The organism is Micromonospora sp. DT41 (assembly GCF_049841715.1).
Taxonomy (GTDB): domain Bacteria; phylum Actinomycetota; class Actinomycetes; order Mycobacteriales; family Micromonosporaceae; genus Micromonospora; species Micromonospora profundi.
Genome location: NZ_JBNCKU010000006.1, coordinates 338185 through 388318 on the forward strand (window position 1 = coordinate 338185; position 50134 = coordinate 388318).

The 50134-nt window shown below is 71.9% G+C and carries 39 protein-coding genes and 1 tRNA gene; 13 read left to right on the top strand and 27 right to left on the bottom strand.

Annotation, left to right across the window (positions count from 1 at the left end):
• Nucleotides 1-134: 134 nt before the first annotated feature.
• A tRNA-Gln gene (locus ACLQ23_RS14455) sits at nucleotides 135-206 on the bottom strand.
• 108 nt (nucleotides 207-314) lie between these two features.
• Nucleotides 315-1118 (bottom strand): fumarylacetoacetate hydrolase family protein, encoded by an 804-nt coding sequence (locus ACLQ23_RS14460; RefSeq protein ID WP_355630944.1) that lies wholly within the window; start codon nucleotides 1116-1118, stop codon nucleotides 315-317.
• 175 nt (nucleotides 1119-1293) lie between these two features.
• On the opposite strand from ACLQ23_RS14460, the gene ACLQ23_RS14465 reads away from it, so the two are divergent.
• Together ACLQ23_RS14465 and ACLQ23_RS14470 are read left to right on the top strand one after the other, a co-directional pair.
• The gene (locus tag ACLQ23_RS14465; RefSeq protein ID WP_355630941.1) at nucleotides 1294-2760 is read left to right on the top strand and encodes a hypothetical protein; all 1467 of its coding nucleotides are present in this window, start codon (nucleotides 1294-1296) and stop codon (nucleotides 2758-2760) included.
• Between the two features lie 34 nt (nucleotides 2761-2794).
• Nucleotides 2795-3661: a 3-methyladenine DNA glycosylase gene (locus ACLQ23_RS14470; RefSeq protein ID WP_355593605.1), complete on the top strand. Its 867-nt coding sequence runs from the start codon at nucleotides 2795-2797 to the stop codon at nucleotides 3659-3661.
• A 73-nt stretch (nucleotides 3662-3734) separates the two neighbouring features.
• Here ACLQ23_RS14470 and ACLQ23_RS14475 read toward each other — a convergent pair whose 3' ends face one another.
• From ACLQ23_RS14475 to ACLQ23_RS14515, 9 genes are all read right to left on the bottom strand, one after another.
• Entirely contained in the window at nucleotides 3735-4331 is a 597-nt protein-coding gene (locus tag ACLQ23_RS14475) for a TetR family transcriptional regulator (protein WP_355593603.1), read from the bottom strand.
• 73 nt (nucleotides 4332-4404) lie between these two features.
• Nucleotides 4405-5427, bottom strand: a complete 1023-nt coding sequence (locus tag ACLQ23_RS14480; RefSeq protein ID WP_355630938.1) for an aldo/keto reductase — start codon at nucleotides 5425-5427, stop codon at nucleotides 4405-4407.
• 96 nt (nucleotides 5428-5523) lie between these two features.
• On the bottom strand, nucleotides 5524-5949 hold the full coding sequence (gene arfB / locus ACLQ23_RS14485; RefSeq protein ID WP_053652401.1) for an alternative ribosome rescue aminoacyl-tRNA hydrolase ArfB: 426 nt from the start codon (nucleotides 5947-5949) through the stop codon (nucleotides 5524-5526).
• Between the two features lie 34 nt (nucleotides 5950-5983).
• Complete coding sequence (locus ACLQ23_RS14490; protein WP_355593599.1) at nucleotides 5984-6280, bottom strand: hypothetical protein; 297 nt, start codon at nucleotides 6278-6280, stop codon at nucleotides 5984-5986.
• Between the two features lie 109 nt (nucleotides 6281-6389).
• Nucleotides 6390-7250: a S1C family serine protease gene (locus tag ACLQ23_RS14495; RefSeq protein ID WP_355593597.1), complete on the bottom strand. Its 861-nt coding sequence runs from the start codon at nucleotides 7248-7250 to the stop codon at nucleotides 6390-6392.
• Between the two features lie 35 nt (nucleotides 7251-7285).
• Complete coding sequence (locus ACLQ23_RS14500; RefSeq protein WP_355593595.1) at nucleotides 7286-8245, bottom strand: VWA domain-containing protein; 960 nt, start codon at nucleotides 8243-8245, stop codon at nucleotides 7286-7288.
• The gene (locus ACLQ23_RS14505; protein ID WP_355593593.1) at nucleotides 8242-9282 is read right to left on the bottom strand and encodes a DUF58 domain-containing protein; all 1041 of its coding nucleotides are present in this window, start codon (nucleotides 9280-9282) and stop codon (nucleotides 8242-8244) included. The genes ACLQ23_RS14500 and ACLQ23_RS14505 overlap by 4 nt, the downstream gene beginning before the upstream one ends.
• A complete protein-coding gene (locus ACLQ23_RS14510; protein WP_425880722.1) occupies nucleotides 9279-10328 on the bottom strand; it encodes an AAA family ATPase in 1050 nt (349 codons plus the stop codon). The genes ACLQ23_RS14505 and ACLQ23_RS14510 overlap by 4 nt, the downstream gene beginning before the upstream one ends.
• A gap of 230 nt (nucleotides 10329-10558) precedes the next feature.
• Nucleotides 10559-11065: a hypothetical protein gene (locus ACLQ23_RS14515; protein ID WP_355630933.1), complete on the bottom strand. Its 507-nt coding sequence runs from the start codon at nucleotides 11063-11065 to the stop codon at nucleotides 10559-10561.
• A 291-nt stretch (nucleotides 11066-11356) separates the two neighbouring features.
• Between ACLQ23_RS14515 and ACLQ23_RS14520 the strand changes: the two genes are divergently transcribed.
• Entirely contained in the window at nucleotides 11357-12382 is a 1026-nt protein-coding gene (locus ACLQ23_RS14520) for an endonuclease/exonuclease/phosphatase family protein (protein WP_425880723.1), read from the top strand.
• A gap of 155 nt (nucleotides 12383-12537) precedes the next feature.
• Here the strand turns inward: ACLQ23_RS14520 and cimA are convergent, their stop codons facing one another.
• Nucleotides 12538-14121, bottom strand: coding sequence for a citramalate synthase (gene cimA / locus ACLQ23_RS14525; protein ID WP_355593587.1), 1584 nt, complete (start codon nucleotides 14119-14121; stop codon nucleotides 12538-12540).
• A gap of 289 nt (nucleotides 14122-14410) precedes the next feature.
• Between cimA and ACLQ23_RS14530 the strand changes: the two genes are divergently transcribed.
• Together ACLQ23_RS14530 and ACLQ23_RS14535 are read left to right on the top strand one after the other, a co-directional pair.
• Nucleotides 14411-14869: a PRC-barrel domain containing protein gene (locus ACLQ23_RS14530; RefSeq protein ID WP_355593585.1), complete on the top strand. Its 459-nt coding sequence runs from the start codon at nucleotides 14411-14413 to the stop codon at nucleotides 14867-14869.
• Nucleotides 14870-14919: 50 nt separating this feature from the next.
• On the top strand, nucleotides 14920-15666 hold the full coding sequence (locus tag ACLQ23_RS14535; protein ID WP_377667853.1) for a tyrosine-protein phosphatase: 747 nt from the start codon (nucleotides 14920-14922) through the stop codon (nucleotides 15664-15666).
• A gap of 84 nt (nucleotides 15667-15750) precedes the next feature.
• Here the strand turns inward: ACLQ23_RS14535 and ACLQ23_RS14540 are convergent, their stop codons facing one another.
• A complete protein-coding gene (locus ACLQ23_RS14540; protein WP_355593581.1) occupies nucleotides 15751-16848 on the bottom strand; it encodes a branched-chain amino acid aminotransferase in 1098 nt (365 codons plus the stop codon).
• Nucleotides 16849-17009: 161 nt separating this feature from the next.
• Complete coding sequence (locus tag ACLQ23_RS14545; RefSeq protein WP_355593579.1) at nucleotides 17010-18044, bottom strand: 3-isopropylmalate dehydrogenase; 1035 nt, start codon at nucleotides 18042-18044, stop codon at nucleotides 17010-17012.
• A 224-nt stretch (nucleotides 18045-18268) separates the two neighbouring features.
• Here ACLQ23_RS14545 and ACLQ23_RS14550 point away from each other — a divergent pair, with 224 nt between their 5' ends.
• The gene (locus ACLQ23_RS14550; RefSeq protein WP_355593577.1) at nucleotides 18269-19111 is read left to right on the top strand and encodes an FAD:protein FMN transferase; all 843 of its coding nucleotides are present in this window, start codon (nucleotides 18269-18271) and stop codon (nucleotides 19109-19111) included.
• Between the two features lie 400 nt (nucleotides 19112-19511).
• Nucleotides 19512-19868: a hypothetical protein gene (locus ACLQ23_RS14555; RefSeq protein ID WP_355593575.1), complete on the top strand. Its 357-nt coding sequence runs from the start codon at nucleotides 19512-19514 to the stop codon at nucleotides 19866-19868.
• A gap of 84 nt (nucleotides 19869-19952) precedes the next feature.
• Here ACLQ23_RS14555 and serA read toward each other — a convergent pair whose 3' ends face one another.
• The 5 genes from serA to ACLQ23_RS14580 form a co-directional block, all read right to left on the bottom strand.
• Nucleotides 19953-21551, bottom strand: coding sequence for a phosphoglycerate dehydrogenase (gene serA, locus ACLQ23_RS14560; protein ID WP_053652389.1), 1599 nt, complete (start codon nucleotides 21549-21551; stop codon nucleotides 19953-19955).
• Between the two features lie 383 nt (nucleotides 21552-21934).
• Nucleotides 21935-22948 carry a ketol-acid reductoisomerase gene (ilvC, locus tag ACLQ23_RS14565; protein ID WP_053652388.1) on the bottom strand — a complete coding sequence of 338 codons (1014 nt, stop codon included), beginning with the start codon at nucleotides 22946-22948 and terminating at the stop codon, nucleotides 21935-21937.
• A gap of 94 nt (nucleotides 22949-23042) precedes the next feature.
• Entirely contained in the window at nucleotides 23043-23558 is a 516-nt protein-coding gene (gene ilvN, locus ACLQ23_RS14570) for an acetolactate synthase small subunit (RefSeq protein ID WP_053652387.1), read from the bottom strand.
• 58 nt (nucleotides 23559-23616) lie between these two features.
• Complete coding sequence (locus ACLQ23_RS14575) at nucleotides 23617-25497, bottom strand: acetolactate synthase large subunit (RefSeq protein WP_355593572.1); 1881 nt, start codon at nucleotides 25495-25497, stop codon at nucleotides 23617-23619.
• A gap of 187 nt (nucleotides 25498-25684) precedes the next feature.
• Nucleotides 25685-28039, bottom strand: coding sequence for a putative bifunctional diguanylate cyclase/phosphodiesterase (locus ACLQ23_RS14580; RefSeq protein WP_425880741.1), 2355 nt, complete (start codon nucleotides 28037-28039; stop codon nucleotides 25685-25687).
• A gap of 127 nt (nucleotides 28040-28166) precedes the next feature.
• Here ACLQ23_RS14580 and ilvD point away from each other — a divergent pair, with 127 nt between their 5' ends.
• On the top strand, nucleotides 28167-30014 hold the full coding sequence (gene ilvD, locus ACLQ23_RS14585; RefSeq protein ID WP_355632172.1) for a dihydroxy-acid dehydratase: 1848 nt from the start codon (nucleotides 28167-28169) through the stop codon (nucleotides 30012-30014).
• A gap of 127 nt (nucleotides 30015-30141) precedes the next feature.
• On the opposite strand, the gene ACLQ23_RS14590 is transcribed toward ilvD, so the two are convergent.
• The 3 genes from ACLQ23_RS14590 to ACLQ23_RS14600 form a co-directional block, all read right to left on the bottom strand.
• On the bottom strand, nucleotides 30142-31782 hold the full coding sequence (locus ACLQ23_RS14590; protein WP_355593776.1) for a SulP family inorganic anion transporter: 1641 nt from the start codon (nucleotides 31780-31782) through the stop codon (nucleotides 30142-30144).
• 65 nt (nucleotides 31783-31847) lie between these two features.
• Nucleotides 31848-32186 carry an ArsR/SmtB family transcription factor gene (locus ACLQ23_RS14595; RefSeq protein WP_013284484.1) on the bottom strand — a complete coding sequence of 113 codons (339 nt, stop codon included), beginning with the start codon at nucleotides 32184-32186 and terminating at the stop codon, nucleotides 31848-31850.
• A gap of 74 nt (nucleotides 32187-32260) precedes the next feature.
• On the bottom strand, nucleotides 32261-34699 hold the full coding sequence (locus ACLQ23_RS14600) for a glycoside hydrolase family 2 protein (protein ID WP_425880724.1): 2439 nt from the start codon (nucleotides 34697-34699) through the stop codon (nucleotides 32261-32263).
• 331 nt (nucleotides 34700-35030) lie between these two features.
• Here ACLQ23_RS14600 and ACLQ23_RS14605 point away from each other — a divergent pair, with 331 nt between their 5' ends.
• The gene (locus ACLQ23_RS14605) at nucleotides 35031-36050 is read left to right on the top strand and encodes a LacI family DNA-binding transcriptional regulator (protein ID WP_355593564.1); all 1020 of its coding nucleotides are present in this window, start codon (nucleotides 35031-35033) and stop codon (nucleotides 36048-36050) included.
• A gap of 19 nt (nucleotides 36051-36069) precedes the next feature.
• Here the strand turns inward: ACLQ23_RS14605 and ACLQ23_RS14610 are convergent, their stop codons facing one another.
• The gene (locus tag ACLQ23_RS14610) at nucleotides 36070-38631 is read right to left on the bottom strand and encodes an EAL domain-containing protein (RefSeq protein WP_425880725.1); all 2562 of its coding nucleotides are present in this window, start codon (nucleotides 38629-38631) and stop codon (nucleotides 36070-36072) included.
• A gap of 215 nt (nucleotides 38632-38846) precedes the next feature.
• Here ACLQ23_RS14610 and ACLQ23_RS14615 point away from each other — a divergent pair, with 215 nt between their 5' ends.
• Nucleotides 38847-39239, top strand: coding sequence for a PH domain-containing protein (locus ACLQ23_RS14615; protein WP_306272564.1), 393 nt, complete (start codon nucleotides 38847-38849; stop codon nucleotides 39237-39239).
• 9 nt (nucleotides 39240-39248) lie between these two features.
• Here ACLQ23_RS14615 and ACLQ23_RS14620 read toward each other — a convergent pair whose 3' ends face one another.
• Entirely contained in the window at nucleotides 39249-40175 is a 927-nt protein-coding gene (locus ACLQ23_RS14620; RefSeq protein ID WP_355593560.1) for a 2-hydroxyacid dehydrogenase, read from the bottom strand.
• Between the two features lie 185 nt (nucleotides 40176-40360).
• On the opposite strand from ACLQ23_RS14620, the gene ACLQ23_RS14625 reads away from it, so the two are divergent.
• The 3 genes from ACLQ23_RS14625 (at nucleotide 40361) to ACLQ23_RS14635 (ending at nucleotide 45046) form a co-directional block, all read left to right on the top strand.
• The gene (locus ACLQ23_RS14625) at nucleotides 40361-42178 is read left to right on the top strand and encodes a GAF domain-containing SpoIIE family protein phosphatase (protein ID WP_355593558.1); all 1818 of its coding nucleotides are present in this window, start codon (nucleotides 40361-40363) and stop codon (nucleotides 42176-42178) included.
• A 32-nt stretch (nucleotides 42179-42210) separates the two neighbouring features.
• Nucleotides 42211-43431: a PQQ-dependent sugar dehydrogenase gene (locus tag ACLQ23_RS14630; protein WP_425880742.1), complete on the top strand. Its 1221-nt coding sequence runs from the start codon at nucleotides 42211-42213 to the stop codon at nucleotides 43429-43431.
• 61 nt (nucleotides 43432-43492) lie between these two features.
• A complete protein-coding gene (locus ACLQ23_RS14635) occupies nucleotides 43493-45046 on the top strand; it encodes a metallophosphoesterase (protein WP_425880726.1) in 1554 nt (517 codons plus the stop codon).
• A 33-nt stretch (nucleotides 45047-45079) separates the two neighbouring features.
• Here the strand turns inward: ACLQ23_RS14635 and ACLQ23_RS14640 are convergent, their stop codons facing one another.
• The 3 genes from ACLQ23_RS14640 to ACLQ23_RS14650 all read right to left on the bottom strand — a co-directional run.
• Nucleotides 45080-47437, bottom strand: coding sequence for a transketolase-like TK C-terminal-containing protein (locus tag ACLQ23_RS14640; RefSeq protein WP_355593552.1), 2358 nt, complete (start codon nucleotides 47435-47437; stop codon nucleotides 45080-45082).
• A gap of 129 nt (nucleotides 47438-47566) precedes the next feature.
• Nucleotides 47567-49066: an Asp-tRNA(Asn)/Glu-tRNA(Gln) amidotransferase subunit GatB gene (gatB, locus tag ACLQ23_RS14645; RefSeq protein ID WP_355593550.1), complete on the bottom strand. Its 1500-nt coding sequence runs from the start codon at nucleotides 49064-49066 to the stop codon at nucleotides 47567-47569.
• Between the two features lie 132 nt (nucleotides 49067-49198).
• Nucleotides 49199-50134 (bottom strand): putative Ig domain-containing protein (locus ACLQ23_RS14650; RefSeq protein ID WP_425880727.1); only part of this gene is annotated, 936 nt, incomplete at its 5' end.

A 50134-nucleotide genomic window follows, 5' to 3' on the forward strand; every position in this document is an offset into this window, starting at 1 on the left:
GAACAAACTTTCGCTCCCCCACCCTTGCGGGCAGAGGAGCTGCACTCTACCAGAGATCATCCTCCGCCCCTCGCGGGGCGGAGGAGAACTCCGTCAGAATCCAGCGTCCGGGATTCTCGCGAATCCCAGCTGCGCTGGGGTACCAGGACTCGAACCTAGACTAACTGAACCAGAATCAGTCGGGCTGCCAATTACCCCATACCCCATTGGCCCCTTGCGGCGCCGGGATTGAACATTACCCTCCCAGCGCCAGCAGGCCAAATCCGATCCCCCCGAAACGCCCTTGAGCTGCGGAAACAGGGGCATCGGACCGGTCAGGCGACGGGGACCACCGGGTTGCTGAGCTCACCGATGCCCTCGATCCGCACGGTGACCGTATCCCCCTCGACGAGGGGACTAACCCCCGCCGGTGTGCCGGTGAGCACCACGTCGCCGGGCAGCAGGGTCATCACGTGCGAGATGTACGACACCAGGCCGGCCACGTCGAAGACCATGTCCTTCGTCCGGCCGAGCTGGCGTACCTCCATCTCGTCGGGATTGCGGCCCACCTCACACCGGATCTCCAGGTCGGAGACGTCCAGACCGGTGGTGATCCACGGACCGATGGGGCAGAAGGAGTCGAAACCCTTGGCCCGCGTCCACTGCCCGTCGGAGCGTTGGAGGTCCCGGGCCGTGACGTCGTTGGCGCAGGTGTAGCCGAAGATGGCGCGTTCGGCGGCGGCACGGTCGGCCCGGCGGGCGCCAGGTGCGCCGATCACGACCGCCAACTCCGCCTCGTGCTCGACCTGCTTGGAGAAGATCGGCAGCCGGATGGCGTCCCGGGGACCGATCACCGAGGTGGACGGCTTGAGGAAGAGCAACGGCTCCTTGGGTACGTCGTTGCCCAGCTCGGCGGCGTGGTCGGCGTAGTTGCGGCCCACGCAGACCACCTTGCTGGGCAGGATCGGCGAGAGCAGCCGAACGTCGGAGAGGGCCCACCGGGCCCCGCTGAAGGAGAGTTGGCCGAACGGGTGACCTTCGATCTCGGCGATGGTCAGGCCCTGCGGCCCGGCCTCCGCTTCGCCCTCGACGGCCCCGAACGACATTCCCTTGGCATGAGCGAAACGAGCGATACGCACCTCGCCAATCTAGCCCTGCCGACGGGTTCACCGGCCACGACCGGCTGCCGGGTGTGCGCAACCCGTCAGCGCGGCGGCACCATACCGGCCGCCGGGGTGACCGGGGCGGGATTCCTGACTTCGTACCCGCACGGAGAGACCGCGCCCTTAGCGTCGGCTCCGGAGGTTCGTTCGTATGCCTGCATCGACACGACACCACAAGGCCCTCGCAGTGTTCGTCCACTGCCTCGGCATCCTCGCCGCCGTGCCGGCCCTGCCCGCGGTGGAGCCGGAGGCGTCGGCCGCGCCACGACCACCGACGGTCGCGCCACGACCACCGACGCCCACGCCACAACCAGCGGTGCCGTCTGCTGTGGCGATGGCCGCACCGCTAACGGGGGCGGCGAGCACCGCGCCGGCCCCACCCGCGATGGCAGCACCGCTGCCGGGCGTGGCGAGCGCGGAGCCCACCCCACCGTCGGCGCCACCGGCGATGGCGCCACCGACGCGGACACCGGCGTCGGCACCACCGCCTCCGGTCACGGTGGCGATCGCGCCGGAGAGCAGCCCGGCACCGCGGTACCGGATCCACGTGCGCAACGTGGGTGACTCGCCTGTCGACACCACTGTGCGCCAGGAGTTGCCCTCCGGGGCGTCGGTCACCGCGATCAGTGACGGCGGCCGGTCCACCCGTTCCGGCGGGTCGACCGGCGAGGTGACGTGGCGGCTACGGCTGCCCGCGCACAGCACCACCACGCTGGGCACCGCGCTGACCACCACCGCGCCGGGCCAGGCACTGACCGCGCCGGCCTGCGCCTTCACAAGCGACGGCAACCGGCCGTACGACTGCGCGTCGGCCACCTGGCAGGCGGCGGGAACACCTGCGGCGCAGGTCACCGAGGCGCAGCCGCTCTGGCGGCAGGTCCCGTTGCTGCTTGCCGGCGTGGCGGTCCTGTTGTTGCTCGGCGCCGCCCTGTTCTGGCTGTGGCGTCGTCGGCGCGGCCGGCGGGTGACCGCCGCCGCCCTGTCCAGCGGCAGCGGACCCGGCAACGAGCGCGGAACTGTCTATCCGCGTCCAGCCACCCCGAAACCGGTACGTCGTCGGCGTACCCCGCCTGTCGCTCTGCTTGTCGCCGGGGCGGTGGTGGTGTTGGCCGCCGTGGTCGGCACCGCCGGCTGGACGGCGACCCGGCAGGTCTCCCAGATCGACACGCAGAAGCAGCCGACCAGCGGCGCGTGGATGGGCACCGGGGTGTCCGGGCCGGTGGGTGTGCCGCTGCGCGAGTCCGCGTTCGAGTTCACCGTCTACCGGATGACCTGCGCGGAGCCCGGCAGCGCGAAAGCGGCAAGCGGAGGGAGTGCGGCCCCGGCTTCCGCGCGGCGCTGCCAGGCCACAGTGGGAGTGCGCAACATCACCGGCACCCAGCAGCCCTGGCACGGCCAGTTGCAACGGGCGTACCTGCCCGGTGGTCGCTGGGTGAGCGCCGACGAGCCGGCCACCCAGGCCGCCAACCTGGGCCGGGACGTCTTCGCCAACCCGGTGGCCGCGGGCAGCCGGGTGGTGCTTCCGCTGGTCTTCACCGTCGACGGGCGGGACCCGCCCCGGCAGTTGGAGCTGCGCAGTGGCGTCTTCTCCGCCGGCGTGCGGGTGCAGATGCCCTGACCGGCGGTCGGGCGGCGGTCGTACCCTGGGGTCCGTGACCGCCGCCCTCGCCCCCGCCGTGCTCGACGCGGCGACCTGGCAGGCACGGCGCCGGGCCCACGAGGAGCGGGTGGACGTCTGGCTGACCCCGCACCTGGCCCGGCGGCGCCGGGGCGAACGGCATCCGGTGGCCGACTTCCTGTTCACGTACTACTCGCACCGGCCGGCGCAGCTGCGCCGCTGGCATCCGGGCGCGGGGGTCGAGTTGCGCGGCGCGGACCTTGCCGAGTTCGGCAGGGACTACCGCGCCACCGCCGTCGGGGTCATCCTCGACACCGATGGGGTACGCCAGCGGCGTGGCGAGTCGATCGGGTGGATCCGCTCCCTGCTCGCGGCGACGGCGGGGCGGGCGGCGCACTTCGGCTGCTTCGGGATGCACGAGTGGGCGATGGTCTACCGGCAGACGCAGGAGGAGCTGCGGCACAACGCGTGGCCGTTGCGACTGGATCCGGATCAGACCGCCGCGATCGTCGAGGAGCGCGGGGTGCGGTGCAGCCACTTCGACGCGTTCCGGTTCTTCACACCGCCGGCCCGTCCGTTGAACCTGCTCACCCCGACCCGGGAAACCCAGCACGAACACGAGCAGCCGGGCTGCCTGCACGCCAACATGGACGTCTACAAATGGGCGTACAAGCTGTCGCCGCTGGTGCCCTCGGAGCTGGTGGCGGACTGTTTCGAGCTGGCCCGCGAGATCCGTACCCTCGACATGCGGGCCAGCCCCTACGACCTGGCGGCGCTCGGCTACCCGCCGGTGCGGGTCGAGACGCCGGAGGGTCGGGCGGAGTACGCCGCCGCGCAGCGCGGTTTCGCCGACCGGGCCGGCGTGCTGCGCCACCGGCTCCTCGCGGCCGTCCCCGCGTGAGGCGACGGCTCGCCGCCTGACCGGCGGCTCCAGCCTGACCGGCTGAGCGCGGCGCGGCCCGGGGACGGCGGGGTCAGGTCGCCGGACGGGTTCGCAGGCCGTCGAGAAGCAGCGCGACCACCGCTGCCATGTCCGCGTCGAGGCCGGGCTCGGTCCACTCGGTCCGGTGGGACGGGTGGTGGAATCGGGCTGTGGCCTGCAACAGCGCCCGGCCGGCCACCGCCGGGTCCGGCACGTCGAAGTCGCCGGCCGCGATCCCGTCGGCGACGATCAGGCTGAGCTGACCGGCAAGGATCTCCAGGTGGTTGGCGACGGCGCCCTCGGAGAGCGTGGCGAGCTGGTGGAAGTTGTCGAACAGCTCCGGATCCTCCCGGGCCATCCGACGCTTGGTGCCGCTCAGCTCGGCAAGCCACCGACGCAGCCGCTGCGGGGCGGGGTCGGTGCCGGTGGCGACCTCGACGAGCGGGGTCGAGACCCGGGCCAGCCAGCGTTCGGCGACCGCCTCGCGGAGCGCGGCCTTGCTGGCGAAGTGTCGGTAGACGCTGCCGTGGCTGACGCCCAGCGCACGGGCGACGTCAAGCACTGTGGCCTTGGCGGGCCCGTACCGGCGTAGCGCTTCCTCGGCGGTGTCGAGGATGCGGTCGGCCGTCAGGGCGGTGGCGTCGCTCATCGCTCCAGCCTCCCTGACCGCGTGCGCGGCCGTGGCGCGACCCCCGGGTGGCGGGCACGCCACGGCCGGATCGTCATGCCCGCTCGCTGTCCAGCAACGCCATCTGCGCCTCGTCGTAGCGGCTGCCGGCTACGGCGTCAGCCGGGACGGCGGCCTCGATGGCGGCCAGGTCCGCGTCGGTCAGGGTGACCGCCGTCGCGCCCAGTGCCTCGGTGAGCCGGTCCCGGCGGCGGGCGCCGACCAGGGGCACGATGGTCTCGCCCCGGGCGAGCACCCAGGCGATGGCGATCTGCGCCACGGTGACGCCCCGAGCCTCGGCGATGGTCCGCAGGGCGTCGACCAGAGCCAGGTTGCGGTCCAGGTTCGCGCCGGAGAACCGGGGCAGGTAGCTGCGGAAGTCGGTGCCGCCGGTGTCCCTGCGAGCCGTCCAGTGGCCGCTGATGAGGCCACGGGACAGCACCCCGTACGCGGTGATCCCCACGCCCAGCTCACGGGCCGTCGGCAGGATGTCGGACTCCGGGTTACGGGAGATCAGCGAGTATTCGATCTGGAGGTCGGCGATCGGGTGGACGGCGTGCGCCCGTCGCAGCGTCTCCGCGCTCACCTCGGACAGGCCGATGTGCCGGATGTGACCGGCCTGGACGAGCTCGGCGAGGGTGCCGACCACGTCCTCCACCGGCACGTCCCCCGGCAGCCTGGCCGGACGGTAGATGTCGATGTGGTCGGTGCCGAGGCGCCGCAGCGAGTACGCCAGGAAGTTCTTGATCGCGGCGGGTCGAACGTCGACGCCGTTCCAACCGCCGTCGACGTCGCGCAGGGCGCCGAACTTGACGCTGATCACCGCGTCGTCGCGGTTGCGACCGCGCAATGCGTCGCGCAGCAGCAGTTCGTTGTGGCCCATCCCGTAGAAGTCGCCGGTGTCCAGCAGGGTGACGCCGGCGTCCAGGGCGGCGTGGATGGTGGCGATGCTCTCGACCTCGTCGGCGTCGCCGTAGAGGTCGGACATGCCCATCAGGCCGAGGCCGAGGGCGGAGACGGTCGGGCCGGTGGTGCCGAGCGTGCGGGTGTCCATGGGGGTGTTCCTCTCCTCGTTCACCCCGTCAGCATACATACTTTGACTGACAGATTCCTGATTCTGTCACTGGATAGCCGGAGAGGGTCGGTGCCGAGCTGACGTTCGCGAAGGGTCGGACTACTCGCCGTCGACGCGGCGGTCGCGCTTGCGCTGCGACTGGCGCTTCTTCTCGGCCAGCCGGCGCTCCTTCGCACCCCGCGACGGCCGGGTCGCACGTCGAGGTGGCGGCGGAGGTGCAGCCGCCTCACGCAGCAGCGCCACCATCCGCGCGCGTGCCGCCTCCCGGTTGGCGAGCTGCGCCCGGTGTTCGCTTGCCGCGATCGTCAGCACGCCGTCCACCAGGCGGTTGGCCAGACGTGCAAGCGCCCGCGACCGGATCCAGTCGGGCACCGACGGAGAATTGGCCAGGTCGTAGCTCAGCTCGACCCGGGAGTCGGCGGTGTTCACACCCTGCCCACCCGGCCCGGACGAACGGGAGAAGCGCTCCCGCAGCTCCCCGGCGGGGACGACCCACCGGTCGGTCACCCGCAGTCCGTCGTCCACGCTCCGAGGCTAACCCGCACCGGCGCACCGGGAGTCACCGGTGCGGAGGCTCACTCTGCGTCGAGGACGGGCTGGGCGTCGGGCCTGCGGTCTCGTCGTCCGAGCCGACAGCGGCGTACGCCACCGCGCCGAACAGCAGCAACCCGATCACCGCGGCCTTCACGGCGACCCCACGGATCAGCAGCCAGGCGCCACTGCGTGCCGTCGGCACTGACTTCTTCACGGTCTGGTAGTCGGTCCACCCGCGCCGCGCCCGGGCGTACGCCGACCCCACCGCACATCCGATGACCAGGCCCACCAGCAGGAGGGCCGTGAGAAGAGGACGCTCCACCTCCGCCAGTATCCATATCGAGCGTCATATTTCCACCGTTTGATGTCGTCCGGCCGGATATCCGACACCACCGCCGGCCGGATCGACAGCCGAGGAGTGTCCGGGCAGCTCAGCCGCCCTTCCCGATGATCGTGTCGGCGCTCTGCTGCACCTGCTCGATCGGGATGGCGAAGCCGATGCCGATCGACCCGTTTCCGTCGATGGTGGCGATAGCGGTGTTCACCCCGACCACCTCGCCACGGGCGTTGACAAGCGGCCCGCCCGAGTTGCCGGGATTGATCGACGCGTCGGTCTGCACCGCGCTGTGCCGGTTGTTGCCCAGCCGTACCTGGCGGTCCAGCGCACTGACGATGCCTGCGGTGACCGTCCCGGACAATCCCAACGGTGAGCCCACCGCCAGCACGGGCTCACCGACCCGGGTCGCACCCGGCTTGGCAAGCGGCAGCGGGGAGAGCCCTGCCGACGGCGGCACCTTCAGCACCGCCAGGTCGCTGCGCGGTTCCCGGCCGACCACCTCGGCTTCGTAGCGGCGGCCGTCGGGCAACTCGACCGTCACCGGGCCGCCGCCGCCCTTGGCGAGGATGTGGTCGTTGGTGACGAGGTGCTGCTGGTCGTCGATGGCGAACCCCGACCCGGTCGCGGACGCGCCGTTTGCACCACCGGCAAGCACCGACACCACCCCGGGCACAGTCCGCTCGGCGGCGGTGACCAGTTCCGCGGGCACCGGGGCGGCGGACGCGGCAGCCGGGCCGGGCGTACCGCTCTGGCTGGCCACCACACCGCCGGCCAGAGCGCCCGAGACGGCGGAGACCGCCACGACAGCCAGCGCGGCGACCAGCCGGCCGGGACGCCACCCGCCCGGGTCCCGGCCCGAGCCGGGCGCGTCCCACCACCCGCGACCGTCCGGGTCGAGTTCGGGCGAGATGAACAAGGGACCGCGCGGTTCGCCCAGTCCGGTCTGCACAGCCATGCGTACTCCTCACGGTCGGGCGTTGGCCCGGCGGATCAGGGCAGTCGGGAGAACCAGCGCATCGAGCCGGCGGCCGCGCCCATCGCGAAGACGAGTCCGAGGCCGATGAACCGGGCCGAGACGTCCTGGCGTTCGGTGCGGTAGCCGACCGAGCTGCCAATGTCGTCGTAGACGGCGCGCAACTCGTCGCTGGTGCTGGCCTCGTGAAACATCCCGCCGGTCTCGTCGGCGACCGCTCGCAGCGTCTGCCCGTCGACCGGCACCTGGATGGGCCGCCCGCCCCGGTCCACGAACCCGGACGGGGTACCGAAGGAGATCGCGTGCACCGGCACCTTCGCCGCCACCGCCTCCGCCGCCGCCTCCATCGGGTCCATGCCCGAGGTGTTCGCCCCGTCGGAGAGCAGAATGATCCGGGCCGGCGGTGGCTCCTTCGCGGCCTCGCTGTCCAGGCTTTTGACCGCGCCCAGCGAGGTGTTTATGGCCTCGCCGATAGCGGTGCCCTGCACCCCGGTCACTCCCTCGGCGAGCCGACCGATCCCCTCGTCCAGGGCGTCCCGGTCGGTGCCCGGCGGCACCAGCACCGCGGCGCTGCCGGCGAAGGCGACAAGCCCCACGTTGAACTCGTCGGGCAGGCCCTCGACGAACCGCCGGGCCGCCTGCTTGGCCGCCGCCAGCCGGTCCGGCTCCACGTCGGTGGCGAGCATCGACGTGGACACGTCCACCGCCACCATCACTGTGGCGCGTTCCCGGGGCACCCGAACCTCGGCGCTGGGCCGGGCGAACCCCACAACGAGCAACGCAAGCATGGCCAGGAACAGCCCGGCCGGAACGTGCCGACGCCAGGCCGGACGCTCCGGCGCGACCCGGTCGAGCAGCCGCAGGTTGGTGAAGCGGACCGCGTACCGGCTGCGACCACGCTGCATCACCAGGTACGCGACGACAAGGGCGAGCACGCCGAGCAGCAGCCAGAGGCGCAGCGGCGACTCCCAGTTCACGCGGTACCTCCCCGGGCCAGCCCGGCCGGCGCGGCGGCCATCCGCCGCTGGGCGTGCACGTGCCGGACGATGTCCGCACCCCAGTCCCGGTCGGTACGCAACGCCAGATGCGTCGCCGCGCCCCGGCGCAGGGCCTGACGGACCTGCTCACGCTGGGCGGCGGCAGCTTCGGCGTACCGCTCCCGCAGCCGACGGTCCGATGTGCACACCTCACGGTGGCGGCCGGTCTCCGGATCGACGAGCGTGATGAGGCCGACGTCGGGCAACTCCAACTCACGCGGGTCGGTCACCTCGATCGCCAGCACCTGATGGCGTACGGACAGCCGGCGCAGGGTCGCTTCCCAGGGCGGCGGGTGGCCGGGGTCGTCGGGCAGGCCGTCGAGGAAGTCCGAGACCACCACCACCAGACCGCGCTGGTGGGCGACCCGGTGCAGCGCGTCGAGCCCGTCCGCCAGCTCCGGCGATCCGACAGACGTGCCCGCTGATCCGACCGGCGGCCGGGACGGGTCGCCGTGGCCCGGCGTACGCGGGGCGGCCAGCAGCGCGCGGAGCAGACCGAGCAGGTGGGTACGGCCGCTGCGGGCGGGGAATCGGCGTACCCCGTCGGCGCGCAGCACCTGGGCACCGAGTCGGTTGCCGACGCCTGCGGTCAGGAAACCGACGGCAGCCACCGCGGCGACGGCCAGCTCCCGCTTGTCCAGCTCGGCAGTGCCGAACTCCATGCTCGCGGTGCCGTCGACAAGCATCCAGGTGGTCAGCTCCCGGTCGGCGTCGACCTGCCGGACGTGCGGTACGGCGGTGCGGGCGGTCACCGCCCAGTCCATCCGGCGGACCTCGTCCTCCCCCGGCCGGTACTCACGACTGCCGGCGGGTTCGCTGCCCGGCCCGGGCAGCAGGCCACGGTACTGGCCGTGCAGCAGGCCGTTGAGCCGCCGGGTGACTGTCAACTCCAGACGCCGCAGTCGTTGATCAGGGCTCAGCTCGGCCAGGCCGGGGTCCGGCGGCGCCGCGACAGTCGTACGGCTGGCGCGTCTCATGCCGCCGCCAGGTCCGGCGTCTGGTGTGGATGGGAGTTCGCCACCCGGGGTGGCGGCACCGCCTCCACCAGCCGCCGCACCAGGCTCTCGGCCGACACCCCGTCGGCCACCGCGTCGAAGGAGAGCACGAGCCGGTGGGCGAGGACGTCCACCGCCAACTCCCGGACGTCCTCGGGCAGCACGTACTCCCGACCGCGCAGGAGCGCCTGCGCCCGGGCTGCCGCGACCAGGCCGAGGGTGGCGCGCGGGCTGGCGCCGTACGCCAGCAGGGGTGCGATCTCCGGCAGCCCGAACCGGCCCGGATCGCGGGTGGCGAGGATGAGCCGGACCACGTACTCCGCGATGGCGTGGTGCACGAAGACCCGCTCGGCACGGACCTGGAGATCCTGCAACCGTTGCGCGTCGAGCACCTGCCGTGGGCTGGGCCGATCGGTGCTCATCCGGTAGAGGATGGCCAGTTCGTCGGCGTCGCTGGGATAGTCGACGACCACCTTCATCAGGAACCTGTCGCGCTGCGCCTCCGGGAGTTGGTAGACCCCCTCCGACTCGATGGGGTTCTGGGTGGCAAGCACCAGAAACGGCGACGGCACCGGCCAACTGCGGCCGCCGATGGAGACCTGCCGTTCCGCCATGGCCTCCAGCAGCGCCGACTGGACCTTGGCCGGCGCGCGGTTGATCTCGTCGGCAAGCACCAGGTTGGCCATGATCGGGCCCAGTTCGATGTCGAACGTTTCCTTCGATGCCCGATAGATCCGGGTGCCCACGATGTCGGAGGGGACCAGGTCCGGGGTGAACTGAATCCGGGAGAAGGTGCCGCCGACCACTGTGGCGAGGGTCTGCGCGGCAAGTGTCTTTGCCACACCGGGAACCCCCTCCAAGAGGCAGTGCCCGTTGGCGATCAAAGCGGTGAGCAGTCGTTCGACGAGCCGATCCTGCCCGACGATCACGCGTTTGACCTCGAAGAGGGTCTGTTCCAGCTCGACGCCGGTCGGCTCGGGTTCGACCGCGCTGGGCATGCTGGCCAGGGTGTCCGAGATGTCCGTCACGGTGCTTGCTTCCCGGGCGGAGGGGCCGGCAAACGTCGGATTGTGCGCACCGGACCGGTCCGTTGTGCACCGGATGAGGACGAGCCGCCCGGACGGGTGACAACCGGAAGAAGACGACCGGACGAGTACGTCGACCCCGGGCCGGCAGGAGCCGGGCCGCCGTGACGAGACGTCCTTGCGAGCACGGCGCGGCCCCCGCACGCCAGGTGCGGGGGCCGGGTGTCGGTTGGTCAGGACAGGTGGACGACCAGGTGGAAGCCCAGGTCGGCCGGGGTGCCCGCCGAGTTGCGGGTCTGCACGAAGACAGCGTTCGGCGTGCTGAGCCGAGGCGCGACCGAGACTTCGCCGGCCGGCGGGATGCAGCAGGAGTCGGCCCGACCGATGGTGGCCACGAAGGTGCCGGCTGTGACGACCGTGCCGAACTGCACCTCGTACTGCCCGGTGCCGTACTTGATGACGGTGCCGGTGCCGCGGGCCTTGGTGCCGTTGGCGTTGACGACGACGGTGGTGGTGGAGGCGACGAGCGTGGTCGCCTTGGCGCTCAGCGCGGCCTTGGCCTTGCGGGCGGACTCCGCCGTTACCGGCGGCTGGGCGTTCGTGCCGCGCGCGGCCGGCTGGGCGGCCTCGACCGGAGCCTTCGCCGTCGGTTGGGCGACGGCGATCCCACCTCCGGCGAGGGTGAGCCCCAGGACGGCGAATGCGATCGCCGCTGCCTTACGTCGGAAAGATGTGCTCATGACAGGTCCCCTTTGTGTGACCGTGCGAATTCGGCCGACCCGCGGGGCGGGACGGATAACTGCCGGAAAATAGGCGGCGGCGACGCGGCATCCGACTGCAAGCCCTTGCTTGTAGCCACTTTGAGCTGCGATTACTACTCAGAGTTGCGTCGTTTGAACCAGTTGGAACGTAGCACCGGAAAAAGCTGAGCGGCAATAGTTGATCTCGCATTATCGGGTTGCCGACGGGCGGTCGAATAATTGTGAAAGGTGAACGTGCAACCATTCACGAATTGCGCATCCGGTGCCGTTATGCTGTTCGCCGTGATCGTCGACGCCGCGCCAACGCCCACATCCACGTCCACGCGTCGCCGCGCAACGACGATCGGTTCGGCGCTCTGCTGGGCGGCGGTCGTACCGACGGCCACCTGGGCCGCTCTACGGCTCGCCGGCCTGGACCGTGGGCCGCTCGTGCAGGCGTTCGCATTCACCCCGTACGTTGCGGGATGGAGCATCATCGCCCTCGCCCTCGCCGCCGCCCTACGGCGCTGGTGGCCGGCGGCGGTCGCGGCCCTGGCCGCGGTGGCGCTGCTCGTCGCGGTCGCTCCCCGCGCGCTTGCCAGTTCGCAGCCCGCGACGACAGGCCCCACGATCCGGGTGCTCACCGCCAACCTGCTCGCCGGCTCCGCCGACGCGGCCACGCTCGTGGAGCTGGTCCGGCGGCACCAGGTCGACGTGCTCGCCGTGCAGGAGTTCACCCCCGACGCGCAGGCCGCCCTGGACCGGCTCGGCCTCGACCGGCTGCTCCCCCACCGGCAGCTCAACCCGCAGATCGGCACGCCCGGCTCCGGGCTCTACTCGCGCTGGCCGCTCAGCGACGTTGGCATCAGGCACAACCAAGGCCAGGGCGGCTGGGGGTTCAGCCAGGCGTACGGCACGGTGGCCGTCCCCGGGGCGCCACCGGTGCGTGTCGAGTCAGCCCACCCCTCGGCGCCGTCCGCGCTGGACCAGGTCGTCGCGTGGCGCGCCGACCTGACCACCCAACCACCGGCCACGCCGGACGGTGGCCTGCGGATCCTCGCCGGGGACTTCAACGCCACCCTCGACCACGGCCCCCTGCGGGCGCTGCTGCGCACCGGCTACGTCGACGCCGCCGACGCCACCGGGTCGGGGCTGACCGGCACGTGGGGCCCCTACGACGGCGACCTCATCCCACCGGTCACCATCGACCACGTGCTTGTCGACAGGCGCATCGCGGTCCGTTCGCTGAAAGTGCTGCACCTACCCAACAGCGACCACCGCCCCGTCCTGGCAACCCTCCGCCTCCCCACCCCCTAACCCACACCCCACCACGCCCCGCGCCCACCACCCCCGCGATCTTGCACTTGATGCCGCGACATACAGGGCCAGAAGCCGCATAGCGGCGACACAAAGTGCAAGATCGCGGGGGTGAGGGCCGGCGGGGGTGAGGGCCGGCGGGGTGGGTGGGTGGGTTAGACCGTTGTGGGGGCCAGGCCGTAGGTCAGGGCGTCCACCAGGGCGTGCCAGCTCGCCTCGACCACGTTGTTGTGTACGCCCACTGTGGTCCAGTCCCGGCCGCCTTCCTCGGACGTCTCCAGCAGCACCCGGGTGACGGCGCCGGTGCCGTGGCTGCCCTCCAGGATGCGGACCTTGTAGTCGGCCAGCTCGAAGTTGCGCAGCTGCGGATAGTGCCGGGTAAGCCCGACCCGCAGCGCCTCGTCGAGTGCGTTGACCGGACCGTTGCCCTCGGCGGTGGCGATCACCCGCTCGCCGCGTACCCGTATCTTCACTGTCGCCTCGGACACGACGGCGCCGTCCTCGCGGTGCTCGACAAGCACTCGGTACGACTCCAGGGTGAACGGACGGGCCGGGCCGCCCTCCGGCAGCTCGGAGCGGACCAGCAGCTCGAAGGAGGCGTCCGCGGCCTCGAAGGACCAGCCCTCGGCCTCCAACTCCTTGACCCGCTTGGTCACCCGGGTCAGCGCCTCCGGACGGCCGGCCAGGTCCAGGCCGAGCTCACGACTCTTGAGCTCGACGCTGGCCCGGCCGGCCATCTCGGTTACCAGGATCCGCATGTCGTTGCCCACCACAGACGGGTCCACGTGGTTGTAGAGCAACGGGTCGACCTTGATCGCGCTCGCGTGCAGCCCCGCCTTGTGGGCGAAGGCGGCGGCCCCGGCGTACGCCTGGTGGGTGTCGGGGGCGATGTTCGCGATCTCGGCGATGGCGTGCGAGACCCGCACCATCTGTTCCAGGCAGCCGTCCGGTAGGACGGGCATGCCCAGCTTGAGCTGGAGGTTGGCGACGACCGCGAAGATGTCGGCGTTGCCGGGGCGCTCGCCGTACCCGTTGGCGGTGCCCTGGACGTGCCGGACGCCCGCCTCGACGGCGGCGATCGTGTTGGCGACAGCGCAGGCGGTGTCGTTCTGGGCGTGCATGCCGAACAGGCCGGCGTCCACGCCGAGCCGGTCGGTCAGGTCGAGGATCGCGGCTGTCACCTGGGACGGCAGCATGCCGCCGTTGGTGTCGCAGAGCACCATGCGCTCGGCGCCAGCGTCGAGAGCGGTCTGCACCACTGCCGTGCCGTACGCCGGGTCGTGCCGGAAGCCGTCGAAGAAGTGTTCGCCGTCGACGAAGACCCGGCGGCCCTCGCGGACGAGGTGGGTGACGGTGTCGCGGATCATCGCCAGGTTCTCCGTGCCGGTGGTGCGCAGCGCCCGTTCGACGTGCCGGATGTCGGCCTTGGCCACCAGCGCGATCGCCGGGGTCTGCGCGTCCAGGAGGCCGCGTACCTGGGGGTCGTCGGCGACCGCGACGCCGGCCTTGCGGGTGGCGCCGAACGCGACGAGCACGGCGTGCCGCAGCTGCAGCTCGGCGCGTGCGCGGCGGAAGAATTCGGTGTCCTTGGGTACCGCGCCCGGCCAGCCGCCCTCGATGAACCCGACGCCGAACTCGTCGAGCAGCCGGGCCACCGCCAGCTTGTCGACCACCGAGTAGGTGAGCCCTTCGCGCTGGGCGCCGTCGCGCAACGTCGTGTCGTAGACCTGGAACGTCATCAGGGTCCTTTCTCAGAGCAACAAAAAGACCTCCCGCGGATGCGGGAGGTCTGCGCGCTCGGCGGAGGGGGAGGCCGGCGCGCTAGGTCGCAATAATCAGGGCGGTGCTGGTCACGTCCGCTACTCTGCCACCGCTTCCCCGTTTCTGGGAGCAACAATCCACATCCCGGGACGTGATGTGCGCCCCACGCCGTCGCCGACGCCGTTTCCCGCCCCCGGCCGCCGGGTAGCTCGGAGGGGGACACACCACCGACGCCGAGACGATCGGCGACAGTCAGGAGTGAACGGCATGGACAGGATCGATCCGCACGCCACCCACGCCGGGCCGGACCCGCTGCGCGGCGGCGACCAGGGAGCCGTTGCCGGCGGCGCACCGGCCGGCGTCTTCGACCCCTGGCGCTACCGGGACCAGGCCGGGGTGGCCGACGCCGACCTGGTCGGCTACAAGGTCGAAGCCACCGACGGCGGAATCGGCAAGATCGACAGCGCCAGCCACGAGGTGGACGGCAGCTACCTGGTGGTGGACACCGGCCCGTGGATCTTCGGTAAGAAGGTGATGCTGCCGGCCGGGACGGTCAACCAGGTCGACCACGACCAGCGCACCATCTCGATCGACCGGACCCGCGACCAGATCAAGGCCGCCCCCGAGTACGACGAGACCAGCCACAGCGACCCTGCGTACCGGGATCAGCTGGGTGGCTACTACGACGAGACGTACGGCGCGCTGCCGCCCGGCACCGCACGCTGACCGATCGAGCACAACGGTCGGTGGGGTCCGACCCCACCGACCGTTACCGTGTGAGCGTGGACGCCATCGACGACAACCGAAACATTCAGCTGCCCGCCACCTTCAACTTCCGCGACGTCGGCGGCTATCACGGCCACGACGGTCGGACCGTACGCCGGGGCCGTCTCTACCGCTCCGACTCCCTGCACCGCCTCGACGAGCAGGACCGGGACGCGTTCACCGCCATCGGCATCCGCACAGTCATCGACCTGCGCCGCCCCAGGGAGGTCGAGCGCGACGGGCGGGTGCCGAGCTACCCGGGCCTCACCTACCGCAACATCCACCCGGAGCACGAGGACTGGGCCGCCACGCCCCACCAGGAGGGCGCCGACCTGGCCCGCTACCTCGCGGACCGTTACGCCGACCTGGCCCAGACCGGCACCGCCGGCCTGGCCGAGGCGATCGGGCTCATCGCCGACTCCGCGAACGCCCCGGTGGTGGTGCACTGCGTCGCCGGCAAGGACCGCACGGGCATCGTCTGCGCGCTGACCCTCGCCGTGCTGGGCGTCGACGACGCCGACATCGTCGCCGACTACGCGCTCAGCACCGAGGCGTCGGCCCGGTTCAGCGCCTGGCTGACCGCCACCCTGCCGAACATGGTGGACGTGCCGGCGCCGTTCCTGGCCTCACCCGCCGAGGCGATGCAGACCTTCCTTGACGAACTGCGTGCGGGGTACGGCTCGGTCGAGGCGTACCTGCGCCACGCCGGGGTGACCGACGCGCAGCTCGACGCCCTGCGCGAGCATCTGCTCGACTGAGAGCGACGGTCGGCGGGCGCGGCACCGTGCGGTGTCGCGCCCGCCGACCGGTTCGCTGAGCTGCGGATACGCCGTCAGGGCGGGTCAGAGGACCTGGCGCACCCAGCCGTGCGGGTCGGGTGCGCTGCCCCGCTGGATGTCGACAAGCTGCTGACGCAGCGCCATCGTCACCCGGCCGGGCTCGCCGCCACCGATGAGGAACTCGCCGTCGGGGAAGCGCACCCCACCGATCGGGGTGATGACCGCGGCCGTGCCGCAGGCGAAGACCTCGCGGAGCCGGCCGCTCGCCGCATCGGCCTGCCAGTCGGCGAACGTGACAGGCCGCTCCTCGACCCGGTGGCCGGCGCCCCCGGCCAGCGTGAGGACCGCGTCGCGGGTGATGCCCGGCAGGATCGTGCCGGTCAGCGGCGGGGTGACCACGGTGTCGTCGTCGTAGACGAAGAAGACGTTCATGCCGCCCAGCTCGTCGACGAAGCGTTGCTCAACAGCGTCGAGGAAGACCACCTGGTCGCAGCCGGCCTCGATGGCCTCGGCCTGGGCGGCCAGTGATGCGGCGTAGTTGCCGCCGCACTTGGCCGCGCCGGTGCCGCCGGGAGCGGCGCGGGTGTAGTCCGGCGAGACCCAGACGGTGACCGGCTTGACCCCGCCGCTGAAGTACGCCCCGACCGGTGAGGCGATCACCATGTAGAGGTATTCGTTCGACGGACGGACGCCGAGGAAGACCTCGCTGGCGAACATGAACGGCCGCAGGTAGAGGCTGCCGTCCTCGCCGGTCGGGATCCACTCCCTGTCGATCTCGATGAGCTTGTGCAGCGAGTCGACGAAGACCTCGGGCGGCAGCACCGGCATCGCCATCCGCTGCGCCGAGCTGGCGAAGCGGGCGGCGTTGGCGTCCGGCCGGAACATGGTCACGCCACCGTCGGCCGTCCGGTACGCCTTGAGACCTTCGAAGATCTCCTGCGCGTAGTGCAGCACGGCACTGGCCGGGTCCATCGGGATCGGTGCGCGTGCCTCCACCCGGGCGTCGTACCAACCCTTGCCCTCGGCGTAACGGATGGTGACCATGTGGTCGGTGAACACCCGGCCGAAGCCGGGGTTGGCCAGCAGGGCGGCCCGGTCGGCGGCGGATACCGGCGCGGGATTCGGACGGATCTCGAAGTCGAGCATGTCACCACCGCTCATCGCGCTGACCTCCCTGCGGGACAACGGCATGCGGGATCGCACGCCGACATGGCTGTGCCGAAAACTTACCCCGAACGGTCGTTCAGCGGAAAGCGCCGCTCGGGGCGGGCTGAGTGCCCGGACAGGCGGATACCGCCCCGGCGCTGGAGAGGCCGGGGCGGTCAGGCTACGGCGTGGGCGGCGAGACGGTCGCCGACCTCGGCGGTACGCAGCGTGACGCCCGGGGTGCGACCGGAGAGCTCGGCGGCGACCGCCGCGTTGACCCGGGCCGCCGCGTCGGCGTGCCCGAGCTGCTCCAGCAGCAACGCGGCGGAGAGCACCGCGGCGACCGGGTCCGCGACGCCCTGCCCGGCGATGTCCGGGGCGGAGCCGTGCACGGGCTCGAACATCGAGGGGTACGTGCCCTCGGGGTTGATGCAGCCGCTGGCGGCCAGGCCGATGCCACCGGTGACCGCGGCGGCGATGTCGGTGAGGATGTCGCCGAACAGGTTGTCGGTGACCACCACGTCGTACCGCTGCGGCTGGGTGACCAGGAACATCGCGGCCGCGTCGACGTGCTGGTACTCGGTGGCGATGTCCGGGTGCTCGGCGGCGACGGCCTCGAAGGTGCGCGCCCACAGCGACCCGGCGTGGGTCAGCACGTTGGTCTTGTGCACGAGCGTGACCTTGCGCCGTTCCCGGCGGCCGGCCCGCGCGAACGCGTCACGGATGACCCGCTCCACGCCGTGCCGGGTGTTGAGGCTCTCCTCCGTGGCGACCTCGGCGGGGGTGTCGCGGTGCAGCGACCCGCCGGCGCCGGCGTAGAGACCCTCGGTGCCCTCGCGCACCACCACCAGGTCGACCTCGCCGGGCTTCACGTTGCCAAGGGGGCCGGCGACACCGGGCCAGAGCCGGGACGGGCGCAGGTTGACGTACTGGTCGAAGGCGAACCGGAGCTTGAGCAGCAGCCCGCGCTCCAGGACACCGGGCGGCACCGTGGGGTCGCCCACCGCGCCGAGCAGGATCGCGTCGTGCCCGGCCAGCTCGGCCAGCACCGAGTCGGGCAACACCTCTCCGGTACGGTGCCAGCGGGCGGCACCGAGGTCGTACTCGGTGGCCTCGACACCGCCGGGCAGCACCGCGTCGAGGACCTTGCGGGCCTGCGTGACCACCTCGGGTCCGATGCCGTCCCCCGCCACCACAGCGATCCGCGCCACGACCGCACTCCCTACGTCGACTGCCCTGTCCGGGCAACGGTACGACCTCGTCCCGATTCCCGGTACGAAGCTTCCACGATATGGGATTTCCGATCCACAGCATCCTCTCAGCCGGGATCCATGTGGTGGTCATCTCCGCTGCCTACGGTCGAAGTCGACGGGTCAACAGACCCGGGAACGGCGATTCGCCACGCCGCGACGCCAACTGCGAGGGGGCAGATGCCATGCGCATCGACGAGCAGCCGCGGACCCGCTGGCCGGACACGTCCGCGTTCCGCAACCGCCGGCCCGACCTGCGACTTGGCAGGCGCCGGCACCAGATCGACCCGGCCAGCGCCACGCAGGGCCGGATCGCCCTGCAGCACACGGTGCGCACGGCGACCGCGGAGTACACGATGCTGCTCAACGCGCCCGAGTGGCTCGGCCGTCGGGGCGTCGGGGAAGCGCTGCGGGACAGCGTCGCGGAGCTGCGCGCCATCGACCTGACCTACGGCCCGAACCGGCCGGAGAGCCTGGTCTCCAAGCTGCGCCGCGGAGAGGTCAGCCCCGAGTCGTACCCCCCGCTGGCCGACCTGGTGGACCGCTGCGCGGCGATGCGCGCCGCCACCGACGGATGGTTCGACGCCTGGGCGGTGCCCGGAGGTTTCGACCCGGGCGGACTGCTCGGGGGCTGGGCCGTGGAACGCGCCGCCGCTCGGCTGCGGGCTGCCGGGGTGCACGACTACGCGGTGCTCACCGGTGCCGACCTGGTGGTGCGGGGCCGGGCGCCGCACGGCGGCCCGTGGCGGGTGGCAGTGCACCACCCGACGGAACCCGACCGCGCGCCGCTGGTGCTGGAGATGACCGATGGCGCCGTCGGCACCTCCGGGGTGACCGGCCGGCAGGGGCACGTGGTGGACCCCCACACCGGCGAACCGGCCACCCAGCTCGCTGCCGCCACTGTCGTCGGCCCGGACCTGGCGGTCGCCGATGCCTACGCCACAGCGCTCTACGCCGCAGGCCCCACCGGCCTGGCGTGGTTCCGTGGTGGCTCCGACTATCGCGCACTCTTCGCCCACCGGCGCTGAACGCTCGCTCACCGGCTTGAAACGCGCCGCACGAGCGCCGTCTCCCCGCGGTGCTCCCCGCCCGATTCGCGCCTCTGCCGCCTGAGCGCGGCGGCTGGTCGGGCTGCGATCGGCCCCCACCGCCTCGGCAACGGCTGTGGGGGCCGGTCAGCGACGAGTGCGCGTGGCTTGCGCAATCGAGGGGTGCGGACCGGACGGGCCGGACGTCGACCGCGCCACCCGAAGACGGGCCGGCGCCGCGAACTCGGCCAGTGACCGCAGTCGTACGCTAGCGAATCGACGCAACTCGAGGCAAGAGGCTCCACAGCGGACCGTCGCGGGCAACGAGTCCCGGGTCGGACGATCCGGCTGCGGCGAGGCAGTTTCGACACGGTGAACGACGGATGGCACGCTGTCCGCCGTGAGTTTCGATCTGAGTGTGTGGGCCCTGGAGGACGGGGCGACGCCCGAGGACGTGCGGGCAGCGGTCGACGGTTGCCGGCAGGGGCGGCACGTGGACCGTTACCCGGACCCGCGGGTTGTCGCCTTCTACCGGGCGATCACCGCCTCCTATCCGGACCGTCACCCCGGCCCGGACAGCCCGTGGGCCGTCGCGCCCCTGCACGCCGCCCACGACCATGTCGAGCTGAACCTGCACCCGACCTGCGCGGATCAGGTGCTGCTTGACATCGAGCGGCTGGCCGGCACGCACGGGCTGATGCTCTTCGACCCGCAGGACGGCTCGGTCTACCCGCCGCCGACCCGGGTCACCAACTGACCGACCGGGGACGGCCCGCAACCCTCCCCGGGTACGACGAAGGGGCCCGGCATACCGCCGGGCCCCCAGTGGTGTTGCCGTCGACTACTCGTCGCGCAGGTCGGCCGCGCTGGCAGATGTCGCGCCGATCGAGTCCGCCGCGGAGGTGAGCAGGTCGGCGCCGAGCGCCTGGTCGACGGTGAGCGTCATGAGCGTCTCGCCGCCCGCCTCACGCCGGGCGACCTGCATCGCGGCAATGTTGATGCCCGACTCGCCGAGCAGGGTGCCGACGGTGCCGACGACACCCGGCCGGTCGGCGTAGCGCAGGAAGAGCAGGATGCCCTCGGCGCCGATCTCCACGTCGAAGCCGTCCACCTCGGTCAGCTTGATGATGTCCCGGGCGCCCGAGTGGGTCACGGTCCCGGAGACGCTCACCGTCCGGCCGTCCGGCAGCGCGCCGCGTACGGTGACCAGTGTGGGCTGCTCGGCGGTCTCGGCGAGGCTCGCGAGGGTGACCTCGACGCCGCGCTCGGCGGCCAGGTGCGGGGCGTTGACGTAGGTGACCTGCTCCTCGACGACGGAGCTGAACAGGCCCTTCGTCGCAGCCAGCTTGAGCACCGACACGTCGTGGCCGACGATCTCGCCACGGACCTCGACGGTGACGCTCGCGGCGACCCCACCGGCGACAGCGGTGAACGCCCGGCCCAGCTTCTCGGCCAGCGGCAGCAGCGGCCGGACGTCCTGGGCGACCACACCGCCGGCCTGCACGTTCACGGCGTCCGGCACGAACTCGCCCTGCAATGCCAGCTTGACGCTCTTGGCCACGGCCAGGCCGGCCTTGTCCTGCGCCTCGTGGGTGGAGGCACCCAGGTGCGGGGTGGCCACCACGTTGTCGAACGCGAACAGCGGCGACGAGGTGCACGGCTCCTTGGCGTACACGTCCACACCGGCGCCGGCGACCCGGCCCTCGGCGATGGCGTCCGCGAGCGCCTGCTCGTCGACCAGACCACCACGGGCGGCGTTCACGATGCGCACGCCCGGCTTGACGATCGCCAGCTCCTTCTCACCGATCAGCCCCATCGTCTCCGGGGTCTTCGGCAGGTGGATGGAGATGAAGTCGCTCTCGCGCAGCAGCTCCTCCAGCCCGACCAGGCGTACGCCGAGCTGGGCCGCGCGGGCCGGCTGGATGTACGGGTCGTACGCGATCAGCCGGGTGCCGAACGCGGCGATGCGGGAGGCGAAGAGGACCCCGATCCGGCCGAGCCCGACCACACCGACGGTCTTGCCCTGCACCTCGACGCCCGTGTACTTGGACCGCTTCCACTCCCCCGCCTTGAGTGCCGCGCTGGCGCTCGCGGTGTTGCGGGCCACTGCCAGCAGCAGCGCGACGGCCTGCTCGGCGGCGGAGACGATGTTCGAGGTGGGAGCGTTGACGACCATCACGCCCCGGGCGGTGGCCGCCGGCACCTCGACGTTGTCCAGGCCGATACCCGCCCGCGCGACCACCTTGAGTCGCGGCGCGGCGGCGATCGCCTCGGCGTCGATCTGGGTCGCGCTGCGCACGATGACGGCGTCGGCCTCGGAGAGCGCCGAGAGCAGGGCCGGACGGTCGGTGCCGTCGACGTGCCGGACGTCGAAGTCGTGGGCGAGCACCTCGATGGCGGCGGGGGCGAGTTCTTCGGCGATCAGTACGACAGGATTCATCGGTCCTCGTAGAGGTCGTGTATGCGATCGGCCCGGGCGGCAGGGCGCCGCACTGCGTCCTGCGCTGGTCCCGTGCCGTGGCCGTCAGGTGCCGGCTGCGCGCACCTACCGCGATCGTAGGGCCCCGCTGGCCGGCATGTTCCGGTCTGCGAGGTGAGTGCCCTCACACGCCCGGTCCGGCGATGGACATGGCCCGTTCACCTGGCCGCAATCGATGTTGCGGCTCGTCACGGCACAGCCGAGGCGTTTGTCACCCGATCCCAGAGGGTGAGCGTCAGGCGTACGGCCGACGGCCGGTGACCCGCGCTGGGGAGAGCGCCGGGCCACCGGCCGTCGGTGGATCATCAGCCGTCGGTGACGGCTGGACAGGTGCTACGAGGCCGTCAGGCGGTCTCGGTGATCGGGCGGTCGACCCAGCTCATCATGCCGCGCAGCTTCGCGCCGGTCTCCTCGATCGGGTGCGCCGCGCCCTCGTTCTGCCACTTGGTGAAGTTGGGCCGGCCCGCCTCGTCCTCGGCGACCCACTCGCGGGCGAACTCGCCGGACTGGATCTCGCCCAGGATCTTGCGCATCTCGTCCTTGACGCGGGAGTCGATGACGCGCGGGCCGCGGGAGAGGTCGCCGTACTCGGCGGTGTCGGAGATGCTGTACCGCATCTTCGCGATGCCACCCTCGTACATGAGGTCGACGATCAGCTTCAGCTCGTGCAGGCACTCGAAGTAGGCCACCTCGGGGGCGTAGCCGGCCTCGGTGAGCACCTCGAAACCGGTCTGCACCAGCGCCGCGGCGCCGCCGCAGAGCACCGCCTGCTCACCGAAGAGGTCGGTCTCGGTCTCCTCGGTGAACGTGGTCTTGATCGCGCCGGCGCGGGTGCCACCGATCCCCTTGGCGTACGCGAGGGCGAGCGCGAGCGCGTTGCCGCTGGCGTCCTGCTCGACGGCGACCAGGCAGGGCACGCCCTTGCCGTCGGTGTACTGGCGGCGGACCAGGTGGCCGGGGCCCTTCGGCGCGACCATCGCCACGTCCACCTCGGCCGGGGGCTTGATGAGCCCGTACCGGATGTTGAAGCCGTGGCCGAAGAAGAGGGCCTTGCCCGGGGCGAGGTGCGGGGCGATCGACTCGGTGTAGAGGGAGCGCTGGGCGGTGTCCGGCGCGAGCACCATGATCACGTCGGCCTCGGCCGCGGCCTGTGCCGGCGTGAGCACCCGCAGGCCCTGCTCCTCGGCCTTGGGACGGCTCTTGGAGCCCTCCGGCAGACCGATCACCACGTCGACGCCGGAGTCACGCAGCGACAGCGCGTGGGCGTGGCCCTGGCTGCCGTAGCCGATCACCGCGACCTTCTTGCCCTGGATCAGGCCGAGGTCGGCATCGTCGTCGTAGTAAACCTCAACGCTCATGAGAACTTCCCTTTCGTACGACGGCCCGGGCGGCCCGTCGTGGTCGGTGCGGATGGATTCGGAGGACGGCCCGCAGGGGCCGACCGGCAGCGGGTCAGGCGGCCCGCAGGGCGGGACCGGCGGTGATCGAACGCGAGCCGCGCCCGATCGCCACAAGCCCGGACTGCACCATTTCCTTGATGCCGAAGGGCTCGAGGTCGCGCAGCAGAGCGTCGAGCTTGTCGGGCGTACCGGTGGCCTCGATGGTCAGCGTGTCCGGTGCCACGTCGACAACCCGGGCGCGGAACAGGTTTACCGTCTCCAGCACCTGGGTCCGTGCGGACCGGTCGGCGCGGACCTTCACCAGCAGCAACTCCCGGGCGACCGAGACCTGCGCGTCCAGCTCGACGATCTTGAGCACGTTGACGAGCTTGTTGAGCTGCTTGGTGACCTGCTCCAGCGGGGACGAGTCCGCGTTGACCACGATCGTGATCCGGGAGACGTCCGGGTTCTCGGTCTCGCCGACGGCGAGGCTGTCGATGTTGAACCCGCGCCGGGAGAACAGGCCGGAGACGCGGGCGAGCACGCCCGGCTTGTTCTCCACGAGCACGGACAGGGTGTGCATGGTCACTGCGTCTCCTTTGTCATGCCCTCATGGCCCTCGCTGCGCTCGGTGCATTCGGCCATGACTAGATGTCATCCTCGTCGAAGGCCGGGCGAACGCCACGGGCGAACATGATCTCGTCGTTACTGGTGCCGGCGGCGACCATCGGCCAGACCATCGCGTCCTTGCCGACCACGAAGTCGATCACGACCGGAGCGTCGTTGATCTCCATGGCGGCGGCGATGGTCTTGTCCACGTCGTCGGGGCTCTCGCAGCGCAGCCCGACGCAGCCCAGCGCCTCGGCGAGCTTGACGAAGTCGGGAATGCGGTGCTTGTGGGTGCCGAGTTCGGTGTTGGAGTACCGCTCGTTGTAGAACAGCGTCTGCCACTGCCGGACCATGCCGAGATTTCCGTTGTTGATCACGGCGATCTTGACCGGGATGCCCTCCAGCGCGCAGGTGGCCAACTCCTGGTTGGTCATCTGGAAGCAGCCGTCGCCGTCGACCGCCCACACCACGGTGTCCGGCTTGCCGACCTTCGCACCCATCGCGGCCGGCACCGCGTAGCCCATCGTGCCGAGCCCACCGGAGTTCAACCAGGTGTACGGCTTCTCGTACGAGATGAACTGGGACGCCCACATCTGGTGCTGCCCCACGCCGGCCACGAAGATCGTGTCCGGGCCGGCGATCTCACCCAGCCGCTTGATGACGTACTGCGGAGAGAGCGTGCCGTCCGCCGGTTCGTCGTACCCCAGCGGGTAGCGGTTGCGCAGATCGTCCAGCTGGGTCCACCAGTCGGCCAGGTCGGTGGTGTGCCCCGCCGACCGCTCGACTGTCACCGCGGCGACCAGCTCGTCGATGACGTGCCGGGCGTCGCCGACGATCGGGACGTCCGCGTGCCGGTTCTTGCCGATCTCGGCCGGGTCGATGTCGGCGTGCACGACTGTCGCGTCCGGTGCGAACGAGTCCAGCTTGCCGGTGACGCGGTCGTCGAAGCGGGCGCCCAGCGCCACGATCAGGTCGGCCTTCTGCAGGCCGTACACGGCGGAGACGGTGCCGTGCATGCCGGGCATCCCCAGGTGCTGCGGGTGCGAGTCGGGGAAGGCGCCGAGCGCCATCAGGGTGGTGACGACCGGGATGCCGGTCAGCTCGGCGAGCCGGCGCAGCCCGTCGGTGGCGCCGGCCTTGAGCACACCGCCACCCACGTAGAGCACCGGCCGGCGGGCTGCGGCCATCAGCCGGGCCGCCTCCCGGATCTGCTTGCCGTGCGGGTTCAGTGTGGGCCGGTAGCCGGGCAGGTCCAGCGTGGGCGGCCAGGCGAAGGTCGTCGACGCCTGGAGGACGTCCTTGGGGATGTCGACAAGCACCGGACCGGGTCGGCCCGTGCTGGCCAGGTGGAACGCCTGGGCCAGCACCTGCGGGATCTCGTCGGGGCTCTGCACGAGGAAGTTGTGCTTGGTGATCGGCAGGGTGATGCCCTGGATGTCCGCCTCCTGGAAGGCGTCGGTGCCGATCGACGGACGGGCCACCTGGCCGGTGATCGCCACCATCGGCACCGAGTCCATGTACGCGTCGGCGATCGGCGTGACCAGGTTTGTCGCGCCCGGGCCGGAGGTCGCCATGCAGACGCCGACCTTGCCGGTGGCCTGCGCGTACCCGGTCGCCGCGTGACCGGCGCCCTGCTCGTGGCGGACCAGGATGTGCCGGACGCTGGAGTCGTAGAGCGGGTCGTACGCCGGCAGGATCGCGCCGCCGGGGATGCCGAAGACGACGTCGACGCCGAGGGCCTCAAGGGATCGCACCAGCGAACCGGCGCCGGAAACCTCGGTCGGAGCGGGAGGCCGTACCGCCGGGGCGGCCGGGACGGCTGCGGCGCGCGGGGCGGCGGGGTCGACGGTGCCGGCCGGCTCGGCCGCGCGGGCCCGCCGGGCGGTGTGGGCGAGGGTCTCGGGCGTGGGTCTCGTCATTGTGGTTCTGGCCTTCGGCTGGAATGGCTGGGGCTCGTTCAGCGATGCGAGGCGGGCGGGGCCCGTCGCGACAGGTTCCGACGGCAATAAAAACGGCCCTCGTGCAGATGCACGGGGCCAGCGCACTCTCGATGAGGGAGAGTGCGCTCAGGTAAGTACTCGCAGCGACCGGTACGACGACATGCGGCTAAGCCTGACGCATCTCACGCGATGAGTCAACTGATCTCACATGTTGGTCAACGGACGACGGCGCGTCGGCCACCGACACGCCCTCCGCAGAGGGGATGACCTGCTCGGAACCGCCCGGAACCCGGCGCGGAGCGGGCACCCGGCTCTGCCGCGCACCCGGCGAGGTGGCCGCCTCCAGCATCGCCTCCAGGTGCTCGGCCGGCACTCCCCAGCCGAAGAGGGCGCCCTGACCGAACCGGCACCCGGCAGCCACCACCGCTGCCAACTCGGTGGGCGTGGTCACACCCTCGGCGATGACCTCCAATCCCAACTGATGGCCCAGCCGCATCACGATGTCGACCATGGGGGCGAACGCCGGGCCGTCCTTGCCCACCGGGCGGACCGGCTCGTGCTCGGCCACCAGACTGTGGTCGATCTTGAGAATGTCGATCGGCAGACGGCGCAACTGCCCCAACGAGGAGTACCCGGCGCCGAAGTCGTCGAGGGCGATCCGCACACCGGTCAGCCGCAGCGCCGTCAACCGCCGGATCAGCTCGTCCAGGTCGGTGGCCACCGCGTGCTCGGTGACCTCCAGCACGAGGCGCTGCGGCGGCACGTGGTGGGCGCGCAGCGCCTCGGCGACCTGCACCACGTACTCGGGTGCGTGCAGCTCGCGGGGCGAGACGTTCACCGAGACCCAGACGTCGTGCCCGTCGGCGAGCCACCGGGAGAGCTGGTAGCAGGCCTGGTGCAGCACCCAGGCGCCGAGCGTGGCGATCATCCCGCACTCCTCGGCGAGGGGGATGAACTCGTCCGGGCGCACGTTGCCCAGCTCGGGATGGTGCCAGCGGAGCAGCGCCTCGGCACCGACCGGCCGCACCGACGGCAGCGACGCCACCGGTTGGAAGGCCAGCCGCAGCTCGTCGCGCTCGATGGCACCGCGCATCTCGTGCTCCAGCGTCGTGCGACGGCGCAGCAACTGGTCGTACGCGGCGTCGTAACGCTCGATCCGGTTCTTGCCGCGCTGCTTAGCGTAGCGCAGGGCAAGGTCCGCGTGGCGCAGCAGCAGGTCCACGTCCGGCGCGCCCGCCCACCCGGCCACACCGATGCTCACCGACAGGAAAACCGGCCCCTCCGCCTGGTCGTACGGACGGTTGATCACCCCCAGCAGCCGCTCGGCGACCCGGTCCGCCTCGGCCGGCCGAGCCGACATGAGGACGGCGAACTCGTCGCCGCCGAGCCGTGCCGCCATGTCGCCGGGGCGCAGGTTGCCGCGCAGCCGGCTGCCCACCTCGGCCAGAACGGCGTCGCCCACGTCGTGACCGCGCATGTCGTTGACGTGCTTGAAGCCGTCCAGGTCGAGGCTGAGCAGGACGCACGGGGTGCCGGCCGCCGCGCTGTCGTGCAACGTACGCAGCAGACCCCGCCTGTTGGCGAGCGACGTCAACGGGTCGGTGTGGGCCAGCTCGCGAAAGTGCGCCTCCCGCTCGGCCAGCCGGCCGGCGTAGTCCCGGACGTCCTTGAGGGTGACGTACTGCCGGGCGACAAGCGCGAAGCCCTCCACGATGCCGGCCACGATGCCCGGCGCGGTGAACTGGCCGTCCTGCAGGAGGTGATAGGTCGCCGACGCGGCCATCGCCACCATCGGAACCACAGCGTATTCGCCGTCGCGCCCGATCAGGTCAAGTTCGATCTGCCTGGGCCTGTCGTCCCGGTACACAGCCAAGGCGACGGCCAGCAGACCTGCGGCCAGCACCGCAGCGCCGGCCAACGCCATGGTCGGCCCGGCCTGGCAGAGCCCGGCGCTGAGACCCAGGCCGCCGCAGCTCACCGCGCTGATCCCGGCGGCCAGCACCGTCAGGCCGCGACGCGGGGCGGCAGCCCGGAAGACCACGATCACGGCGAGCCCCGCGCCGAGCGCGGCGCTGACCGTGGCCACCACTATCGCCGGGCAGGCCATCGGGGTGGCGGCGCCCAGCAGCCGGGTCGGTTCGGAGAAGATCACCCAGCCGACGAACCACAGCGCCGCCGCCATGGTCACGCTGTCCAGGGCGAGCCGGGCCGTCCCCGCCGTCGTGGCGGCCACCCCCGGCAGCCGGAGCAGGCCGGCTGCGAAGGCCAACCCGCTCAGCGCGGTGCCGACCGCCGCAGCGGTGGCCCAACCGGTGCGCAGGCCCTGCTCGTGCGCCCAGTGGTCGCTCGCGGAGAGCACCGCAACCATGCCGGCAAGCAGGCTGACCAGGGACACCCCGGCGGCCGCCGCGAGCAGCACGTGCGCCGGCCGGTGCAGGCCAGTGCGGCGCCGGGCGACCATCGTCAGCAGCACGGTGGCCGCGACGGCGACCAGCCCGCTCAGCGCCGCGACGGCGACCATGCCCGGGGGGAGATGCACGTCTCAAGAGTGCCGGATGGGCACGCGCCGTGGGGACCTGATGTGCATCTGTTGGGACACGGCACACACACCGGACGGCCCGTGCGCGGACGGTGGCATGCTGGTACGCATGCCTGAGCTGCGGTCGAGGACTTCCACACACGGTCGGACGATGGCCGGCGCCCGGGCCCTCTGGCGGGCCACCGGGATGACCGACGACGATTTCGGAAAGCCGATCGTCGCCATCGCCAACAGTTTCACCCAGTTCGTGCCGGGCCACGTCCACCTCAAGGACATGGGTGGCCTGGTCGCCGACGCGGTGGCCGAGGCCGGCGGGGTAGGGCGGGAGTTCAACACCATCGCTGTCGACGACGGCATCGCCATGGGCCACGGCGGCATGCTCTACTCGCTGCCCAGCCGGGAGCTGATCGCCGACGCGGTGGAATACATGGTCAACGCGCACTGCGCCGACGCCCTTGTCTGCATCTCCAACTGCGACAAGATCACCCCCGGCATGCTGCTGGCCGCGCTGCGACTCAACATCCCCACCGTCTTCGTCTCCGGCGGCCCGATGGAAGCCGGCAAGACGACGGCGATCGAGGGCATCGTGCACTCCAAGATCGACCTGATCGACGCGATGATCGCCTCCTCCAACGAGGCCGTCACCGACGACCAGCTCGGCGAGATCGAGCGCTCCGCATGCCCCACCTGCGGCTCCTGCTCCGGCATGTTCACCGCCAACTCGATGAACTGCCTCACCGAGGCGATCGGGCTGGCACTGCCCGGCAACGGCTCGACGCTTGCCACCCACGCCGCGCGCCGGTCGCTCTTCGTCGAGGCCGGCCGCACCGTCGTGGAGATCGCCAAGCGGTGGTACGACGGTGACGACGACTCGGTGCTGCCCCGCACCGTCGCCTCGAAGGCCGCCTTCGAGAACGCGGTGGCCCTGGACGTGGCGATGGGCGGCTCCACGAACACGGTGCTGCACCTGCTCGCCGCCGCCCGCGAGGCGGAAATGGACTTCGGCGTCGCCGACATCGACGCCATCTCCCGGCGGGTTCCCTGCCTGGCAAAGGTCGCGCCGAACTCCCCGAATTACCACATGGAGGACGTCCACCGGGCCGGTGGCATCCCCGCCATCCTCGGTGAGCTGGACCGCGCCGGGCAGCTCAAGCGCGACGTGCACGCCGTGCACTCCCCCTCGCTGGCACAGTGGCTTACCGACTGGGACGTCCGCGGCGGCTCACCCACGCAGACGGCGGTCGAGCTGTTCCACGCCGCGCCCGGCGGGGTGCGCACCACCGAACCGTTCTCCACCACCAACCGCTGGTCGACATTGGACACCGACGCGGCCGAGGGCTGCATCCGCGACCGCGAGCACGCCTACTCCGCCGACGGTGGTCTGGCGATCCTGTTCGGCAACCTCGCCCCGGAAGGCTGCGTGGTGAAGACCGCCGGCGTGCCGGAGGAGTGCCTGACCTTCCGTGGACCGGCGAAGGTCTACGAGTCGCAGGACGACGCCGTGACGGCGATCCTCGCCAAGGAGATCGTCGCCGGGGACGTCGTGGTGATCCGGTACGAGGGCCCGAAGGGCGGCCCCGGCATGCAGGAGATGCTCTACCCGACCTCGTTCCTGAAGGGCCGAGGGCTGGGCCGCTCCTGCGCGCTGCTCACCGACGGCCGCTTCTCCGGCGGCACCTCCGGGCTCTCCATCGGGCACGCCTCCCCCGAGGCCGCCTCCGGTGGGTTGATCGCCCTGGTCCGCAACGGTGACGAGATCGTCATCGACATCCCGGGCCGCTCCATCGAGCTGAACGTGCCCGCCGACGAGTTGGAGGCGCGCCGGGTGGCCGAGGAGAAGCGCGACAAGCCGTACACCCCTGTCGACCGGCAGCGTCCGGTGTCGGCGGCACTGCGCGCGTACGCCTCGATGGCCACGTCGGCCAGCGACGGCGCCTACCGCCGCGTCCCCGAGTGATGTAAGGAAGGGCCCCCTCTTAACGCCTCAGGTATAGGAGGGGGCCCTTCCTAACACCTCGCATCCGTGAAGACACCTCGGATCCGTGACGCGAACCGGGGTCGGGGCCGTGGTGCAGGGCGGGCGTCTAGGCCGGGCGCGCGGCGAGGGCCACACCCCGGGCGTACCGGATGGCGGACGGGGTGTCCGGGAAGACAAGGCCCTCGTGACGCAGTTCGTCGGCGACACCGAGAACGCTGAGCACCTGGTCGTGGCCCGGGGTGATGCCGGAGAGCAGCACCGTGATCCCCCGGGCGCGCAGCCGGGCGATGGCGTCGCCGAGCACCTGGGCGCCTGTGGCGTCGATCGTGGAGACGCGGGACATCCGCAGGATCACCACCCGCACGTCGGCCACCTCGGCAAGCTCCAGCAGGAAGGTGTGGGCGGCGGCGAAGAAGAGCGGCCCGTCCAGCCGGTACGCGACGATGTGCTCGGCGAGAAGCGCGTGCTCCTCGGCGCTGTGCTCGCCGGTGTCCAGGGGGACCTGTTCCAGCCGGGCGCTGCGGGCGACAGCGCGCAGCGCCAGGACGACGGCGACGGCGAGCCCGACGACCACGGCTGTCACCAGGTCCCAGATCACAGTGACGGCGAACGTCAGCACCAGCACCACCGCGTCGGCGCGGGTGGCCCGCATCAGCGCCAGCAGGGAGGCCGCCTCCACCATCCGGACTGTGGTGGCGAGCAGCACCCCGGCCAGTGCGGCGAGCGGGATGCGGCCGACGAGCGGGGCGGCGGCGAGCACTATCGCGGCGAGGGCGACGGCGTGGGTGAGCGCGGCGAGCTTCGAGGACGCCCCGGCGCGCACGTTCACCGCCGTACGGGCGATGGCGGCGGTCGCCGGGATGCCCCCGAAGACCGGGGAGGCGAGGTTGGCAAGGCCCTGACCGAACAGTTCCCGGTCGGGGTCGTGGCGTTCGCCGACTGTCATCCCGTCCGCCACTGTCGCGGAGAGCAGACTCTCCAGGGCGGCGAGCGCGGCCACGGCCACGGCGCTCGGTAGCAGCGTGCCGAGCGCGCCGACGTCGATGAAGTCCAGCGACGGCGCGGGCAGCCCTTGCGGCAGCTCGCCGATCCGGGCCAGGTCGATCGGAGCCAACTCGGCGAGGATCGTGGCGGCGGCCACTCCGACCAGGGAGAACGGCACGGCGGGTCGCCACCGGCCGCCGAGCAGCATCAGCGCGGCCACGCCGAGCGCCACTGCGATCGCGGCGGGCCGGGGCTGCGCGGCGAACCGGGCGACCGCGTCGGCGGCCACCGCCCACACCTTCTCGCCGTGCGCGCCGGCGACGCCGAGCGCGGCCGGCACCTGTTGCAACGCGATGACCACGGCGATGCCGGCGGTGAAGCCCTCGATCACAGGGGTGGGCAGGTAGCGGACGTAGCGGCCCAGGCGGGCCAGTGCGAGCGCGATCAGGATCAGCCCGGCCAGCGCGCCGACCATCAGCACGCCACCGGCGCCGAACTGCTGCACCACGGGCACCAGCACCACTGTCATCGCGCCGGTGGGACCGGAGACCTGGAGGTTGGAGCCGCCGAAGACCGCCGCGACGGCCCCGGCGACAACTGCGGTGACGAGGCCGGCCTGCGCGCCGAGCCCGGAGGTGACACCGAAGGCGAGCGCGAGGGGCAGGGCCACCACTGCCACTGTGAGCCCGGCGACGAGGTCGCGCCGAGGTGAGCGACGCGCGTTCTCCCAGTCGGTCCGGCGGGGCAGCAGCCCTCCGAACAGCCGGCCCGCCTGCCGTACGGCCTGTGCGCCGCGACGACGGCCGGCCGCCGAGCCGGGTGCCGCACTCACCGGTCGGTCCCCGAGGCCCGTAGTTCGTCAAGCAGGGCGTCCCGGTCGGTGAGGACCGCGCCGAGGATGCGCCGCCCGGCGGCGAGCAGGTCGGCCACGTCGGGGGTGCTGAGCGCGTACATGACCAGGGGGCCGTCCCGGTACGAGGTGACCATGCCGGCCCGCCGCAGCACGGCGAGTTGCTGGGAGAGGTTCGATGCCTCCACGTCGATGGCGGCAAGCAGGTCCCGTACCGGCTTGGGCCCGTCCTGGAGCAGTTCGAGCACCCGGATGCGGACCGGGTGCCCGAGGGTCCGGAACAGCTCCGCCTTCGCCTGGTACAGCGGCACCGACATGACACACCTCTCCGACGACTCTGAAGACTTTACCACTTGCAAAAGTCTTCAAATCGACGGGGATGACGGCCGGCTCAGGTGAGGTCGTTGACGCAGCGCAGCACCGGACGGCAGGTGAGCGCCACGGGGTCGAGCGGGCCGGACGCACGCACCGTGAACACGGCGCTCTCCCCCGGCAGCAGCGTCACCAGCGCCCGGTCGACCTGCGCGGCCGGATCGAGCCGGTCCGGGAACAGCGTCAGGTCGCGCAGCACAGTCCGGGCGGTCACCCGGACCTGCTGGCCGCCGTCGACCGGCTCGACCGTCGCGTCCCACGCCGCCGCCGGCCAGTCGACGTCGCGGTCCTCGGCGAAGAACCACAGCGCGCGCTCCGCGGTGTCCCCCGCCTCCGCGACAAGCAGCTCGGCGCGGTCGTCGTCCGGCCCCGCCAGCTCCGCCGGCAGCGCCAGCACCACCGAGGAGTACGCCGGAACGTCGAGGTCGACCGAGGTCTTCGCCCTCGGCTCCCCGGTGAGGGCGAGTCGGGTGATGGTGGCCGGCCCGGTCCACGCCTGCGCGGTCTCGTTGACCGCCACCAGGGCCAGCCCTCCGTCACGCGGCTGCACGGTGAGCAGCCGGTCGGCGTACGCGTTTCGCAGCGCGTACCACAGTGGTTTGCGCCGGCCGTCACCGTCGACTGCCGACCAGGAGGTGACCGGCCAGCAGTCGTTGAGCTGCCACACGATGGTGCCGGCGCAGACATCCCGGTGGGAGCGGAAGTGCTCCACGCCGAGTTGGATGGCGCGGGCCTGGTTGAGCTGCGTGAGGTAGTGCCAGTCGTCGAAGTCGGCGGGCGGCGGCAGGTGCGCGTCCAGACCGCGTTGCAGCTTCGCGTCCCCGTCGGCCGCCTTCTGGTGGTGGGCCATGCCCGGCGAGTCGTGCGCGAGAGGGTCGTCGGACAGCGACCGGCGCAACGTCGCGTACGCGGGTGGGGCCTGGTAGCCGAACTCGGCGACGAAGCGCGGCACGTACTCCCGGTATCTGGTGTAGTCGTCGGTGTTCCACACGTCCCAGATGTGTGTGGTGCCGTGCGCCGGATCGTTGGGGTGGATCGCCTCGCTGCCCGACCAGGGGCTGCCCGGCCAGTACGGGCGGGTCGGGTCGAGGGCGCCGACGATCCGGGGCAACACGTCGAGGTAGTAGCCACGACCCCAGGTACGCCCCGCGAGGGCCTCCTGCCAGCCCCAGTCGTGCCAGCCCCAGATGTTCTCGTTGTTGCCGGTCCAGAGCACCAGCGAGGGGTACGGCGCCAGCCGGGTCACCTGCTCGGCGACCTCGGCGGCCACCTCGCTGCGCAACGGCTCCTCCTCCGGGTACGCCGCGCAGGCGAACAGGAAGTCCTGCTGCACCAGCATGCCGAGGGAGTCAGCGAGGTCGTAGAAGTCGTCCGACTCGTACCGGCCACCGCCCCAGACGCGCAGCAGGTTGATGTTGGCGCCGGCTGCCTGGTCGAACCGCTGCGCCAGCCGGTCCCGGTTGATCCGGGTGGGAAACACGTCGTCGGGGATCCAGTTGACGCCGCGTACGAAGACCGGGACGTCGTTCACCGACAACACGAACGGGGTGCCGTGCTCGTCGGTCGTGGTGTCCAGTCGCACCGAGCGGAAGCCGATCCGATGGGACCAGGTGTCCAGGGCTTCGCCGTCCGGGGCGTACAGGGTCACCTCTAGCGGGTGGCGCGTCTGCTCGCCGTACCCCCGGGGCCACCACAGTGCGGGCTCTCCGACGGTGAGTGTGAGCACGGCAGTGCGCTGCCAGGCCGGGACGACGACCTCGGCGTGGACTCCGGCGACCGTGGCGCGGACCGTCAGCGGGACGGCCGCGACCCGCTCGACCTCGACGTGCAGCTCGACCCGCCCGTCCCGGCCGTCCAGTGTGACAAGCGGGCGGACGGTGGCCAGCCGGGCCGTGGACCAGGCGTGCAGGCCGATGTCCTGCCAGATGCCCGCTGTGACGAGCGTCGGCCCCCAGTCCCAGCCGAAGTTGCAGGCCATCTTGCGGATGAAGTTGAAGGGCTCCGGGTAGGCGTTGGGCCGGTCGCCGAGCCGGTCCCGCTGCGCCTCGGCGTACCGGTACGCGGAGTCGAACGCGACGACGAGGTCGTTGTCGCCGTCGCGCAGCAGCGAGCGCACGTCGAACCGGTAGCCGCGGTGCATGTTCGCGGTACGGCCGACCTCGACGCCGTTGACTGTGATGGTGGCGACCGTGTCCAGGCCGGAGCAGACCAGGTCGACGCGCTCGTCGTCGCCGGGCCGGTGGACGAACGTGGTCTGGTAGACCCAGTCGGTGCGGCCGATCCAGGCGAGCGCCAGTTCGTTGTCGTCGAGGTACGGATCGGGGATCAGGCCGGCGGCGAGCAGGTCGGTGTGCACGCAGCCGGGCACTGTGGCCGGCACCGCCCGGTCGGCGATCCCGTCCGGGACCTGCGGTCCGGGTACCGCCCGCAGGGTCCAGCCCTCGTGCAACGGAGTCACTACCTCACCGCGCCTTCCATGATTCCGCGGACGATCTGACGTCCACCGATGAACAGCATGACCAGCAGGAACGGTAGCGAACGCCCCTCAGGCGTCGGGGACGTTGACTGAACCGGATAAGTTCTGTCACCGTACGAACCGGTTCCAGGCGTGTCAACGGCCGGTTAACGTACGCTGAACCGGGCAAGCAAAACCCCTCGCTGACGGCGCGGACGGCCGGTCGCCCCCGGTTGCGCTACGTTGGGGCCGCCGACGCGCGACCCACGGCCGGCCACGGCCATGGCACGGTCAGCACCCCGAGACCCCGGGGCAGGAGCGGAGGAGCACGCCGGTGAAGCGGCCGACAATCGCCGACGTCGCCCGACGTGCCGGCGTCTCCAAGGGCGCCGTGTCGTACGCGCTGAACGGGCAGCCCGGCGTCTCCGAGGCCACCAGGCAACGCATCCTCGCCATCGCCACCGAGATCGGGTTCAGCCGGAGCAGCGCCGCCCGGGCGCTCTCCGCCGCCACCGCCGAGGCCGTCGGCCTGGCACTCTGCCGACCGGCCCGGATACTGGGCATCGAGCCGTTCTTCATGGAGCTGATCAGTGGCGTCGAGGCGGAACTCTCCGCCCGCTCGTACGCGCTGACCCTGCAGGTCGTGGCCGACCACGACGCCGAGATAGCTGTCTACCGGCGCTGGTGGGCCGAGCGCCGGGTGGACGGGGTGCTCGTCTGCGACCTGCGCACCGACGACAGGCGCATCCCCGCCCTGGAACAGCTCCAGCTGCCGGCAGTGGTCATCGGCGGGCCGGGCGGCACCGGGGAGCTGGCCAGCCTCTGGTCCGACGACGCCGCAGCGCTCACCGAGACCGTGGAATACCTGGTCGCCCTCGGGCACCGACGGATCGCCCGGGTCGGTGGCCTGCCCGACCTGCGACACACCGAGATCCGCACCGAGGCTTTCACTGCGGTGTGCCAACGGCTCGGCCTGGTCGACGCGGTCACCGTCTGGTCCGACTACACCGGAGAGGAGGGCGGCCGGGCCACCCGCCGCCTGCTCAGCTCCGCCCAGCGGCCCACCGCCGTCATCTACGACAACGACGTGATGGCGATCGCCGGGCTCTCCGTCGCCCAGGAGATGGGGCTCACCGTGCCGGACGACCTGTCCATAGTGGCCTGGGACGACTCACCACTCTGCCGGCTCGTGCACCCGCCCCTCACGGCCCTGGGCCGCGACATTCCGGCGTACGGGGCGCACGCCGCCCGCCAACTGCTCGCCGTCATCGCCGGGCAGCCCGCGACCCGCGTCCAGGACGAGACACCGCACCTCACGCCGCGCGGCAGCACCGCACCGCCCCGACAGCGGTGAACCGGTTCAGCAAACGGGATCAGCGGGATGCCGACGGAAACTCCTCGAAGTACGCCTCGACCCGCTCGGCGGTGGCCGGACGGGCCAGCGCGAAACCCTGCCCGTAGTGGCAGCCGGCCCGGTGCGCCCCCTCCACCTGGATCGGTGACTCCAACTCCTCGGCGACGATCTCCACACCCAGCCGTTCACCCACGTTGACCACCACGTCGATCAGCGGCGGCTGCCCGGCCGACTGCGCGCCCACCAGGCCCGGGCCGACCTTCAACAGGTCGATGGGCAGCCGGCGCAGGTGGGCCAGCGAGGCGTGCTCGGCCCGGAAGTCGTCAAGCGCCGTACGGACACCAAGTGAGCGCAACCCGGCCAGCCGGGCCACCACCGTCGACAGGTCGCCACCGATCCTCGGCTCCGCCACCTCCACCACCAGCCGCTCCGGCGACACCCCGTACGCGGCGAGCACAGCTGCGACGCGCTGCACGAAATCGGGGGTGGTCAGCTCCCGCGTGGTGACGTTGACGGCCATCCACAGCTCGCGGCTGCCCGTCGACCAGTCGGCCAACTGCCGGCAGGCCCGGTCCAACACCCACCACTCCAACTCCCCGACCAGGTCCAGATCCTCGGCGACAGGCAGCAGCTCGGCCGGAAGCACAGTGCCGAGCACCGGGCTCCGCCAGCGCAGCAACGCCTCAGCGCCCACCGGCTGCCGGTCGGCCAGGTCCACCACCGGCTGGTAGACCAGATCCAGCTCGCCCCGCGCGACAGCACCCGGCAACTCGCGCTCCAGGTCGAGCCGACGCACCAACTGCTCCTCCAGGAACGCGTCGTACCACTCGACCCGGTCCCGACCCAGCTGGACCGCGCGTCGCCGGGCCAGCTCGGCCTGCCGGAGCACGTCCGCCGGCCCGGCACCGCCAACCTCGGCCAGCCCGATGCTCGTCTGCACCCGCAGCACCGAACCGCCCCACCGGTACGGTGGGGTGAGCGCGGCCAGCAGCCGGGTGCCCAGCGCGTACGCCAGCACCGGGCCGGCAGCTGTGACCACGGCGAAGCCAGTGCCTGTGCAGCCGGTGACCAGGTCACCGGGCGCGACTACCGCACGGACTCGCAGGACCGCCTCGGCCAGGATGTCCTCCCGGGCCACCGGACCGAGCCCGTCGGCGCCGTGCAGGTCCACAAGCAGCAGCGCGCCGGCCGGCGCCGGCACTTCGCCGATCGAGGCAAGCGCGTCCAGCAGAGCCGCCCGGTCGGCCGGACCGTCGCCGCCCGACACCGACCCACGGCCGGACGGTGACCAGGCGACACCACAGTCGGGCCACGCCATACCGCTGATCGAGGTGTCGGCATCATCTCCGGACGGCCAGGGCGCGTCGCTGCCCGTCGAGGTGCCGGCGTCGCCGGACGGCCAGGTCTCGTGGCTGCCCGTCGAGGTGCCGGCGTCGCCGGACGGCCAGGTCTCGTGGCTGCCCGTCGAGGTGCCACCGGGCGGCCAGGTCTCTTCGAGGCCGGGCGCGCTGGCGTCCGCAGGCGGCGCGGCCCGGTCGTCCGGCGTTCCCGGCCAGCGCAGGCGCCCCGGCTGGCGGAGGGCGCGGCCGGTACGGCGGCGGTGCGCGGCGGGCCGTTCGCCGGTGGCCGCGTCGGCACCGCCCAGCAGTTCCCGCAGCACCAGCGGCGGCACCGCAGCCAGGGCCAGCAGCACGCTCGTCCGGTCCGGTGTGCCGCCGGAAGCGGCGTGCAGGCCCACCACCAGCAGCAACACCGCCGCGGGAAGCACCACCCGGGGCCAGCTCAGCGCGGCGGGACCGACGGTCGGCCGCACACCACCCGTGGCCACCGCGGCATCCGCCCCGAACGCGGTAAGCAGCATCCCGAGCACCAGCGGCGGCACTGCCACAAGCGCCGCCCGACCCGCGTCCACGGGCGGCAGGATGATCAGCAGCGCCAGCGCGAGCAGGATGAGCAAGATCCCGCCACGACAGATGCCGGCACCCGAGCGTCGGCCCCGCCCGGTGAACGCGTTGAGCGCGCCCATGCCCAGCCCGCCGAGCGCCAGAGCACCGACAAGCCGGACCGGTGCCGAGACGACGTCGCCGGGAAGCAGCAGCCAGCCTGCGAGCGCCAGCCCCACCGCCGGAGCGGTCGCCGACACCGGCCCCCGCAGCCGGACCACTGCCCACTGCGATGGCCGGCCCGGCAGCCGGAGCAGCCCGGCAGCGGACGCCGCCACCACGATCAGCGCACCCGCCAGGGCGGCGGCGCGCTGCCCGGTGTCGATAAGCGGCAACGTGGCGGCGGTGAGACCGGCAGCCACTACCGCCCCGTCGAGCAGCACTCCCAGCGCCAGCGGGGACGGCTCGGTCGACGCCAGGTCACTGTGGGTCACCGCGGCACGGCGGCGGCCAGCCAGGCGGGTGAGGCGTACCCCGGCGAGCGTGGCACCCGCGCCCCCGGCGAGCGCGATCACCACCGAGGCCGGGACCAGGCCGGCGGCGCCGGCGAGGACGAGCAGCGCGGCGGCCGCGAGCACGGCGGCCTCCGGTGCCGCCCGACGGGGGACGAGGACACGGAACGGGTACGCGAGGGGCACGGCGGTCGCCTTCGTGAGGGGGCACGGGGCGGTGCGGCGATGCGAGACGGTGGACGTTGCGGGTCCACTGCCCGTCAGTTCAAAACGACCGGCGGGCAGATCGGTTACGCGTCAGCCACCGACATGGGCAGTGACCTGCGTCACTGTACGGGCGCCGGGTCGGCACGGCACCGCCCGCCGTGAGCCCGACCGGCCCGAGGTGGGATCATCGCAGGGTGAGTACGCCCGACACCGTCCGCTTCCGGTACAACCAAGCCATCCTGGCCGCCGCGCTCGTCGCCTTCGTCGGCGCCCTTCCGTTGGCCAACGCCCGGACGTACCTGCTGCCGGTGTTGCTCGTCCCGCTCGCCGTCGGGGTGTGGGCCTGGCGGGCCGGCACCGACGCCAACCCCCGGGAGCTGCGCCTGCGCGCGCTGCTGGGGCAACGCCGGATCGACTGGGACCACATCGTCGAGCTGGCCACCGATCCGCGCGGTCGGGCGGTCGCCCGGCTCGACGACGGTCAGCAGGTCGTCCTGCCCGCGGTGCGCGGCACGGACCTGCCCCGGCTGGTCTCGGCCACCGGCCAGACGCTGCCGAGCGAGGCGACCGAAACCCCCGACCAGTAATAGCGACGGTCAGTAGCCGTCGACCACCGTGTTGATCAGCGGCTCGCCGGCCGCGAAGCGCCGCACCTGCTCGCCGACCAACCGGTACGCCCGCGGCAGCAACCCACGCACCGACCCGGCCACGTGCGGCGTGAGCAGCACGTTCGGCATCGTCCAGAGCGGGGAGTCGGCGGGCAGCGGCTCCGGGTCGGTGACATCCAGGGCGGCCGAGATCCGACCGGAGGCCAACTCGGCCACGAGCGCCTCGGTGCGGGCCACCGGCCCCCGGGCCGCGTTGACAAGCAGCGCCCCGTCCGGCATGGCGGCCAGGAACTCCTTGTCGATCAGACCACGGGTCTGGTCGGTGAGCGGCACCAGCACCACCACCACATCGGCCTCGGGCAACAGACGCGGCAGCTCGGCCACGGCATGCACCCCCTGCTCGGGCCGGGCCGTCCGGGCGACAAGTGTGAAGCTCACGTCGAACGGGGCGAGCCGGTCGCGCACCGCAGTACCGATGGAGCCGGCGCCGACGATGAGCACCCGCTTACCGGTCAGCTCGTCGGTAGGGACGTTCCCCTCGAACGCCCACCGCCGCTGCGCCTGTGCCCGGACGAAGGCGGGGAACGCCCGCAGCTGGGTGAGGATCGCCGTGACCACCCACTCGGCGGTGGAAGGGTCGTGCACGCCCCGAGCGTCGCAGAGGGTGACGCCCTCCGGCATCCGGTCGGCCCAGGCGTCCGCCCCCGCCGAGAGCAACTGCACAACGGCCAGGTCGGGCAGCTCGCGCAGCAGCGCTGTCGCGTCCGAGCCGCTCAGAAACGGCGGCACCCAGAAGCGGACGTCGGCCACGCCGGAGGGCAGCCGGTCGGGATGCTCGGCGACCTCCACCGTCACACCCTCGGGCAGTTCGCCGACGAGGCTCAGGCCGGCCGGGTGTGGAATCCATACCTTCACGTCCGCCGACGATAGTCCCCGTCGCGGCGACCGGAGCGGGCACGGCGGCGATCGGGCGTCCTGGGGGATGGCGCGCGGAGGCGGGGGGCGCGAGACTCAGCACACCGATGTTCGGTGCGGGCCCGAACGAGGTATAACCAAGGCCGGATGGCCGGTCGGCCTCCGCCCCCGCAGACAGGTGCTCGATGACCGACGGCTCCTCCGCCAGCCCGCGACGTGCGAGCACCCCGCCTCCGGGGCTCGCCGACGCGGCGCGGCTGCGTGCGCTCGCCGACACCGGTCTGGACGCCGCACCGGACGAGGCGTTCGACAGATTTGCCCGGCTGGTCAGCGACCTGCTGGACGTTCCGGTCGCGCTGGTCTCCCTGGTCTCCGCCGACCGGCAGTTCTTTCCCGGTGCGGTGGGGCTGCCCGAGCCCTGGTCCGAGCAGCGGCAGACTCCCCTGAGCCACTCGTTCTGCCAGCACGTGGTGGACATCGAGGTGCCGATGGTGCTGCCGGACGCCCGGCTCTACCCCCGCGTACGGGACAACCAGGCCATCGAGGACCTCGGCGTGGTCGCGTACGCCGGGATGCCGTTGACCGATCTCTCCGGCCGGGTGCTCGGCGCGCTCTGCGCCATCGACAGCAAGCCGCGGGCCTGGACGGCCGGACAGCTGCGGACACTTGCGGACCTGGCCGCCGCCTGTTCGTCCGAGCTGCGGCTGCGGATCGCGCTGGACGGCGCGCAGGAGGCCCGCCGACGCGTCGTGCAGGCGCACGAGCGGCTGGAGCTGCTGGCCGGGGTGAGTGAGACGCTCGCCGGCACGCTGGACGTTGGTACGTCGCTGCGCCGGCTCGCCGCCACGATGGTGCCGCTGCTCGCCGACTGGTGCCTGCTCACCCTGGCGGGACCAACGGGTCTGCCCCGCGAGGTGGTGGCGGTGCACCGCGACCCGGCCCGGGCGGCGGACGTCGACGGTTTCGCCGCCCTGCTGCGCAACGGCCTGAGTCAGGAGTCGACGGTCCGCGCGGTCCTGCGGACCGGCCAGCCACGGCTCGGCGCGGTGGCGTCGCTTGCCGACGTCGCACGGGGCACCACCGATCCGGAGATGGTGGCGATCGCCGAGCGGCTCGGCATCGCCTCCTACCTCAGCGTGCCGGTGCGGGCTGCCAGTGGCACCGTGCTGGGCGCGATCACACTTGTCAACGCCGCTGGGCGTCAGCAGTTCGACGACCGGGACCTGCTCACCGCGTTGGACATCGGCCGCCGGGCCGGGCAGGCCATCGGCAACAGCTCCATGTACGGCGAGCAGCGGCACGTCGCCGAAGTCCTCCAGCACAGCATGCTGCCGCACCTGCCTGCCGTACCGGAGCTGGAGCTGGCGGCCCGCTACCAGCCGGCGGCCGACCGGGTGGAGGTCGGCGGCGACTGGTACGACGCCTTCGTCCAGCCCGACGGTGACCTGATCGCGGCGATCGGGGACGTGGCCGGGCACGACATCGAAGCGGCGGCCACGATGGGCCAGCTGCGCAACCTGGTGCGGGGCAACGCCTTCGGCCGGCCGGACGCGGTAGGGGCGTTGATGAGCCACCTGGACGGTGCGATCCGTGGCCTGCGGCTGCCGATCGCGGCCACCGCGACACTCGTCCGGATCTGCCGCCAGCATTCCGGTGTACGCGAGGTGACCTGGTGCAACGCCGGGCACCCGCCGGCCCTTGTGGTACGCGTCGGCGGTGCGGTCGAGGTCCTCGAAGCGACGCCGGAGCCGCTGCTCGGCCTGGCCCGACCGTCGCCGCGGACCAGCCAGTCGACAAGCCTGGCCACCGGCGACACGCTGCTGCTCTACACCGACGGGCTGATCGAGCGCCGCGACCGGTCCATCGACGACGGGCTCGCCGAGCTGGTGGGCCGGGTGACCGGCACCGACACCATCCCGCTCGACGACCTGTGCGACCTGCTGCTCGCCTCGATCCAGCACCGCGAGGACGACACGGCGCTGCTTGCCGTACGGGCCCGCTGACCGGTTCGTCGGCTCCGCCGCCGGGGTGCCGTCTGCCCGCCGGGCCCGGATGGGTCGTCCGGCGGGCTACCCTGGGCCAGGTGAGAGACCGTCCCCCGTACCCTCGCACCCGCCGTCTCCGCTCGGTCCTCGCGGCGTCCTGCGCGGCGCTGCTGTTCGCCACCGGTTGCAGCTTCGGTGAGCCGGAGCCCGACCCGGCCGGCGAGCCCCCCAACCTGCCGACGCCGTCGGCAGCGGCGACCCCTGGCGGCGCCGGCCAGCAGGCGGTGGCGACGGTGCTGGCGAAGGGCCTGCGGGTGCCGTGGGGCATCGCCTTCCTGCCCGACGGCGGCGCACTCGTCACCGAGCGGGACAGCGGCCGGATCCTCAAGGTCGGCCCGGAGTCCGGGCCCGAAGGGCTACAGGTCCGGGTGGTGCAGACCATCTCCGACGTGGCGGCGGCGGGCGAGGGCGGTCTGCTGGGCATCGCCGTGTCACCCAGCTACGACCGGGACCGGACGGTCTTCGTCTACTACACAGCCGAGCAGGACAACCGGGTCGCCAAGCTTCAGATCGGCGGCGAGCCGACCCCCGTCCTCACCGGCATCCCCAAGGCCAACGTGCACAACGGCGGCGGGTTGGGGTTCGGCCCGGACGGCCAGCTCTACGTCAGCACGGGTGACGCCGGGGAACGCCCCGCCGCGCAGGACGTCAAGAGCCTCGGCGGCAAGATCCTGCGGATCACCGCAGACGGCAAGCCGTCGGCCGGTAACCCGTACCCCGGCTCTCCGGTCTGGTCGCTGGGGCACCGCAACGTGCAGGGTTTCGCGTGGGACGAGGCCAAGCGGATGTACGCCGTCGAGTTCGGCCAGAACACCTGGGACGAGATCAACCAGATCACCAAGGGCGGCAACTACGGTTGGCCGCAGGTAGAGGGGCGGGCCGGCGACAAGCGGTACACCGATCCGCTCACCCAGTGGGCGACCTCCGACGCGTCCTGCTCCGGTCTGGCCGCCACGGACCGGCTGCTGGTCACCGGCTGCCTGCGCGGCAAGCGACTCTGGGTGATGGAGCTTACCGACACGGGCACCCTGCTCGGTCAGCCCAGTGAGCTGCTCACCAACCGGTACGGTCGACTGCGCGCGGTGGCCGCCGCGCCGGACGGGTCGCTCTGGGTGAGCACCTCCAACCACGACGGGCGGGGCACCCCGGCGGGCGACGACGACCGGCTGCTGCGGGTGGTCTTCGCCGGTGGAGACGGCGGTCGCAGCTGACCTGCGTCACCATCCGCGCAGGTTTGCCAAGATCCTCCGACGGGCAGGTCAGAATCTCAGCATGGACGAGCAGCACGACGACACCGGCGACCGGGACGAGCCGGTGGCCGGCAGCGAGCCGCCACGCACCCGGCGGATCGGTCGCCCCGGAGGGCCGGTACGCCGCGCCGGTGTGATCCTCGCCGTGCTCGCCGTGGCGCTCGCCGGGGCGGTGCTCGGCGTACTGGCCGGTGGGCAGGTGGACACCGACATCGGGCCGTTCCGGGCCACCCTCACCCTCTCCCCGGCCAGCGATGGTGGGACGACCATCGACGTGCCGCCGCTCGGCGCGCTGCTGCTTGACAGCCATGACGGGCCGACGCACCTCACCGTGCGGCTCGGCGCACTGGACCAGGGGCGCACCGAGGCGCTGCTGGACGACCCGGCGAGCATCAGCCGCGCCAGCCAGAGCGCTGTGGAGGACGTCCGCAGCGGGGTGATGCGGCTCGGCCTGCGCACCCTCGCCGCGTCGGTGCTCGTCACCCTGATCCTCGCCGCGTTGATCTTCCGGAACGTGCGGCGTACCGCCTGGGCGGGCGGGCTGGCTCTGGTCATCACCGCCGGCAGCCTCGGAACGGCTGCGGCGACCCTGCGCCCGCAGGCCATCGAGGAGCCGCGCTACGAGGGTCTGCTCGTCAACGCGCCGGCCATCGTCGGCGACGCCCGCCGCATCGCGAACGACTACACGAAGTACGCCGAGCAGTTGCAGCGCATCGTCGGCAACGTCAGCCAGCTCTACACCACAGTGTCGGCGCTGCCGGTGTACGAGCCGGCCCCCGGCACCACGCGGGTCCTGCACGTCTCCGACATGCACCTCAACCCGACCGGCTGGCAGCTGATCCGGACGGTGGTGGAGCAGTTCGGCATCGACGTGGTCGTCGACACCGGAGACATCACCGACTGGGGCAGCGAGCCCGAGGAGTCCTTCGTCGGCTCTATCGGCCTGCTCAAGAAGCCGTACGTGTTCATCAGGGGCAACCACGACTCGGGTCGTACGGCTGCCGCGGTGGCCCGCCAACCGAACGCGATAGTGCTCAACAACTCGACAACCACTGTCGGCGGGCTGACCATCGCCGGCATCGGTGACCCGCGCTTCACACCGGACAAGAACACCTCTCCGGCCGGCAGTGGGCTCACCCAGCAGGTCGCCGACCAGGTGATCGGCGCCGGCGAGCAGCTCGCCGCCACCGTGCGCAGCTCGCCCCGCCCGGTCAACATCGCGCTCGTGCACGACCCGGCGTCGGCCGGGCCACTCGCCGGCACCTGCCCGCTGGTGCTCGCCGGGCACACCCACGCCCGGCAGGTCTCCAAGCTGCCCGAGGCGCCCGGCCAGCAGCCCACCACGCTGATGGTGGAGGGCTCCACCGGCGGCGCCGGGCTACGCGGCCTGGAAGGTGAGAAGCCGACTCCGCTGTCGATGAGCGTGCTCTACTTCGACCAGCAGAAGTTGCTCCAGGCGTACGACGACATCACCGTCGGTGGCACCGGGCAGGCCCAGGTCAACCTGGAACGCCACATTGTCGAAGCCCCGGCCGTCGGGCCGTCCGCCACCCCCACCCCGACCCCGACCCGCTGAGCGCGGGGCAGGGGCCGGGGTCGGTAGGGCAGGTCAGCGTAGGGCGAGGGCGGCCAGGGCGGCGTTGACGATGCTGCCGGGCTGCAGGTCGTGCAACTCGTACAGCTCGGTCACGCTGCCGGACTGGCCGAACTCGTCCACGCCCAACGGCACCGCCGGTGCCCCGACCGCGGACCCCAGCCAGGCCATCGCGTGCGACGCGGCATCGTGCACTGTCACCACGGGCACCCGGTCGGCGAACGCGGACCGCAGGGCGCCCGGCACGCTCGGCACGGTTGCAGTGCGTACGCCCTGCCGCAGGGTGCGCTGCCAGGCCCGGTAGAGCCTGTCGAGACTCGTCACGTCGACAACGTGCGCGGCGACACCTTCCTCGGCCAACTCGGCGGCGGCGGCCAGCACCTCGGGCAGCACCGCCCCGGAGGCGGCCAGCTGCACCACTGGGGCGTCGGCCAGGTGTGGGTACGCCTGGTGCGCGTCGACAAGCCGGTACGCCCCGGCGACAACCTGACGGCGCAGCACCGCGTCGCCGAGCCGGGCGCGGGCCGCCTCGAACGGCGACTGGTCCAGCGGCCGGGTGCTCAGTCGGAAGTAGTACGCCCCGTCCTCGGTGGGCGCGGCGGTCGCGGCCGGCGACGAACCCCCGGCGATCTGCCCGAGCGCGTCGCAGAGCAGCCAGTCGAGGCTGCCCGCGTACGCCGGTTCGAGGAATGTCACCCCGGGCAGCTCCAGGCCGACCGACGCGGTGATCGTGGACTGGTGTGCGCCGCCCTCAGGGGCGAGGGTGATGCCCGACGGGGTGCCGGCCACCACGAACCGGGAACCGGAGTACGTCCCGTACAGGAACGCGTCCAGGCCGCGCAGCACGAACGGGTCGTAGACGGTGCCCACCGGCAGCAGCGGCTGCCCGGACAGGTCCCACGACAGGCCGAGCTGACCGAGCAGCAGGAACAGGTTCATCTCCGAGATGCCCAGCTCGATGTGCTGCCCGGCGGGGCTCTCGGTCCAGCGCAGCATCCGGTCCTCGGTCCAGGAGCGCTGCTCGGTGGGGGCGAACACCCCGGTCTTGTTGATGAACCCGGCCAGGTTTGTGGAGGTGGCCACGTCCGGGGCGGTGGTGACCAGGTAGCGGCCGACCTCCCGGTCCCGCGCCAGGTCCACGAGCACCCGACCGAAGACCTCCTGCGTGGAGATCGGCTTGTTGGCGCGTACTCCGGTGCTTTCCGGGACGGTGACCCCCAACGCGCGCTCGCGGGGCGCGCGGGACAGCGCCTCACGGCGGGCGCCGGCCCGGATGCCCGCCGGCGACGCCGGGTCCAGACGGTCCCACTCGGTCTCCGGGGTCAGGCCGTGCGCGGCCCGCAGCGTGGCCACCTGCTCGGTGCTGAGCAGCGCCGAATGGTTGCGCGGGTTGCCGGCGATGGGCAGACCCCAACCCTTGACGGTGTACGCGAAGACGACGCTGGGCCGGTCGGTGACCGCGTCGCACTGGGCGTAGGCGTCGAGCATCGCCTGGAGGTCGTGCCCGCCCAGGTCGGTGACGAGCGGGCGCAGTTCCTCGTCGTCGATGCCCTCGGTGAAGGCGCCCACCTCGGCCGGCGCGCCGTCCAGGAACTGCTCGCGCAGCGCCGGGCCGGTCAGCCCGAACAGCGACTGGTACTGCTCGTTGGGCATCGCGTCGATCCAGTCGCGCAGCGCCTCGCCACCCGGTTTGGAGTACGCCTCGGCGAGCCGTCGGCCGTACTTGACCTCCACGACGTGCCACCCGGCCGCCTCGAACTGGCCCCGCCACTGGTTGATCCGGATGCCCGGCACCACCCGGTCCAGCGACTGCCTGTTGAAGTCGACAAGCCACATCACGTTGCCCAGGCCGGTGGTGGCCGGGTCGGCGACCGCCTCCCAGATGTTGCCCTCATCCAACTCGGCGTCGCCGATCAGCGCCACGAACCGGGAATGCGGGCGGGCGCCGAAGTGCGCGTCGACGTAGCGGCGGGTGGCGGCGGCGAACAGCGGCGCCGCCGCGCCGAGGCCCACCGAGCCGGTGGAGAAGTCCACCTCGTCCGGGTCCTTGGTGCGCGACGGGTACGACTGGAGACCGCCACGGGCCCGCAGCCGGGGCAGGTAGGAGCGGTCCAGGTTGCCCAGCAGGTACTGGATGGCGTGGAACACCGGAGAGGCGTGCGGCTTGACGGCGACCCGGTCCTCGGCGTCCAGGTGGGCGAACCACAGCGCTGTCATCGCCGTGACGAGGGACGCGCTGGACGCCTGGTGGCCGCCGACCTTCACCCCGTCTCCGGTCACGCGGTCGTGGTTGGCGGCGTCCACGATCCGGGTGGCGAGCCACAGCACCCGTCGCTGGATCTCGTCGAGGACATCGAGGTCGTGCTGGTTCACGGTGCTCCATCCGGGCGTCGCCGTTGACGCCCTAGCAACAAGGGGTGCAGAGGTGCATGGGGTGCATGGGGTGCAAGGAAGGGCCCCTTCTTAACGCCTGGTGCATAAGAAGGGGCCCTTCCTAACCGATCAGCCCTGGACGCCGAGACGCTCCAGGATCAGCTCGCGGACGGCCTTCGCGTCGGCCTGTCCACGGGTCGTCTTCATGACCGCGCCGACCAGGGCGCCGGCCGCCGCGACCTTGCCGCTGCGGATCTTGTCGGCGATGCCCGGGTTGGCGGCGATCGCCTCGTCCACGGCGGCGGTGAGCGCGCCGGTGTCCGACACGACCTCAAGCCCTCGGTTGGTCATGACCTCGGTGGGTGAGCCCTCACCGTCGACCACGCCCTCCAGGACCGTACGGGCCATCTTGTCGTTGAGCTTGCCGGCGTCGACCAGGCCCTGAAGCTCGGCGACCTGCGACGGGGTGGCCCCGATGTCGGCCAGTTCCACGCCGCTCTCGTTGGCCCGGCGGGACAGCTCGCCAAGCCACCACTTGCGGGCCGCCGCCGGGGTGGTGCCGGCGGCCACCGTGGCCTCGATCAGCTCGACCGCGCCGGCGTTGAGCACCGACTGCATGTCCAGGTCCGACAGGCCCCACTGCTCCTGGAGCCGACGCCGGTGCACCCGCGGCAGCTCCGGCAGGGCGGCCTTCAGCTCGGCGACCCAGGCCGGGTCCGGCGCGATCGGCACCAGGTCCGGCTCCGGGAAGTACCTGTAGTCGGTGGCCGTCTCCTTCGAGCGCCCCGGGGTGGTGTCGCCGGTGTCCTCGTGGAAGTGCCGGGTCTCCTGGGTGATCCGGCCGCCCGCGTCCAGCACCGACGCCTGCCGCAGCATCTCCGAACGGACCGCCCGCTCCACCGACCGCAGCGAGTTGACGTTCTTCGTCTCGGTACGGGTGCCCCACTCCTGCCCCGGCAGGTTGAGGGAGGTGTTCACGTCGCAGCGCAGCGAACCCTCCTCCATCCGCACGTCCGAGACACCGAGGGTACGGATCACGTCCCGCAGTTCGGCAACGTACGCCTTGGCGACGTCGGGGGCGAGCGCGCCGGTGCCCGTGATCGGCTTGGTGACGATCTCGACGAGCGGGATGCCGGCCCTGTTGTAGTCGACGAGCGACTCGGTAGCGCCGTGGATGCGGCCGGTCGCGCCACCGACGTGCAGTGTCTTGCCGGTGTCCTCCTCCAGGTGCACACGCTCGATCTCGATACGCACCGTCTCGCCGTTCACCTCGACGTCGAGGTAACCGTCGACGCAGATCGGCTCGTCGTACTGGCTGATCTGGAAGTTCTTCGGCATGTCCGGGTAGAAGTAGTTCTTCCGGGCGAACCGGCACCACTGGGCGATCGAGCAGTTCAGCGCCAGGCCGATCCGGATGATCGCCTCGATGGCCGCCTTGTTGGCCACCGGCAGCGAGCCCGGCAGGCCCAGGCAGACGGGGCAGACCCGGGTGTTCGGCTCGCCGCCGAAGTCCGTCGGGCAGCCGCAGAACATCTTGGTGTTCGTACCCAGCTCGACGTGGGTCTCCAGGCCGATCACCGGTTCGAAGCGCGCGACGACCTCGTCGTACGCGGGCAGTGTCGTCGTCATCTGAGCTCCAGGCGCGATCCGGACAGAACCGTTCCACCCTAATCGGCTGGTCCGGCCACCCCGCTGCCGGGCTTCGAGATCAACGCGCGAGCCGGGCGCGGCGGCGTGGGAAGACCGGCCCTGGGTCGGGCGTCACTCTGGAGTGGTGAAGCGCCGACGGTTGTAGGCCAGCACGAGCAGGATGCCGCCGATGGAGAACGCCACGACGCCCATCAGCAGCAGCACGAGGGGCGAGCCCGGTCCGGTGACCGGCAGCCACACGCCACTCGCCTTCGACTTCGACGGCGTGGGCTGGGACCCCGCAGGGCTGCTCTCCGACGGTGTGGCGGCCGGGTCGCTCGATGTCGGCGTGGCCGTCGGGCCGGTCGGGGTCGCCGTGGGGGTGCTCGGCGCCGGGGCGGCGACGATCAGCGACACCTCGCTCGTGGCGCTGGTGCTGCGCCCCTTCGCTCCGACGGTGAAGGTGAACGTGCCGACGCTGCCGGGAGTGCCGCTGAGCAGGCCATCCTTGTCGAGGGTGAGGCCGCCCGGCAGTGCCCCGCCGGCCAGGGCGAAGGTGATGTCCGAATCACCGTCGGCGGTGAACCGGAAGGAGTAGGGCTGGCCGACCGTGCCGGCGGGCGGGTCGCCGGAGGTGAACGCGGCTGCTGCCTTGGCGACGACGATCGTGGCGTCCTGCTCGTCGAAGAGCTTGTTCTTGTCGGTCATCCGCAGCCTGAACGTGTAGGTGCCCGGCGTGTTCGGCGCGCCACCGAGCGACGTACCCACCACCAGCATCCCCGGCGGCAAACTTCCCGACACCACCGACAACGCGTACGGCCCGGTGCCACCGGTCGCCTCGACGGTATGGATCGCGTACACCTGCCCGATGTACATGAGCGACCGGGGCTCGTCCGAGGTGATGACGACCTTCTGTTGGCGTACCTCGATCGTCGCCTTCTGCTGGCCGAAGAGGCCGTTCTTGTCGGTCATCCGCAGCGTGAACGTGTACGTGCCCGGCGTGTTCGGCGCGCCACCGAGCGACGTACCCACCACCAGCATCCCCGGCGGCAAACTTCCCGACACCAC

What these genes read in the sequence shown, in the direction of transcription:
- ACLQ23_RS14580 (WP_425880741.1), bottom strand. Translation starts at nt 28,039, where the DNA reads ATGGTCGCCGTCGCGGCGCTGAGCGGGCTGGTCGCCGTCGCGGCCACC.
- ACLQ23_RS14530 (WP_355593585.1), top strand. Translation starts at nt 14,411, where the DNA reads ATGGACAGGATCGATCCGCACGCCACCCACGCCGGGCCGGACCCGCTG.
- ACLQ23_RS14575 (WP_355593572.1), bottom strand. Translation starts at nt 25,497, where the DNA reads ATGACGAGACCCACGCCCGAGACCCTCGCCCACACCGCCCGGCGGGCC.
- serA (WP_053652389.1), bottom strand. Translation starts at nt 21,551, where the DNA reads ATGAATCCTGTCGTACTGATCGCCGAAGAACTCGCCCCCGCCGCCATC.
- ACLQ23_RS14495 (WP_355593597.1), bottom strand. Translation starts at nt 7,250, where the DNA reads ATGGCTGTGCAGACCGGACTGGGCGAACCGCGCGGTCCCTTGTTCATC.
- ACLQ23_RS14625 (WP_355593558.1), top strand. Translation starts at nt 40,361, where the DNA reads ATGACCGACGGCTCCTCCGCCAGCCCGCGACGTGCGAGCACCCCGCCT.
- ACLQ23_RS14465 (WP_355630941.1), top strand. Translation starts at nt 1,294, where the DNA reads ATGCCTGCATCGACACGACACCACAAGGCCCTCGCAGTGTTCGTCCAC.
- ACLQ23_RS14475 (WP_355593603.1), bottom strand. Translation starts at nt 4,331, where the DNA reads ATGAGCGACGCCACCGCCCTGACGGCCGACCGCATCCTCGACACCGCC.
- ACLQ23_RS14540 (WP_355593581.1), bottom strand. Translation starts at nt 16,848, where the DNA reads ATGAGCGGTGGTGACATGCTCGACTTCGAGATCCGTCCGAATCCCGCG.
- ACLQ23_RS14550 (WP_355593577.1), top strand. Translation starts at nt 18,269, where the DNA reads ATGCGCATCGACGAGCAGCCGCGGACCCGCTGGCCGGACACGTCCGCG.
- ACLQ23_RS14595 (WP_013284484.1), bottom strand. Translation starts at nt 32,186, where the DNA reads ATGTCGGTGCCGCTGTACCAGGCGAAGGCGGAGCTGTTCCGGACCCTC.
- ACLQ23_RS14635 (WP_425880726.1), top strand. Translation starts at nt 43,493, where the DNA reads ATGGACGAGCAGCACGACGACACCGGCGACCGGGACGAGCCGGTGGCC.
- ACLQ23_RS14505 (WP_355593593.1), bottom strand. Translation starts at nt 9,282, where the DNA reads ATGAGACGCGCCAGCCGTACGACTGTCGCGGCGCCGCCGGACCCCGGC.
- ACLQ23_RS14520 (WP_425880723.1), top strand. Translation starts at nt 11,357, where the DNA reads ATGCTGTTCGCCGTGATCGTCGACGCCGCGCCAACGCCCACATCCACG.
- ilvD (WP_355632172.1), top strand. Translation starts at nt 28,167, where the DNA reads ATGCCTGAGCTGCGGTCGAGGACTTCCACACACGGTCGGACGATGGCC.
- ilvC (WP_053652388.1), bottom strand. Translation starts at nt 22,948, where the DNA reads ATGAGCGTTGAGGTTTACTACGACGACGATGCCGACCTCGGCCTGATC.
- gatB (WP_355593550.1), bottom strand. Translation starts at nt 49,066, where the DNA reads ATGACGACGACACTGCCCGCGTACGACGAGGTCGTCGCGCGCTTCGAA.
- cimA (WP_355593587.1), bottom strand. Translation starts at nt 14,121, where the DNA reads ATGACGTTCCAGGTCTACGACACGACGTTGCGCGACGGCGCCCAGCGC.
- ACLQ23_RS14515 (WP_355630933.1), bottom strand. Translation starts at nt 11,065, where the DNA reads ATGAGCACATCTTTCCGACGTAAGGCAGCGGCGATCGCATTCGCCGTC.